Below are 55,191 nucleotides of genomic sequence, written 5' to 3' on the forward strand. Positions count from 1 at the left end.
CACTCAAGTGGGGCTGATTAAATGGGATAACTTGCAACCTGGCCACAGCAAGTGTTTCGGCAGAGAAAAGAACTTTCTGAATACTCTGTTTCACGCGGGTTTTTACCGGCTTTGACGTGAAAACCAGGATGTTCAGCGGGGTGTGAGGATACCGGAAGCTTGAGCAGGCGCTATCGGCACAGCCTAATCCCGAAAGACGGCAGGAAAGCAGTCATGGCGTTCATTAGGCAAGTTCAGCCCGCCTTTGCCTCGATAGGCCAGGCGGGCGGACGATTATGATGGCCGGACCGCAAACAACCGGTCTTCCCGCGGCAGCAATGTGCGCAAAGCTTTCAGGCAGCGGTAATGGTTGTTGCTGATCAGGGCATCGGTTGCTTCAGCAATTGATGACCGGCTGTCCGGGTCGGTGAAAACCTGACTCAGTTCCTCGATCCGGCGCAGCATCGGCAGGCGTTCCTCTTCGGGATCCGCATCACCGGACAAGATCAGTTGTGCTGCATAGCATACGCGGCGCACCGGAGTGTTGGCTTCTTCCGGATGAATTGCGTCGCGCAAACGCAAGATGTTGGCATCCGGTGTTACAATGGACAGGCGGCTGCGGCGGTCGCCGTTTTCAATTACCGCGCCATTCACAAGGACACGCTCCTTGGGGGCAAGTTTCAGGACAAGTCCGCTCATATTCAGGATGCTCCGCTGCGGAGGCCACGCATGATGGCCGTATTGATTTCCACCAGCGGCCGGACATCGGCCTTGCGCTGAAGCACTTTGGTGGTGTGTTGTCTTGTGAATTCTCCCAGCTCGAACAAATTCTGCTTGAGATCATCGGGCAGAGGATTGCCTTTCGAAGCGATGTCGACAGTGAAAATGGACCAAAGCTTCCGGTTGTCATTCAAGGCTGTTGCGAGTTCATTGAAGCCGCCACGGCCCTTTTGCGTCGCCGTGATCATCCTGCGGGTAATGCGGGCAATCACTTCATATTCGAAATTCTTTGCTGTCCGGGTCGGGGTCTTTGCCGCCGAATAGGCACTCTTCGCCTTCAGAAGGGCATTCACGTGTTTTCCTAACGTATTATTCTTCAGGTTCTCTGAGAGGGGAAGACCGGGGCGCCATCAGCGCCCCGGTAAGGGCTGTTAACGGAACAGCTGCTGCAGGGTCTGCGGCGCCTGGTTTGCGATCGAGAGCGATTGCACCGCCAGCTGCTGCTGGGTCTGCAAGGCCTTCAGCCGGGCCGACGCTTCTTCCATATTGGTGTCTGCCATGGTGCTGACACCGGATTTCAGCGAGTCGGTCAGTTTCGACACAAAGTCGTTCTGGTCAGACAGGCGGTTGCTGTCCGCACCCAGCTGGGCCGCAGAGTCGATTGCAAAGGTCAGCAGCGCTTCGATCTGGGTCAGAACGTCGTCGGCGTTGGCCGAAGTCAGCGCGTCAATGGTGCCGGTGCTCAGGGAAGCGCCGGTGTCGATCGCGGAAACGGTGATCACGTCGGCGGTTGCGCTGATGCCGCCCAGGACGTCGAGCTGCGAGGTTACTGCTGTATCCAGCAGGTTGGCGCCGTTGAAGCTGGCCGAGTCGATGATCGAATCGATCTGCTCTTTCTTCTTGGCCAGGTCAGCCTCGATCTTGGCGTGGTCGACGTTCTGCGAAACGCCGGCAACTGCCAGTTCACGCATTTCCTTCAGGGTTTCAACGATCTGCTCCATACCGGAGGAGGCGACAGCCACGGTTGCTTCGCCGAAGTTCAGGGCGTCGCCCACCGCTTCGTAAGCCTGGATGTCGGATTCCATGGTCTTGGAGATGGCCCAGACAGCGGAGTTGTCCTTCGCCATGCCGACCTCTTTACCGGTCGAGATCTGGTTCTGGGTTTCTTCCAGATTGTTGTTCACGGACTTCAGGGTCTGCAGTGCAACCATTGCGCCGTTGTTGGTCAGAATGCTGGTCATAGCTTTTTCCTTTAGCTGCGGGGCGCTTTGGCCCCTGAATTACTTGCCCCTCTGGGGCGCTGTGTGACGTCTTTCTGACTGTGCGTTCCACCGTCCGGTTTCCGCGCCACCCTTCATCAGGTGCAAGGCGACTTTGGCGCAGGAGTTGCTAAGGGAGTGCTAATGACCGGATTTGGTTTTTTAGAATTTTCCCCAAATTTATTTTACGCCCGTTTTTCCAGCTTGGCGCCGTTGCGGGTGCCGTAGCGGGTTCTGCGGCCGGATTGATCATATACGTCCAACCCTTTGCGGATACGGCGCAATTCCGCCATCCGGGCGGCAACGGTGCGGATCCCGTCCATTGCGCTGTCCAGAAGATTCTGATTACGGGACAATTTGGTCTGCACCTGTTCCAGCGCCTCGCGTTCCAGCTCAGAAACAGAATTCAGCTTGCCGATGATTTTCTCTTTCTTGGTAAGCAAACTTTCCAGCTTACCAAGGTCGCCGGCCATCAGGGCGGTGCGTTCTTTGTCCAGGATCTCATCCAGCTCATCAATGAGCTGCTGCGGTTCAGGTTTACTCACCTTGGGTCTCCTTCAGTGCATGATAAAGTGATTCGGCCAGACCGATGCCGCCCGCGCGGGCGATCTGGTTGGCTTGTTCGCGGATGAGAAAACTGGAGAATTGTTCTTCGCCGGCACCGCCGCCAAAGGCCTCGCTGGCGTCACCCAGGCCAGCTGATTTCAGCATTTCCGCAAGAAAAGAGGCTTCCAGTTCGATTGCAGCCTCCCGCAGCGGGTCGCTTTTTGCTGGCCGCACCGGGGTTGTTGCAGACGTGGTCTGAAGCGGGATCGGCAATAGATCTGACATGTCCGGTTCTCCGGTTTGCATTCGAATTCCATCGATTTTTCAGAGACTGCCCTGCAACCGGTTAAAATTGCCGTAACCGCTTTGGGGTAACTCTGACCGGGTCGAGATAGAATGTCTGGAACAGAACATGATGATGAATCCGATCCTTGGTATTGAGCCTACTGCTGGCGGAAAGGCACCGCCTGCGTCCGCAAGGCTTCAAAATAAAATGAATAATTCCAATGACTTTTCGGATTTCGTGGCTGCAGAGGCCGGACGCGAAACTGTGACCGGTGATCCTTCCTCAACAGATCGCGAATCTGCCGTGCCGAAAGCGGAGACGGAAGATTCGGTGAGCCTTTCCGTAGCTGCGGGAGAAAACGGAAACGCAGCCGGCGCGGACGCTATGACGGAAGAAACTGTGTTGCCGGAAAGTGCTGTTGAAGCAGAACCGGATGTTTCCCTACTGGGTCAGGAAGCGGTTGAAACAGCAGGAACGGATGAATCCGAACTAGACGGAACAACACAGGTGGAAACTGGTGGTCAAGGCACCGGTGGCAGCGCCAAGCAATCTATGGACGGTGCTGATGCAGACGAGGACGCAAGCGTCAAAGAGGCTGCAGATGTCACAGGGGCGCAGGAGATACCCAAGACAACGGCACTGCCTGCCAGCGAACCGGAGTCTGGAACGCAAGGTATGCCTTTGGACCGGAGCAAGACCCCAGCCGAAAGCGGCCTTCCCAAGAAAAGCATGTTTGGGGATACGTCCAAACTAGCCTCGCCTGCTGGAACGGTTGGGGGGCAGGGAAATGAACGGGTCGGCACGAACGAACAAGGTGCGCAACGGCAGCCTCTTCAGGCTACGCCAGAATCCGTGTCAGAAAGTGCGGTGGCGGCGCCGGAAGCTGAGGCCGGTAAAAGGTCTGCAACAGGCGCCGGCGCCAGCACCAAGCCGGAGTTTGCAGGACAAGCGGCTTTGGGTTCGAAGGGCAGCGTTTCGGCAGCAATGAGCACAAAAGCCCCTGGCGCAGGCACAACAGTTTCGGGTTTTCCAAATGAGAAAGCAGTCGAGCAGATTGTCTCACGGCAGCCGGAAGGCGTTACGCGCGCGATTGCAGCTGGTACGCAAGGCGCAGCGCAGGTGCTTGCAGCGGGTCAGCCGGCCTCTCGTGAAGGAGCTGGGAAAGCAGAGCTCGGTACGGTTAGCGTAACGGTCCCCGAAGAGGATTCGGCCAAAGATTTTGCCGCGGGAAAGTCTGGTTCAGGAGCGGTTCGGAATGGGGATTTTCAAGCCGCGCAAACTCCTCAGGCGGCCCAACAGGGTGCGGCGATGTTCCAGCCATTGCTGGCGGCGGGGCTCGCCGAAGCAGCAGGCGAGGCAAATCCGCTTTCTCAGGCTCTTGGCCTGACCGGCGAAGCGCCAGGGCTAAGCCAGCTTTTGACTGAAGCCTCCATCGGCACGCAGGCAGCACACCGTCCGGAAATGCCGCGAATGATTGCAGCCCAGATTGCAGAGGCATTTGCTGCCAAGGGCGAACAGAAGGTTGAGGTGAGCCTGAATCCGCAGGAGCTGGGGCATGTAAAAATGCGCGTCGTGACCAGCGAGACGGGTATAACGATGATTATCCAAACAGAACGCCCGGAAACGGGGGATCTGATGCGCCGCCATATCAATGAGCTGGCTGAGGAGTTCCGCCGAATGGGCTATGAGGACATCTCGTTCGAATTTAGCGGCGGTCAGACGGGCAGTGGCGGCACAGGAGACGGTGGCGAGGACGGAACCGGACAAGCAGGCAGTATGGCAAATTCGCAAACCGGAACTGAACCTGTCGCAGAACAAGCAACACAGAATCTCCGGCTCGGAACCGCCGGTGTGGACATGAGGGTCTGATCAAATGACAACAGCAGTTACCTCCGCGACCAGCCCGGCAGTACAATCCAATACAGCGCCGGCGGCCTCCCAGAAAACGTCCGGGCTGACGTCGGATTTCGAGACATTTGTAAAGATGCTGACAGCCCAGGCAACAAACCAGGATCCTCTGGAGCCAATGGATTCGACGGAATATGCAGCGCAGCTTGCGCAATTCTCGATGGTCGAACAGCAGACAAAGAGCAACACGCTGCTGGAGGGGCTGCAATCGCAGCTTGGGCTGGCGAACATGGCAGCACTATCAGGCTGGGTGGGGATGGAAGCCCGTGCTGTGGCTCCTGGTTACTTCGATGGCAGTAACACTGTCACTATTGCACCTAACCCGGCCGCCGCCGCAGATTCGGTGACATTGGTTGTGAAGAATGCAAGCGGTACTGAAGTTCAGCGCGTCACCCTGCCTGTCTCGGCTGAGCCTTATGAATGGAATGGGCTGGATGGTGATGGAAACCCAGTAGAGGCTGGTGAGTATTCCTTTGTTGTTGAAAGCCGGAAAGGCGATGAACTTCTGCTGGAAGAATATGCCGAAGTTTACTTCAAGGTGAACGAAACCAGGATGCAAGGCGGTGAAGTGGGGCTGATCACAAAAGGTGGTTCGGTCGTTTTGGCGTCGTCCGTCAGTGCGTTGCGTGACCCCGCGGGATAACCCGGCTGTATCAACAGGCAGAAAAACTGTCTAAGAACGGGGCGGCTTAACTCTGGAGACCGCTCTGCAACCGTTGCCTGATCACTTTGTAGCCCGTTTCTTTGCGAATTTATCCGCAAAAGGGCTGCATGTGCCCGCCCCCCGGCGTTTGACCGGCGGGCGGTCAAATCATGTCTGGCGGTCTGGGGGGCTGGTGATCAAGCTTTATGCCTCAGATGGGGCTAACCCGCTGTTTGCTAATGACCCGGCGAGGGAAGGAGTGATCCTTGCGGCATTGTCCGGCACGGGCATGGTGCCGCCGCTGGTGCAAACCGGAACCTTCGAGGGGCATAGCTGGCTGAGCTATGCTCATGTCAATGGCAGCCCCTGGCAGGAAGACACCAGCCATGTGGCGCGGCTTTTGGGGCGGCTGCATGATCTGGCAGCCCCGTCCGGATTGCCGGAAGGCGTGAACGGCAGCATAGCCTTGGAAGCGCAAACACAGGCAATTCTTCAAGAATGCAAAAATGGCGAGCAGCTGGCCGACTTGCGTCCTTTGGGCCGGGTTCCGCCGTCGTCGCAACTGCAGCTTATTCATGGTGACCCGGTGCCAGGCAACCTTCTGGCGCATGATGGCACATTGACACTGATCGACTGGCAATGCCCGCAGATCGGCGATCCGGCAGAAGACTTGTCGCTGTTTCTTTCGCCCGCGATGCAGCTGATGTACCGCGGTGCGCCGCTGACGCAGCCGGAGGAAGACAGCTTTTTGCAGGCCTATCCCGATCCGCGGATTGCGGGCAGAACTTTGGCCTTGAAACCGTGGTTCCACTGGCGAATGGCAGCGTATTGCCTGTGGCGGGCGGAACGCGGCGGGGAAAGGGACTGGCAGGCTTTTGAACTGGAGCGTGCAGCGCTTCAGTCCATCAGGCCCAGAACTGCATAAGCCGGCGGCATCAATACCCGCCGGGCGCGGCCAAATGGGAAGCGCGGCATTTTTTGCACTGCAGGCGAATAGGGCAATTCTGGCCTGCGCCCTTGCACCAGATCGCTGAGCAGGCGCCCGGCATAGCTGCCCATTGCAACGCCGTTGCCGTGATAGCAGAGACCTGCAAACAGGCCCGGATGATCGGGCACCGGCCCGATGAAAGGCACCAGGTTGCGCGACAGGCAGACCATGCCGGACCAGCAATGGGTGGTTTCCACATTCCGCCACTTCGGGAACATGGCCTCGAAGTCTTGCCGCAGCTTGGCCCGGATTCCGGCCTCGGCCCGGGGTGAGGCCAGCAGCCCGCCGCGCATGCCGAACAGGAAGCGCCTGTCCGGCATCAGCCGGAAGTAATGCAGCAGGTTGCGGGTATCATAGGCCATCTGATGCGAAAACCAGCCTTGTGCTTGCAGTTCCTGGTCCGTCAGGGGGCGGGTTACCATGACCGTGGATTGTGCCGGCATGTACCGCCCGGCCAGCCAATCTGGCAAATCCTCAGAGGAATAGCCGTTGGTGGCAATGATGACCTTGGATGCTTTCAGATGACCCTTATTAGTCTCTATTTCATGCCCGCCACCCACATGCCGAACAGAGAGGGCCGGGCTCCGCTGGTACAGTCTTGCTCCGGCATCTGCCGCGGCGGATGCCAAGCCGAACAGGTATTTGCGCGGGTTCAGCGCAAAGCCCGTCGGCGTTGTCAGCGCGGCCTGAAAACTGCCATTCAGCCCGTGATCCGCCAGCTGATGACGAGAGAGGAACTCCGGTTCTTCACCAGTTTTCCGCAACTCCACTGCGAGGGCTGACAGGCGGCGCGCGGCTTTCTCATTGTGGGCCAGTTGGGTTTCCCCGTGCGAATGGGTGTCTGCGTCAATGGCGTGAGCTTCCAGCAGCCCCTTCACAAGGTTCACAGCGGCCACTTCGCTGGCGTCATAGGTGTCAGCGGCGGGCTTGCCGAAAACCTTACGCATCGTGCCGCTGGACAGTTTCGAACCGCCGAGGCAGCAGAACCCGCCATTGCGACCGGAGGCGCCCCAGCCGGGAGTTTCAGCTTCCAGCAGGACTACTGAAGCACCGCTTTCAGCCAAATGCAGGGCCGCTGACATTCCAGTGAAGCCGCCGCCGATGATTGCTACATCGGCAGAAGCTTCCCCTTCAAAAACCGGCCAGTCCGGTGCTGAGGCGGTCTCGTCCCACCAGCAGTTGCTGCGCGGGCCGGGACCATAGGCGTAGCCGGAGAAGATCCGGCGCATCAGGCCCGCTCCGCGGCCTGTTCCTCGCGCTTCTGGCGGGCCACCTGGTGCTTGGTCACCAGCGAGGCGGTGATGACGCCCACGGTGACGATCGAGATCATGATCGTCGACAGAGCGTTGATCTCAGGGCTGACGCCCAGGCGCACGGCGGAGAAGATCTTGATCGGCAGGGTGGTGGCCGAAGGACCGGAAGTGAAGGAGGCAATCACCAGATCATCCAGCGACAGGGTGAAGGCCAGCAGCCAGCCGGAAATCACCGCGGGAGCAATGATCGGCAGGGTCACCAGCCGGAACGCTTCAGCGGGTGAACAGCCCAGGTCCAGTGCGGCTTCCTCCAGCGAGCGGTCGAATGTCACCAGACGAGAGGACACCACCACCGAGACATAGCACATCGCGAATGTGGTATGGGCCAGAACGATGGTGAATACACCGCGGTCCAGACCGATGCCGATGAATAGCAGGAGCAGTGACAGGCCGGTGATCACCTCGGGCATCACCAGCGGTGCATAGATCATGCCGGAGAACAGCGTCCGCCCCATGAACCGCCCGCCGCGCACCAGCACATAGGCCGCAATGGTGCCCAGAACGGTGGCCATGGTTGAGGAGAACACCGCCACCTTGATGGTCACCCAGGCGGCGTTCAGGAACGCCTCATTCTGGAGCAATTCGCCGTACCACTTGGTCGAGAACCCGGCCCAAACGGTGACCAGCTTGCTTTCGTTGAAGCTGAAGATCACTAGGATCACCATCGGGATGTATAGGAAGGCAAAGCCCAAGGTCAGCGATACGGCGTTAAACCAGCTCATGCGGTTCATTGCTCTGCCTCCTGCTGTTTTTGCTGGTTGCGTTGGAACAGCACGATCGGGATCACCAGGAGCAGCAGCAGAACCACTGCCACTGCGGATGCCACGGGCCAGTCGCGGTTGGAGAAGAACTCTTCCCACAGTACCTTGCCGATCATCAGCGTGTCAGAGCCGCCCAGCAGCGACGGTATCACGAATTCACCGAGCACCGGGATGAAAACCAGGAAGCTGCCTGCAATGATGCCGGTTCTAGACAGCGGAATGGTCACCAGCCAGAAGGCCGTGAGGCGCGAGCAGCCAAGATCCTCTGCCGCTTCAATCAACGAGCCGTCCAGCCGTTCCAGCGCCGAATAAACCGGCAGGATCATGAACGGCAGGTAGGTGTAGACGATGCCGACATAGACTGCGGAATTGGTGTTGAGGATGGTCAGCGGCTCGGAAATCACTCCGATCCACATCAGGAACTGGTTGAGAAAGCCCTCGTTCGACAGGATCCCCATCCACGCATAAACGCGGATCAGGAAAGAGGTCCAGAACGGCAGGATCACCAGCATCATCAAGGTCGGGCGCCATTCTTCCGGCGCGCGCGCCATGCCATAGGCAATCGGATAGCCGGCCAGAAGGGTGAAGAAGGTCGAGACCACCGCGATCTTCAGGGAACTGAGGTAGGCCTTCCAGTAAAGATCGTCTTCGGTCAGCCAGACGAAATTCTCAAAGTCTAGCTCTGCGATGAAGGCTGCGATGCCTTCGGCCCAGTCGAACTGCGGGAAATAGGGCGGCCGGGCCACCGCGGCATCCGACAGGGAGATTTTCAGAACGATGGCAAACGGCACCAGAAACAGTGCCAGAAGCCAGACATAGGGGATGGCAATCAGGACAAAGCGGCGCATCAGTCTGCCAGCAGAACGCCTGCCGTGGCGGTCCATGACAGCCAGACAGTGTCTTCCCAGGTGAAGGCGCGGCGGGCGATGCGGCGGGTGTTGGCGGTCTGCGCCTTGATCACCGCGCCGGTGGGCAGTTCCACATGGTAGGTGGAGATATTGCCAAGATAGGCGATATCCAGAATGCGGCCCTGTACGGCGTTATCCGCCTCGGCCGGCTTTTCGGCGCTGATCGCCACTTTTTCGGGCCGGATCGCCAGATGGCACTTCTGCCCGTCGGAAAACGCGGTCGGTGACTTGACGGTCAGCGGTTCGTGGCCCTCGTGCCAGGACATGGCGTAGGCTTCGCTGCCGTTGAGTTTGGCCGTGCCTTCGATGAGGTTCACGTCGCCAATGAAATCAGCCACATAGACAGAGTTCGGGCTTTCATAGATCCGGTCCGGCGTCGCCACTTGGATGATCTTGCCGTGATCCATCACCGCCACGCGGGAAGCGACGGTCATCGCCTCTTCCTGGTCGTGGGTCACGATCACAAAGGTGGTGCCGGTTTTCTCCTGAATGTCCATCAATTCGAACTGGGTGTCCTGGCGCAGTTTCTTGTCCAGCGCGCCCAGCGGTTCATCGAGCAGCAGCAGTTTCGGGTGTTTTGCAAGCGAACGGGCGAGGGCAACGCGCTGGCGCTGGCCGCCGGAAATCTGATGCGGCTTGCGGCGGGCGAATTTCTCCAGCCGGGTCAGCCGCAGCATCTCATCAACGCGGTCGCTGATGTCGTGCTTGGGCATCTTTTCGCGTTTCAGGCCAAAGGCGATGTTTTCCCAGATCGAAAGATGCGGGAACAGCGCATAGGACTGGAACATCATGTTCACGGCCCGCTTGTTCGGCGGCACCGGAGCAATATCCTGCCCGGCCAGGAAAATCTTGCCCTCAGTCGGGGTCTCGAACCCGGCCAGCATCCGCATCAGCGTTGTCTTGCCGCAGCCGGACGGGCCCAGCAGCGCGTAGAATTCCCGCTCGTAGATGTCGATGGTCAGATTGTCGATGGCGGTGAACTCACCATAGCGTTTGGTGACGTTCTGGAAGTGGATCAAGGGCTTAGCCTCAGGATCGTTCCAGGGTTCGAATACGGAAGCAGTCAAGCCGGGCCTCTTCTGCGAAATATCACGCGGATGTATGGGATGGGCGCGCTTGGAGGACCCAGGCGCGTTACGATAGGCGGGGCGGCTGGAGCGCGCCCCGCGGGTCAGGCAACGGCTGATCAGGTGCCGGACTTGACCTTGGTCCACATGCGGGTGGCCTTGCGCTGTACTTTCGGCGGGTAGCCTTCCTTGATGTACAGGTTCTGGACGGTTTCTTCGTTCGGATAGATAGCGGGATCGCCAATCACATCCTCTTCGAGGAATTCCTGGGAGGCCTTGTTGCCGTTGGCGTAATAGACGTAGTTGGACGCAGCCGCCATGTTCTGCGCGTCCATGATGAAGTTCAGGAACTTGTGGGCGCCTTCCGGGTTCGGAGCATCAACCGGAATGGTCATCTGGTCGAACCACATCAGCGCGCCTTCCTTGGGCGCGTTGTATTCGATCTCGACACCGTTCTCGGCTTCCGCCGCGCGGTCACGCGCCTGCAGAATGTCGCCGGACCAGCCGAAGGCCACGCAGATATCGCCGTTGGCCAGGGCGTTAATGTATTCGGAGCTGTGGAACTTGGTGATATAGGGGCGAACACCCAACAGAACCGGCTCAGCCTTGGCGACCACATCCGCGTCCATGCTGTTGGGATCTTCGCCGATGTACTTGAGCGCTGCCGGGATCATTTCATCCGGGGCATCGAGGAAATGCACACCGCAGCTTGAGAGCTTTTCCATGTTGGCTGGGTTGAACACTAGCTCCAGCGAGTCGATCGGGGCGTCATCACCCAGGACTTCCTTCACTTTGGCGACGTTCACGCCGATGCCGGTGGTGCCCCACATGTAGTTGATGGAGTATTCGTTGCCGGGGTCATATTTTCCGGTACGCTCCTCGATTGCGTCCCACATGTTTCCTTTGTTTGGCAGTTTCGACGGGTCCAGCTTCTGGAAGGCACCGGCCTGGATCTGGCGCGCCATGAATGAGCCGGTCGGCACCACCACATCATAGCCGGAACCGCCTGCTAGCATTTTGGTTTCCAAAACCTCGTTGCTGTCGAAGACGTCATAGATCAGGTCGATGCCGGTTTCTTTCTCGAATTTCTCCAGCAGGCCTTCGTCGATATAGTCCGACCAGTTATAGACGCGCACTTCTTCCGCGGTTGCGGCCGCAGCGGTACCAAGAGCGACGACAGCGGTCATGGTCATCGTTTTAAGTGTCATGAATTTCTCCCTGTGGGTGCCGGCTTCCAGGTCCGGCTGCAAATAGATTTGATCAAGTTTTGAGGCGTTCGGCAATACTCTTTATGTTTTCACTTGGCTCAGGATGGTGCAAGCTGGCCAAAATCGAGGAGGAAAACCCCAGGTGACAGAGACCACTTCGCCCCCCGCAGCGGCGCAGGAAAACCCCGCAAAATTGCCTGCGCATGAGATCGTTTACCAGAAGCTGAGAGCACAGGTTCTGTTCGGCGAGCTGGTGCCCGGGCAGGCGGTAACGATCCAAGGCTTGGTCGAGGCGCTGGAGGCCGGCATGACACCGGTACGAGAGGCGATCCGGCGGCTGATCTCGGACGGAGCTCTGATGTTCCAGGGCAACCGCCGTGTGTCGGTGCCTCTGCTTGGCCCGCAGGAACTTGAAGAGTTGATTTTCGCAAGAAAAACAATAGAATGCGAGCTTGCACGCCGGGCAACTTTGCAGATCTGTGCAACAGATATCGAGGAGCTTGTGGCTATCGATAACGCGCTGGACAAAGCGATCTCGACCGGCGATGTCGCAGGGTATCTGGTGCAGAACTACAGCTTTCACACAGCTCTGTACGCGCACGCAAACGCGCCGATTCTCAGCGACATTGCCGACCGTCTGTGGCTGCGTTTCGGACCTTCGCTGAGGGTGGTCAGCGGTCGTCTTGGCACTCAAAGCTTTCCGGACCGCCACAAGGACATCCTTGATGCGCTGCGGCGTCAGGACCCGGAAATGGCTGCTTTGGCAATGGAGCGCGATGTTTTTGAGGGCATGGAACATGTGGTTCAGGGATTGAAGGCCGCTAACTGATTCGATTGACACCTGAGAATTTGATCATATTCTGGTGCCAATCAGTCATTCTCAGGAGCGAGTCTCATGACCGTTATCACCAATCACATGCCGACGGCCGAGTTGCAGGCGCTGGATGCCGCCCACCACATGCATCCGTTCACCGCAAATGGTGAGTTGTCGCAAAAAGGCGCGCGCATCATCACCCGCGCAGATGGCGTGCACCTGACCGACAGCGAAGGTCACCAGATTCTCGACGCGATGGCGGGCCTCTGGTGCGTCAACATCGGTTACGGCCGCGAGGAGCTGGCGGAAGTTGCCGCCCGCCAGATGCGTGAGCTGCCCTATTACAACACCTTCTTCCAGACCACCCATGTGCCGGCCATCGCGCTGGCGGCCAAAATTGCAGAGCTGGCGCCGGGCGACCTGAACAATGTGTTCTTTGCCGGTTCCGGGTCTGAAGCAAATGACACCAACATCCGTATGGTGCGCCACTATTGGGCGCTGAAGGGCAAGTCGACCAAATCCGTCATCATCAGCCGAAAGAACGCGTATCACGGGTCTTCGGTCGGCAGCGGCTCGCTGGGCGGCATGAGCGGCATGCATGCCCAGGGCGGAATGCCGATCCCGGATATCCACCATATCAATCAGCCGAACTGGTGGGCGGAGGGCGGCGACATGCCGCCGGAAGAATTCGGACTGCAGCGCGCGCGTGAGCTGGAAGAGGCGATCCTGGAACTGGGCGAGGAGCGCGTTGCGGCTTTCATCGCTGAGCCGGTGCAGGGAGCAGGCGGGGTAATCGTGCCGCCGGACAGCTACTGGCCGGAAATCCAGCGCATCTGCGACAAGTATGAAATCCTGCTTATCGCGGACGAAGTCATTTGCGGTTTTGGGCGCACCGGCAATTGGTTTGGCAGCGAAACCCTGAACATCCGGCCTGACATCATGACAATCGCCAAGGGCCTCAGCTCCGGCTATGCACCGATCGGCGGGTCGATTGTGAGTGATGAGGTCGCTTCGGTTATCGCAAGTGATGAGTTCAACCACGGTTACACCTATTCCGGCCACCCGGTCGCAGCGGCGGTTGCCTTGGAAAACCTGCGCATTCTGGAAGAGGAAAACATCCTTGGCCATGTGCGCGACGTGGCGGCCCCCTATCTGAAACAGAAATGGGAAGCACTGACCGACCACCCGCTGGTCGGCGAAGCCAAGATCGTCGGCATGATGGGATCGATTGCGCTGACTCCCAACAAGGAAACTCGCGCTGCTTTTGCCTCCGATGCAGGCACCGTCGGCTACATCTGCCGCGAGCGGTGCTTTGCCAATAATCTGGTGATGCGCCATGTCGGCGACCGGATGATCATCTCACCGCCGCTGGTGATCACGCCGGAACAGATCGACGTGCTGATCGAGCGCGCCGTGAAGTCGCTGGATGAGTGCTACGCTGAACTGAAAGAAAAGGATCTGCTGCACAGCGCCTGATTCCATTTTCCCACCCCGGCATGGGGCGACTCACCAAGGTCCGGCAATAATATTGCCGGGCCTTTTCTTCGTTTCCGGAGGTGAAAGAGTCGGTTTTTGGCTGGGAATACAAACTCTGCGGCGCAAAATGTCATAGAGGCGTCGCAAAAAGTCCGATCAAAGGACGCGGAACATGACTAGGGTTCAATCAAGGTATTCTTTGTCCGCTTGAAGTGGTTCGAAGTATGAATTTCGTACGTTCACCGGTGAAAGAATATTTTTTTCATATCTAGCGCAGGATAGCGTTGGTGTGATTAACTTCAAACAAGTGCAGAGCAAATCTGCCGGAATGACAAAACTACGGGGAGCCTGCTTTGGCTGATGCGTCAAACGTTGATGCGTTCGTTGAATTCGAACGTGTCCAAAAGAGCTATGATGGCGAAAATCTCGTTGTCAAAGACCTCAACCTCACCATGCCCAAAGGTGAATTCCTGACAATGCTTGGCCCGTCCGGGTCCGGGAAGACAACCTGCCTGATGATGCTGGCTGGTTTCGAGACCGCGACCCATGGCGATATCCGTCTGGACGGGACGTCGATCAACAACATCCCGCCGCACAAGCGCGGCATCGGCATGGTGTTTCAGAACTACGCGCTGTTTCCGCATATGACGATTGCGGAAAACCTCTCTTTCCCGCTGGAAGTCCGCAAGATGGGCAAATCCGAGCGCGAGGAAAAAGTGAAACGGGCGCTGGACATGGTGGAAATGGGCGCCTTCGGCGGCCGCCGCCCGGCGCAGCTTTCGGGCGGTCAGCAGCAGCGGATCGCGCTGGCCCGCGCGCTGGTGTTCGAGCCCGAGCTGGTTCTGATGGACGAACCGCTGGGCGCGCTCGACAAGCAGCTGCGCGAGAAGATGCAGTTCGAGATCACCCATCTGGCACACCGTCTGGGGATCACCGTGGTTTATGTGACCCACGACCAGACCGAAGCGCTCACCATGTCCGACCGTGTTGCGGTCTTTGACGACGGCCGCATCCAGCAGATCGCGCCGCCGGACCAGCTGTATGAAAGCCCGGAAAACAGCTTCGTGGCCCAGTTCATCGGCGAAAACAACACGCTCGAAGGCACCGTCAAGGAAATCAACAACGGTATCGCGCTGGTGCAGTTGGACGATGGCGAGCTGATTGACTGCAAACCGGTCAATGTCTCGCAACCCGGCGAGCGCACCCGCGTTTCAATCCGCCCCGAACGGGTGGAATACAACAAGGACCGCCTGCAAGCAGGCGTCCATACGCTCAAGGCGGAAGTTCTGGAGTTCATCTACATGGGCGACATCTTCCGCACCCGTCTGCGGGTGGCCGGCAATGATGAATTCATCATCAAGACCCGGAATGCCCCGGACCAAGTCCGTCTTCAGCCCGGTCAGCAGATCGAAATCGGCTGGCTGCCGGAAGACTGCCGCGCGCTGGACGCCTGATCCGCGCGCGCCGAACCCCCGGCAGAAGAACGACCGGGGGGAATCTCACATCTGTGAATTTCAACAAGGAGAGACTCTCTATGAAACTCAGCAAACTGTCTGCACTGGCGATGACCACCGCCCTTTGCGCCCCTTCGGCCTTTGCCGAAGAAATGGCCAATGAGCTGACTCTGGTGTCCTGGGGCGGTGCCTATCAGACCAGCCAGCACAAGGCTTATGTTGAGCCCTATATTGCGGCCAACCCTGATGTGAAAGTGGTTTGGGATGAAAGCTCGGCAGAAGCCGTGGCTAAGATCCGCGCCATGAACGAAGCCGGCAATGTCACCTGGGACCTGGTTGACGTTGTGGCCTCCGACTCCATGCGTCTTTGCGACGAAGGTCTGGCGGAAGAAATCAACCATGACGAGGACCTGGCAGCGGCACCGGATGGCACTGCGGCCACCGAAGACTTCGGCGACCTGATCGTCAGCGACTGCTTCGTGCCGCAGATCGTTTACTCGACCACCTTCGGCTACCGCACCGACCTGATCGACCAGCCGGATTCGGTTTGCGCGATCTTCGACACCGAGAAGTACCCGGGCAAGCGCTCGCTGCAGAAACGTCCGATCGACAACATGGAGTGGGCCCTCTACTGCGACGGCGTGGCAAAGGATGAGATCTACGACGTTCTGGGCACCGACGAAGGTGTGGCGCAAGCTCTGGCCAAGCTCGACACCATCAAGGACCAGGTGGTCTGGTGGACTGCTGGCGCGGAAACTCCGCAGTTGCTGGCTGACGGCGAAGTGGTTATGGGCTCTACCTTCAACGGCCGCCTGTTCTCTGCAATTGCCGAACAGGGCCAGCCGATCGGCATGCTCTGGGACATGCAGTCCTTTGACCTCGACGGCTGGGTTGTTCCGGCAGGCCTGCCCGCGGACCGCAAGGCGCGCGTGATGGACTTCCTGAAGTTCGCCACCGACACCCAGCGTCTGGCTGACCAAGCTGCCTATATCTCCTATGGCCCTGCCCGTGCCTCCTCGGCACCGCTGGTTGGCAAGCACGCCGAACTGGGCATCGACATGGCCCCGCACATGCCGACCGATCCGGCCAACGCCGGCAACGTGCATGTCTATGACTACGAATGGTGGGCAGACAACCGCGATGATCTGGACGCCAAGTTCCAGGCATGGCTGGCAAACTAATCTGACCCTTCCAAGATTGCAGGGGGCCTGCTGCGTCCAGGCCCCCTGCCCAAAAATATAAAGACCCGACGGGGAACCCTATGACTGACATTAGCCAATCCGGCCCTGTGCTGGCCGCGGACGGCACACCGCTGAAGCGGAGCCTGTCGCGGGCATTGCGGATGCAGAAATTGCGCGCGCTGATGCTGATTGCGCCGCTTCTGCTGTTCATCCTTGTGACCTTCATCTTGCCGGTGGCGGACATGCTGTTCCGCTCGGTGGAGAACCGGATTGTCCAGGACACGCTGCCCCGAACGGTTGAAGCGCTGGCGGATTGGGATCCCGCTTCGGGGCAACTGCCCGAAGAGGCCGTGTTTGCCGCGATGGCCGCGGACCTCCAGATTGCCGCCAAAGAAAAGACACACACTAGAGTCGCCAAGCGCCTGAACTATGAAAACCCGGGCGTGTCCTCTGTGTTCCGTAAATCGGGCCGCAAAGTCGGCAAATGGGACCTCGCGACCGACGGTCCGTTCCGGGAAAAACTAATCGAAATTGACGATGGCTGGGGCGACGTTGAACTGTGGCGCACCATCAAGACTTACTCCGGGTCCTTCACGTCCGGTTACTTCCTGAACGCCGTTGACATGCAGCTGGGCGCGGAAGGCCCGGAGATCCGGCCCGAGAATGAGCGGATCTACAACACCATGCTTGTCCGCACGATGCGGATGTCCTTGATCATCACCTTCAGCTGCATTCTGCTGGGCTATCCGGTGGCGTGGATTCTGGCCAACCTGCCGGCACGCAAGGCGAACCTGCTGCTGATCCTGGTGCTGCTGCCCTTCTGGACCTCTCTGCTGGTGCGGACATCAGCCTGGAAAATCCTGCTGCAGCAGCAGGGCGTGATCAACGACACCCTTGTCTGGATCGGCCTTGTGGATGATGCCAACCGATTGGTTCTGATCAACAACGAGCTGGGCACCATCATCGCGATGACGCACATCCTGCTGCCGTTCATGATCCTGCCGATGTACTCGGTGATGCAGACCATCAACCCGTCCTATCTGCGCGCCGCCAAGTCACTGGGCGCCACCGACTGGACCGCCTTCTGGCGGGTCTACTTCCCGCAGACCGTGCCGGGCATCGGCGCTGGCTCGATCCTCGTCTTCATACTGGCCGTTGGTTACTACATCACTCCGGCCCTTGTCGGCGGCACCAAAGGCACCTTCATCTCCAACCTGATTGCCTACCACATCTCGACGTCGGGCAACTGGGGCCTGGGTGCGGCGCTGGGCGCAATCCTTCTGGCGGTCGTCCTGCTCCTCTACTGGGTCTACGACAAGGTCGTCGGCATCGACAACGTTAAGCTGGGATAACCGATATGAGCGCACTTCCTCCTTATGCGACCGTTGGCCAGCGCACCTGGCACTATACCTTCCGGGTGATCTGCGGTCTGGTCTTCTTCTTCCTGATCGCACCGATCGTGGTGATTATCCCGCTCAGCTTCAACGCGCAGGACTTCTTCACCTTTACGCCGGAAATGCTGCGGCTGGACCCGGAAGGCTACTCGCTGAAGCACTACCGCGATTTCTTCAACAATGACTCCTGGCAGTCTGCGATGTGGAACTCGCTCAAGATCGCGCCGATGGCCACCATCGTCTCGGTCACCTTCGGCACGCTGGCCGCCATCGGCCTCAGCCAGCCGCATGTGCCGTTCCGCCGTGCGATCATGGCGATCCTGATTTCGCCGATGATCGTGCCGCTCATCATCTCCGCGGCGGGCATGTACTTCTTTTACAGCCGCATCGGCCTGCAGGGGACCTACATTGGCGTGGTTCTGGCGCATGCCGCGCTGGGCATTCCCTTCGTGATCATCACGGTGACGGCGACGCTGGTGGGCTTTGACCGCTCGCTGACCCGCGCCGCGGCCAACATGGGGGCAGACCCGGTCACCACCTTCTTCCGGGTGCAGATGCCGCTGATCCTGCCGGGGGTGATCTCGGGCGGCCTGTTCGCCTTCATCACTTCCTTCGACGAAGTGGTTGTGGTGCTGTTCGTCGGCTCGGCCGGGCAAAAGACGCTGCCTTGGCAGATGTTCATCGGCCTGCGCGAGCAGATCTCGCCGACCATCCTGGCGGTGGCGACAATCCTGGTAGCGATCTCCATCATGCTGCTGGCGACGGTGGAAATGCTGCGCCGCCGCTCCGAGCGCCTGCGCGGGATGTCTCCTGGCTAAACAGTACCCGCTTTGCCAGACACAAAGAGGCCCCGCGTTGCGGGGCCTTTTGCTTGAAGCCGGGTCAAAAGGGAGACGGCTCGCTCCCTTGGTTCTACCGCAGCCGCTGCAACAGATGCAGCGAGGCATAGCCATCCGGCGTCAGCCCGTTTGCCACCTGATAGGCGCGCACTGCCCCGATGGTCTTGGGCCCGATCTTGCCGTCGATACCGTCTGTGTCGAAACCAGCGCTTGTCAGCCGCTCTTGCATTTCCTCCCGTTCGGACAGCGTCAGCGCCCGGTCACCGCGCGGCCAATTCGCCTTGATCGGCGAACCACCCTTGATCCGGTCCGCCAAATGCCCGACGCCGATCACATAGGCATCTGCCGTGTTATAGCGTTCCAGTACAGCGAAGTTTTGGAAGATCATAAACGCAGCACCCTCGCTGCCCGCAGGCAGCAGGATTGAGGCGGGCCCGTGATCCTTCACCGCACGCCCATCCAGCCCCTTGATGCCTAAAGCCGCCCAGTCGGCGGGCGATTTCTCAATGTCGCGATCAGCCAGGGTGTAATCAAACCCCTTGGGCAGGGTCACCTCCACCCCCCAAGGCTGCCCTTTCACCCAGCCAAACTGCTTCAGATACGCGGCGGTTGAGGCCAGCGCATCAGCCGGGTTGTCCGACCAGATGTCCCGCTTGCCGTCACCGGTGAAATCCACCGCATAGTCCAGATAGGACGTAGGGATGAATTGGGTATGTCCCATCGCCCCGGCCCAGCTGCCGGTCATCTTGCGGGCGGCAACATCGCCTGCCTGCAGGATCTTCAGCGCCGCAAACAGCTGACCCTCAAAGAACTCTCCGCGCCGCCCGTCAAAGGCGAGGGTCGCAAGCGAGCGGACCACATCCATCTTTCCGCGGAAGGTGCCATAGCTGCTTTCCAGCCCCCAGATCGCCACCACGATCTCTTTCTCGACGCCGTATTTGCCCTCGATCTGATCCAGCCGCGCCTGCTGGTCGCGCAGCGCTGCCTTGCCGTTCTTCACCCGCAGGTCCGACGCCGCGCTGTCCAGGTAGTCCCAGATCGTCTTGGTGAACTCCGACTGGTTGCGGTCGCGGCGGATCACTTCGGGGTCATAGCTCACACCGTCAAAGGCACTGTCCAGCACCGGCACGCTGATCCCTTGTGCCCCTGCGCGGTCTTTGAATTCCATGATCCAGTCTTTGAAACTGACTTCAGCTGCAGCCTGTTCCACCGCGGCCTGCTGGAGCGCGGCTGGCCTAGCGACCGGTTTCAAAGTTGTGGCAGACGCCAGCAAATAGCTTTCACCTTGCCCCTCCTGTTTCGCGGCCCCGGGCCGCTCGGCGGGCCTCAAGGAGTTGTCCGTCGCGGCCTCTGCCGCCATTGCGCTGCCTGCTACCAGCGATACAGCCATCCATTTGCGCATGATGCACCTCGTTATTCACTGCCCAGCTCCAGTTTAGCGGCAGCGCGAACCGGGTAAAGAGGTCAGTCCCGGCGTGTGCGGGGCGCCGCCTGCCATCGCTACTGCCGGTGCTCCTGGCGCAGCTGGTCCAGGGCGTCGCGCAGCATGGGCACCCGGTGCGGACGAAAGCTTTGATCCGTCACTTGCAGGCCGCGCATCCGGTCCAGCCGGAACACCCGCACCGCCTGACGCAGGCAGCACCAGGCGATCAGCACGGTCGAGCGGTCGAAGTACACCACGCTCAGCGGTTTCACCTGCCGCTCGGTCACCGCGCCATACCCGTCTGTATAGCCGAAACGCACCTCGACCTCGTCCCAGGCAGCCTGGCGCAGGTCCTGCGCCGAGATTGCTGGCGGGATCGGGCGCTCAAACCGGTAAGGTGCCAGCACCGCGTGGCGCAGCCGGTGTGCCTGCCTTGGAGGCAGTCGCGCCTGCAGCTTGCGTAATGCTTCAGAGGCTGCGGTGGCCAGCTCCGGGTCGCCGATCAGCTCAACCTCGCGCAGGCCAAGCACCAGTGCCTCCAGTTCCGTGTCCCGGAAACCCATCGGCGGCAGCGCATTGTCCTCAATCAGGGTAAAGCCGTACCCCGCCTCGCCATCAATCACCGCCCCCATCTCGCGCAGAGTCGCGATGTCGCGGTGGATGCTGCGGGCTGACACGCCCAGTTCCTCCCCCAGCCGCGCCGCGGTATGCGGGCCGGGCCCCAGGCGCAGGGCCTGCATCAGCTGAAAGAGGCGGTGAGTTCGGGACATGCCTGATCATCCTATGCCCTGATGACACTATCTGTCATCAGGCGGGTTTAGAGAAAGGCGAGTAAACGCAACGAACAGGATTTGACAAATGCTTTCCCTCCTCACCTTCCCTAAAGGCTTCGGCTTGTTCAGCATGAGCCCCTTCTGCATAAAATCTGCTCTGATGCTGGAGCTGTCCGGCCAGCCCTGGCAGCGCAGCGACATGCTGGACCCGACCGAAATGCCGCACCGGAAGCTGCCGGTTCTTGCGACGCCTGACGGGCAGATTGCTGACAGCGACGGCATCCGCGACTGGCTTGAGGGGCAGGGGGCCGACTTCGACGAAGGTCTGACCACTGCAGATCGCGCCCACACTCGTGCCTGGGTCCGGCTGGCGGAATACCACCTGGGCCTGCACCTGCTGCAAATGCGCTGGAATGACGATGCGGTCTGGCCTGAGGTGCGGGATCAGATCTTCCAGCCGGTTCCCGAACCCATGCGCGAAGAGATCAGCGCCCCGGTCAGGAAGGAAATCCAGAACGGGCTTCAGTGGCAGGGCCTCGCACGTTTCACCGATGCGGAGCGGATGCACCGGCTGGAACAGGATCTGAAACCCATAATAGCACTTACCAGTGAACGTCCGTACTTGATGGGGGACCGCATCACCTCGGCTGACTTGAGCGTGGCGCCGTTCCTGATCTCCATGCTGCAGACGTCTGAGGCGTCACAGATCAGCAAACGCTTGCGCGATGATGCGGTTCTGTGCGCCTATCTAAGCCGTGTAACCGAAACGGTGCCCTTGCCATGAAACCTGCCTTTGCCAACCCGGAGATCGAGGCCGCCTTTGCGGTCTCCGACCCGCTGGCGCGGGAGGGGTTGCTTAGGCTCCGGCAGCTGATCTTTGAAACCGCCGCCGAAACGCCGGAAGCGGGCCGGGTGGAGGAAGTGCTGCGCTGGGGCCAGCCTTCTTACGTCACGCCAGAAACCAGAACGGGGTCCACCATCCGGTTGGGGGTGCCGAAGGGTGCACGCTTTGCGCTCTTTGTGCATTGCCAAAGCCGCCTGATCTCGGAGTTCGCCTTGGCATTCCCTGCCTGGGACAGGTTTGAGGGGACCCGCGCCGTCCTGTTTGACGACCCGCAGAATGTGGAGCCGCTGCGTCACGGCTGGCTGATCAAGCGGGCGCTGACCTACAAGATCCGCGCGCCGCTGGATATTCCGGCATAGAGCCGATCAGGTCTGCCCTATCGGGGCAGACTTCATTTGCGCCGCTTGCGTTCCACTTTGCGTTTCACCTTGGCAGCCTTGTGTTTGGACTTGGCCGCCTTGCGCTTCACCGTGCGGCCTGCCGGGCTGCGGCGGCCGCGCTGGCCTCCGCCTGCGGGTATCGGGACCTCTTCCAGCGCCAGCAGTTCCAGCTCCAGCCCGCCAGTGACAGGTGCCGCCTGAGTCAGCCGCACCGTCACGCGCTGGCCGATAGTCAGGGTCATGCCGGTGTCCGCCCCTGTCAGCGTGCCGGACTGGGCGTCAAAGTGGAAGAACTCCCGTCCGATGGAGCGCACCGGCACCAGACCGTCAGCGCCGGTCTCGTCCAGCTTCACAAAGGCACCAAATCGGGCAATGCCGCTGATCCGGCCTTCGAACTCGTTGCCCACACGCTCGCTGAGGTAAGAGGCCAAATAACGGTCCGTGGTGTCCCGCTCCGCAATCATTGAGCGCCGCTCGGTATCCGAGATATGGGTTGCAGTATCTTCCAGCCGCTCGATCTGGGTCTCATCCAGCCCGTCGTCGCCCCAGCCGTGCGAGGAGACCAGCGAGCGGTGCACGATCAGGTCGGCATAACGGCGGATCGGCGAGGTGAAATGCGCGTAGTTCCTAAGCGCTAGGCCAAAGTGCCCGAAGTTCTCCGGGTTGTAATAGGCCTGCTGCATCGATCTCAGGGTGGAGATATTGATCAGTTCCGCATCGTCCGTTCCTGCCGCCTGGTTCAAAAGCGCATTCAAATGCCGGGTCTGCAGCACCTGCCCTTTGGCCAGGCTGAGGCCCGCCGCCTGCGCGGTCTCGCGCAAACTTTCCAGTTTCTCCTGTGCCGGCTCCTCGTGCACCCGGAACAGCAAGGGCGAGCGTTTCTTGATCAGCGTTTCAGCTGCGGCCACATTGGCGAGGATCATGAATTCCTCGATCAGCTTGTGCGCATCCAGCCGGTCGCGGAAGGCAACCGAGGTCACGTTGCCATCCTCATCCAGCACGATCTTGCGTTCCGGCAGGTCCAGATCCAGCGGCTCGCGCTCAGCCCGGGCCTTTGTTAGAGCCTTATATGCGGCAAACAGCGGCTGGATAACATCATCGAGCAGGGGTGCTGTCTTGTCGTTCGCATTGCCGTCCTGCGCCTCCTGCACTTCGGCGTAATTGAGTGAGGCTACAGACTGCATCAGCCCGCGCACGAATGTGTGGGCAATCTTGTTGCCCTCGGCGTCCACCTGCATCCGCACCGCGATACAGGCGCGCGGCACGCCTTCGTGCAAACTGCACAGGTCGCCCGACAACCGGTCCGGCAGCATCGGCACCACGCGGTCGGGGAAATAGCTGGAATTGCCGCGCTTCTTCGCCTCGCGGTCCAGCGCCGAGCCGGGGCGCACATAGGCGGCCACATCGGCAATCGCCACCCAGATCACATGGCCGCCCGGGTTTTTGGGATCGTCGTCGGCGTGGGCATAACACGCGTCGTCATGATCGCGCGCATCCGCCGGGTCGATGGTGACCAGCGGCAGTTCCCGCAGATCCTTGCGGCCCTTCAGGCCCGCGGGTTTTGCGGCATCAGCCTCTGCCATCACCGGATCGGGGAAATGGTCGGGAATGCCATGCTGGTGAATGGCGATGAGCGACACCGCCTTGGGGGCGGTCGGGTCGCCCAGCCGTTCCACGATACGCGCGCGCGGCAGGCCCATGCGGCCCTTGGGGCCTGCCTGCTCAGCCTCGACCAGTTCGCCGTCCTTGGCGCCATTGACCGCGTCCGGCGCCACCATCCACTCATTCGACGCGGCCTTGTCGATTGGAACAATCCGCCCGCCCTCGGAGCCTTTGCGGAAGATGCCCAGAACCCGCTTGGGGTTGGTGCCGATCCGGCGGATCAGCCGCGCCTCGTAATTGTGGTCCTGATCCGGGACCATCTGCAGCTTCACCAGGATCTTATCGCCCTCGCCCAGTGCCGGGTCCGAGGGTTTGGTCAGGATCAGGATGATCGGCTCTACACCTTCGCCATGCCATTCCAGCGGACGCCCGTACAGGTCGCCATCCTCGTTCGGTGCCTTCACTTGCAGCACCGTCACCGGCGGCAGCTGGTCCGGGTCGCGGTAGGTCTTCTTGCGCTTCTGCAAATGCCCTTCCGCCTCTAGCTCCTTCAGGATGCGCTTGAGGTCGATGCGATCGGCGCCCTTGATGCCAAAGGCCTTGGCAATGTCGCGCTTGGAGGTATGGGTCGGGTTGGCGGAGATCCAGTCGAGGATTTCGGCCTTGGAGGGAATACGGCTCATACTTCCCGCGTAGCATGGCGCGGGGGCGGCGTCATTGTGAAAAGCGAAACGTCAGCGCCGCGGCAGGTCCGCCACGGTGTCGACGTCCTGCAGGGTATCGGTCAGCGCAATGCGCCAGCCGGGCAGGGTGTTCAGCGTATCGGCCAGCGCATGTTCGCTGGACCAGCGGACATTTTCGAACATGCCATGCGGAAGGCGGGTGGGGTGCTTGGCGCCCACCAGCCAATAACCGCCGTCCGCTGCCGGACCAAAAACCGCGTCATGACCGCCAAGGGCTGCAAAGGCGCGGGCGATATGGGCGCGGGTGATGCCGGGGATGTCGGCACCGATCAGGCAGACAGGCCCAGGAACGGCCCGCAGCATCCGCTTCATGCGTGCGCCCAGATCGCCTGGCCCTTGCGGCCAACGCGGCAAATCAGCAGGCCAGACCTTGGAGCGCACCGCCAGGTCTGGCGCCACCGCCAATACGATCTGCCAGCGCGGATCCCGCAAGGACCGGATCAACCGTGCGGACTGATGGCGGAACCACCAGGTGGCCGGGATCACGCCGATATCCCGTCCCAGCCGGGTCTTGACTCGTCCGGGACGAGGTTCCTTGACCATGATGATCAGTGTGCGTTTCACGTGAAATCACGCACCATGTCCCGATGATCGATACCGGCATCGTCATAGACTGGGCCAAAGGCAGTGAAGCCAAGCTTCTCATAGAACCTGAGCGCATGGATCTGCGCACCAAGTTTGGCCTTGATTACCCTGGGACGCGCCCGGGCGGCATCCACTGCAGCCTCAATCAATTTGGCGCCAAGCCCGGTGCCGCGGGTCGAGGACAGCACGCAAACCCGGCCGATCTTGGCGGTGTTCCCATTGAACACAATCCGCGCCGTCCCAACCGGGACACCGTCCTGCAGCGCCAGAAGATGGGTGGCAGAGCCGTCCAGCGCGTCCTGCTCCTCCTCCACCGGCACCCCTTGCTCCTCCACGAACACTTGGTGGCGCAAGGCAAAGCATGTCTCTAGATCCTCGGTGACTGAAATGCTCAGACTCATGCGAAATAGTCCTGCAGGATGCGGGTATAGATGTCTTTCAGCTGGTGGATCTGTGCGACCTCCACGCGCTCATCCACCTGGTGCATGGTCTTGCCAACCAGCCCGAACTCCACCACCGGGCAGTGGCTCTTGACGAACCGCGCATCCGAGGTGCCGCCAGTGGTCGACAGTTCCGGCTTGCGGCCGGTCTCCGCCTCGACCGCTTTTGAAACCAGATCCGAGAGCGCGCCCGGCGGGGTTATGAAGCTCTCACCTGAGATCTTCACCTTCATCCCGATATCAACGCCGAACTCCGCTGCTGCCTTGTCCGCCTCGCTTTGGAGCCAGTCCGTTAGGCCGGCACCTGTGTGGGCGTCGTTGAAACGGATATTCACGGCTGAAGTGGCCTGAGCCGGGATCACGTTGGTCGCGGTATTTCCGGTGTCGATAGTGACAACAGCCAGGGTGGAGGCGTCAAAGTGTTCAGTGCCTTGATCAAGCTCATGGCTCGCCAGCCGGTCCATCAGCCGCGCCATTGCGTTCAGCGGATTGTTGGCCCGGTGTGGGTAGGCCGAATGGCCCTGCACACCGGTCACCGTGAACCAGGCCGTCATCGACCCGCGGCGGCCGATCTTGATCATCTCGCCCATCTCATTGGGGCAGGTCGGTTCGCCCACAAGGCAGACCGACATCTGTTCACCTTCGCGGTCCATGTAATCCAGCAGCGCAGTGGTGCCGTCCACGGCAGGGCCTTCCTCGTCGCCGGTGATGGTCAGGATGATGGACCCGTCTGGCGGTGTGTCCCGCACAAAGTCCACGGCCGCCGCCGCAAAGGCCGCAACCCCGGATTTCATGTCGGTCGCGCCGCGCCCGTACATGAACCCGTCCTTTTCCTCTGCCCCGAACGGCGGCATGGTCCAGGCGGCCTCGTCCCCCAGCGGCACCACATCGGTGTGGCCGTTGAAGCCAAAAGTCTTGGCGTGGCCCTTGGCGCCCCAGCGGGCAAACAGGTTGCTGACCTCGCCACGGTCGGTGCGGGTGCAGGTGAATCCGGCCTCGCTCAGCAGTTTTTCCAGCAGCACCAATGCGCCGCCTTCCTTAGGCGTGACCGACGGGCAGCGGATCAGGTCGGCAGTCAGGCGGGCGGGATCGGTTTGCGGCATTGGCGGGCTCCTCAGGTTCCGGTTGCCACAGGCCTAGCGCGGAACGGAGCGCTGTGCAATTCGCAGGGAGGCCCGTAAATGTGGCGCAAAAGCAGCGGTTTCACGGCCCTGCAAAGGAGAGCCTGCCCAGTATCCGGGAATCATGTTAATGATTTGTTAATCATAATTAACCCGAGGCAGGGTATCCCGAGAGCAGCACCACCGTAACAGCGGGGCGCGCAGAACTGACTGGCGGCGGGTCCGCTGGCGACGCGGCAGTGGCAGCTGTCTGCGCGGGACGCTTGTCCGGATGGCGGGAGCAGGCGGCGCAATGGTCAGGGCACGAGAGCTTAATTACGATACCAATGCATCCGCATTGGAGATGGCAGACACCATCTTTGGTGACGGGATTACCGTTCTAGATGCCAGCTATACCGGTGACAGCCGTTCTTCAGCGATTTATTCCAACGGCGATGCGCTGGCACCCGGTGCGACACCCAGTGACACAGGCGTAATACTGTCGACGGGGCGCGCCGATCAGTTCACCAATTCGCGCGGCCAAGCCAATCAGGACACCAACCAATCCACCAACACCTGGGGGCCAAGCAACCAAGCCGATTTCAATGAAATCGCCGGCACCAGAACCTATGACGCCTCCTATCTGGATGTGAGCTTTATTCCGGATTCGCAGGTGATGACGCTGCAGTTTGTATTCTCTTCTGAGGAGTTTCCCGAATTTCAGAACTCCGTTTACCAGGACATGGTTGCGGTTTGGGTGAATGGCGAACCGGCCCAATTGGAAATTGCAGGAGGTGCCGCGAACCCGGCAAATGTAAGTGCCTCAATTAATGAGAACCTATATCTCGACAACACCAGCGATGATTTCAACACGGAGATGGACGGCCTGACGGTCACCATGACCCTGACGATGCGGGTGAACCCGGATCAGGTGAACAACATCCGGATCGGCATAGCCGACGTTGGCGACAGCAGCTATGACAGCAATCTCCTGATTGCAGGCAAGTCGGGACAGACCAATCTGATTGCCATTACAGACAAAGTGTTTGTAACGCCGGATGGCAGCAAGACCATCGATATTCTGGAAAACGATATCAACATATGGGACGGCGGCACGGATGGAGCTGACGGCAGCACTCTGACCGTGACACACATCAACGGGGTTGCAGTCACCGCAGGGTCCGTAGTCACGCTGCCCTCAGGCCAGCAGGTGACGCTGAACGAAGATGGCACAATCACCCTGGCGGGTGACGGTGATACCGAGCATTTCAATTTCACTTATACAGTCAGCAACGGCACCATCAGCGACACCGGCTTTGTCAACGCAAGCTCAATCCCCTGTTTTGTGGCCGGAACTCTTATCCGCACTCCGCTCGGAGAAGTGCCGGTTGAGGATCTGATGCCAGGTGACCTGGTTGAAACCCGCGACGAGGGGGCCCAGCCGCTAAGCTGGACCGGTGGCCGCTCGGTTGCAGCTGAAGGGGATTTTGCGCCAATTCGTATTGCTGCGGATACCTTTGGGCGGCATGGCGCGCTGCTGGTCTCGCCGCAGCACCGGGTGCTTGTGCGCGGGGCCCATGCTGAGCTGTTCTTCGGTGAAGAAGAGGTTCTGGTAGCGGCCAAGGATCTGGTGAACGGCCGCAGCGTTACCTGCTGTCCGGGCGGTGAGGTCACCTATGTGCACCTTATGTTCGATAGCCACCAAGTGATCTACTCGGAAGGATTGGAGACGGAAAGTTTCCTGCCGGGACCGCAGATCGTTAATCTTTTCGAACAGGCGGTGGCTGAGGAGATTTGCGCGCTGTTTCCCGAATTGGACCCGGAAACCGGCGCGGGCTACAGCGCTGCTGCCCGGCCTGCGCTTAAGTCTTATGAGGGCCAGCTTCTGGCCGCAACGCAGGCGGCCTGAGGACGGTGTCCTGGTTTTCGGCCTCTGGCAGCGGGCTCGATTGGTGCAATACGCAGGCGCTGCGCTCTGGCGGGACAGCCGACGGAGACAGTTTGCTTGTGCGCGGCACAATCATGCTTGAATGCCACTTGCCGGAAATCACCCGTCCTGAGCCATTGCTCCTTTATTCCCAGGGCGGAGACTGGCCTCTGCGGCTGGCAATTCAGGCGGTTCCGGGCGGCGGTCTGAGTTTCGTTCTGGAGCAGTGCGGGGCCGTGCTGCATCAGACACTGAATCCGACCAGTTCTGGACGCGCCGGACGGTTGCGGCTGAGCTACGCCTGGGATGCCCCTGCAAGAACAGGGCAGCTGACATTGGAACAGCCGGATGGCGGGCAGATGCAGATTGCCGCGCTGGCGGATCCAAAACCTTGGCGGTTGCGTGATCTGCAGGCGCTGGCGGGGCCGCTGGGATACAGGGGGACTTCAGTGGAATACTTGGCCCTGTCCGCCAAGGTTGAGCCAGCTGGTCCAGCCCCCGGGCTGCTGCCAGCCACGCCAATTGCCGTACCGCAAGGCTACCGCGCACTGGGCTGCCTGAATCGGGGGGACTTGGTGCTGACCAGCGGCGGTGCGGCAGTACCCGTGCTGCAGGTGGTGGAGCGCCAGGTGCCTGCGCTGGGCACCTTCGCTCCAGTGCGTCTCAGAGCACCGTACTTTGGATTGCTGCAAGACATTCAGGTCGCGCCGTTTCAACGGCTGGTATTGACCGGCTCAGAGGTCGAATACCTGTTTGGCAAGCCCGCGGTTCTGGTGCCAGCCGGCAATCTGCTGGGCACCGGCACCGCGCAGCCGGGCCAGGCTGGCGCGCCTCTGATAACCTATTGCCAGGCGGTCCTGCCGGACCATGAACCGCTGATTGCCGCCGGGTCGATGACTGAAAGCCTGTACCTGGGCCGCTTGCGCCGCGACCCGCAGCGCCTGGCGGCCAGTCTTGTGGCGCCGCACGGTGCCGCTGCTCTTCCGGAACACCGGCAGCCGAAATTCCCGGTTCTGCGTGCCTTTGACGCTGCGGTTCTGGCTGACAGGCGGACGGCCTGACACAGTCTTTGACGCAATTTCTGCCTCTGCATCCTTGATGCTTGCGTGAAAACCGCGATCCGCCTAAGGACGTTGAAACCCTTTCAGAGGCCAATCCGAGCGTTTCCGTGCCGTATCTCCGCCTGATCCCAGCCGTCCTGTTCATGCTATGGGGGCAATTGCTTTCCGCGCAGGTGCTGACGGTCAATACCGTCACCCGGCCGCCCTTTTCAATGGTGGAAGAGGGGCGCGACACCGGCTTCTCACTGGAATTGTTCAAAATCTTGGCAGAGCGGCTGGATTTGGACTACCGCGTCAGCCGCGCTGACAGCTTTTCGGACATGCTGGAAGGCGTGCGGAGCGGAGAGGCCGATCTGGCAGCCGCCAATATCTCGATCACCGCCTCGCGGGAGATCGAAATGGATTTCAGCCACCCGATTTTTGAAAGCGGTTTGCAGATCATGGTGCAGGCTGATGACGTCCGCGAGCCATCGCTGCTGCGGGCGATCATGTCCTGGGACCTGGCAGCGGCGATCGGGATCGCCTTTCTGCTGCTGTTTGGCGGCGGCATGATGATGTGGACGTTCGAACGCCGCGCACAGCCCTATTTCGACCGCCCTCTGAAAGAGGCATGGTTCCCCTCTTTCTGGTGGGCGCTGAACCTTGTGGTGAATGGCGGCTTCGAGGAACGGGTGCCGCGCACACCCATTGGCCGGATGTTCGGCGTGGTGCTGGTGGTATCTTCGCTGTTCATCGTCTCAATCTTCGTCGCCAAGATCACAGCGGTTATGACAGTGGAGGCAATCACCGGCTCAGTGAACTCGGTGAATGACCTCTATGGCAGATCCGTCGGCACCATCGGCGGCTCCACAGCCGCCGGTTTCCTGGACCGGCGCGAGATCGATTATGCTGCCTTCTCCGGATTGGAGGAGATGCTGGCTGCCTTTGAAGCGGGGGAGATCAAGGCCATAGTCTTTGATGCGCCGGTACTGAATTTCTACGTGCAGCAAGGCGGCCATCAATACGGCCACACCATCGGCCAGCCGTTCCTGCGGGAAAACTACGGGCTAGTGTTCCCGGCCGGCTCGCCGCTGGTGGAAGAGGTCAACCAGGCGCTTTTGACGATGCAGGAGGACGGCAGCTATGACGCCCTCTACCGCAAATGGTTCGGCAGCCAGAACTGAAGTTAGTGAAAAACAGGCTCTTCGCCGTCAAAGAACGGGGTCATCTGAGCGACAATCACCGCGTTTTCCTCCAGGGCCCGCTGCATCAGATCGCGTTCCTCATCGCCGATTTCATGGCCTTCGGCCTCGCGCTCTTCCAGGGTGCCGTATCCGGTCACGTCCAGCGGTGCAGTATCGGCTTGCTTTAGGATCGCCACTGTTTCCCGCACCGCCTCGGCTTCATCAATACCGGATGCATAGATCATCAGCGCAGCGCCGGTGGCGCCGTCGGGCAGGCCGTCTCCCTCCTTGCGTCCGATCTGGACAAGCAGGGTATAGACTTGCTGGCGGGAGGGTTTCTTCTTTTCCATGCCGCCGCCATAGCGCCGGGGCAGGGGGATGGTCAATCCATTTGACAAACCTGTACCGGGGTGATGCGCAATCAACTGAAGGCTTGCGGCGGTTTGCAGCCGGGCTCTATGTCTAAGCTTATTAATAATGGCCCCCGAGGATACCCGATGCGTTTTTCCGCCCTGACTGCCCAGCCGGTGCCCTGGAAGAACGGCGGCGGCATAACCCGCGAACTGGCCGTGCACAAAGAAAACGGCCAAATTGTCTGGCGTCTCAGCCTGGCAGAAATTGAGCGAAGCGGCCCGTTTTCGGCCTTTCCCGGGCGCGCCCGCATTCATTGCATCGTCGAAGGCGCCGGCCACACCCTGGCGGATGGACACATCCGGCTGGAGGCCCGGCCGCTGACGCCGGTGTTCTTTGACGGCGGCCTGGCTTTGGATTGCCGGCTGCGTGATGGCGTCTGCAAGGCGTTCAATGTGATTTATGATCCGAACCGTGTCACGCCAAAGGCGGAAATTCTAAGTGGAGGTACGTTGCGTGACTGTGAGGGCATTCAAGCCTTCTTTGTGGTTTCCGGCAGTCTGGAGATGCACGGCAAGGGACGTTTTCTCCCAGGCGAGGGTGTTACAGCAAAAGGTGCCGCCACCGGAGAGGTTTCCGATGGCGGAGCGGTTATCCAAGTGCAGTTTTCGACGGTTTAGAGACTGCTCAGCAGCTCTTTGATGGCTGCCTGATACCCCGCAACCACTGAATCGCGGGCGATGTGGCGGCCCTGCTGCACCACATGGCGGCCTGCGCTCCAGACGTCCGTTACGGTGTCATCGCCCGCGGCAAAACACAGACCGTCCAGCAACTGCTCCGGCTTCAGCGCGCAGAGGGCGGGCACTGTGCTGTCTATCGCCACCAGATCTGCCAGCGCGCCTTCCTCGATCCGCCCGGCATCGCGTCCCAAAGCCTGCGCGCCGCCCTTGGCTGCACCCAAGTACAAAGTCTCGCCCACCGAGCCTTCGCCCGGCACCAGCACATTGCGCGCCAGGTCCCTCAGCCGCTGGGAATATTCCAGCGTTCGCAGTTCCTCTGGCAGCGATATCCGCACGTTAGAGTCTGAACCAACCCCAAATGTCCCGTTATGCGCCAGGTATTCCACCCCGTTGAACGGCCCGTCGCCCAGGTTCGCCTCTGTGATCGGACAGAGACCTGCAACGGCACCGGACCGCGCCATGGCGATAGTTTCGGTGCTGGTCATGTGGGTGGCGTGGATCAGGCACCATTTGCCATCCACGGGCGCGTTTTCCAGCAGCCATTCAACGGGACGCGCACCCAGCCAATCGCTGATATCCGCCACTTCCTTGGGCTGCTCTGCGATATGGATATGCACCGGCAGCCGGTCCTGGATCCGCAGCACCTCCGCCAGATCCTCGGGGCAGGTGGCACGCAGCGAATGCGGCGCAATGCCGACACAGGTATCCGCGGGCAGATCGCGCGCTGCAATCCCGCGGGCGCGGCTGACGAGATCAGAAAAGTCCGCCACGGAGTTGCCAAACCTCTGCTGACCGCCGCTCAGCTCCTGCTTGCCGGCACCGCCATAGGTGTAAAGCACCGGCAGGTGCGTCAGGCCGATGCCTGTCTGGCTGGCCGCCGCAAACACCCGCTCGCTCAGCTCTGTCATCGAGGCAAAATGCGCGCCGCCCGGCTGGTGGTGAACGTAATGGAACTCGCCGACAGATGCGTAGCCGGCCTCCAGCATTTCCATGAACACCAGCGCTGCAATAGCCTCGTACTGCTCAGGCGTGATGCAGTCCATGAAGCGGTACATCAGCTCGCGCCAAGTCCAGAAGCTGTCCTTGCCGGCCGCGCGGTACTCCGTCATGCCCGCCATCGCGCGCTGGAAGCTGTGCGAGTGCAGGTTGCCCAGAGATGGCAGCAGCACATCCGCCCGCGCGTCCCCGGGTTGCGGCCCGGCACCGGTTTCCACTGAGGCAATCCGGCCGTTATCAACTGTCAGCCGGAGGTTCTCAGCCCATCCCTGGGGCAGGCGGGCGCGCTGGGCGAAAATGGTCTGCATCTGACTCTCTTATGTGTAGATATAATACCATTAGCGCCACGTTTATTGCACTGCAAGAGTTTTGAGCAGAAGGGGCGCTGCCCCTCGGCCTGGCGGCCTCACCCCGGAGTATTTGGGACCAGAAAGAAGCAGGCGCTTCTGCATAAACGAAAAAAACGCGCCCGGCCGGGGCGCGTTTCTGGTCTTAGACTGCGCGGCGTGGATCAGTCGCGCAGCAGCTCGTTGATGCCGGTCTTGGAACGGGTCTTCTCATCCACGCGCTTCACGATCACCGCGCAATAAAGGCTGATGTTGTTCTTGGACGGCATCGAGCCTGCGACAACAACCGAGTAGGGCGGCACTTCGCCGTACATCACTTCGCCGGTTTCGCGGTCGACGATCTTGGTCGACTTGCCGATGAAAACACCCATGCCCAGGACAGAGCCTTCGCGCACGATGCAGCCTTCGACCACCTCGGAACGGGCGCCGATGAAGCAGTTGTCTTCAATGATAGTGGGGCCAGCCTGCATCGGCTCCAGCACACCGCCGATGCCGACGCCGCCCGACAGGTGCACGTTCTTGCCGATCTGGGCGCAGGAACCGACGGTGGCCCAGGTGTCGACCATGGTGCCTTCGTCGACATAGGCGCCAAGGTTCACGAAGGAGGGCATCAGCACCGCGCCCGGCGCGATATAGGCGGATTTGCGGACCACGCAGTTCGGCACCGCGCGGAAGCCTGCGGATTTCCAGTCGGCCTCGCCCCAGCCGTTGAACTTGCTGTCGACCTTGTCCCACCAGCCGCCGGCCTGCGGGCCGCCTTCGTGGATTTCCATGTCCTTGATGCGGAAGCCCAGCAGCACGGCCTTCTTGGCCCACTGGTTCACATGCCAGTCGCCGCTGTCCAGTTTCTCGGCCACCCGCAGCCTGCCTGAGTCAAGCGCGTTCAGGGTGTCTTCGATCGCTTCTCGCTGTTCGCCGGTGGTGGCGGGGGTGATGGTGTCGCGCGCCTCCCAGGCGGCTTCGATTGCTGCTTCCAGCTGGGCGTTGGACATGGATGTTCCTCCGGCATCGGTTAGATTCGGAGCTTCATACCGGCAAACTGCCCGCAGGTCATGTCCGGATTGCGTCCAAATTGCCGCCCCTGACGGCGTTTTGCCGGGTTCCAGCCGGTCAGCGCACCCGGCGCAAGTGGCGGCGCAGGATCTCACAGGCTCCTGCAGCATCGCGCCGGGTCATCGCCTGGACAATGGCGGCGTGATCGGCGTCCACCCGGCGGCTCCATTGATGCTGCCAATTGGCGAACAGATGCCGGGCAGCGGCAATATGCAGATCGTCGATCGAGGCCAGCAGCCGCGGCATTGCGCAGGGTGCCAGGATCACCCGGTGAAAGGCGCGGTTCAGCCGTTCCCAGCTGGCCATGTCCTCAGCTGCATCGCAGGCTAAACGGGCAGCGTTGGCGTCTTCGATGTCCTCGGCGGTTAGCCGGCCAAAGGCGTGCGTCAAAGCCAGCACTTCCAGCGCCACCCGCATTTCGATCACTTCGCGGATCTCAGCAGGGTTCAGGGCGCTGACCCGTGTGCCGCGCCGCGGTTCGGACACCGCCAGCCCGTGCGCCTCCAGCCGCAGCAGCGCCTCGCGCACCGGCACATGGCTGGCCGCAAACTCCCGCGCGATATGGTCCTGGCGCAACTTTTCGCCAGCCGGAAGCGCACCGGTAATGATGCGTTCGCTCAGGCTCAGATAGATTGTATCGGCGATGGTTGCGGACATGCTATTCCGATAGGGCTGCCTGGGGATTGCTGCAAGGGTTATCCCAGCGGATCCGGGGCAATGTTGCCGCCGCAGACCAGTACCGCCACGCGTTCGCCTGGCTCCGGCCGGTAGGCACCGCACATCAGCGACGCCAGCGCGGTAGCGCCCGCAGGCTCTACCAGGATCCGGCGTTCGCGCCAGAGCGCCGTCTGGGCCTGGGTGATCGCACTGTCCGGCACGGTGAGGGATGTGACACCCTGCGCAGCGGCCAGCTCAAAGCAGATATTGCCAATCTGCTTGGCACCCAGCGCGTTGGCGGCAACGCCTGAAACCTCTACATCTACCGGCTGCCCGGCTGCCAGCGCCGCGTTCAAAGCGCAGGAGGTTTCCGGCTCCACGGCGATGATCTTACGGGTGCCCTGAAACCAAGCCAGCGCGCCGGCAATCAGCCCGCCGCCGCCTACTGCAATCAGCAGGGTGTCGGCTTGCAGCCCCTGTGCCTGCCATTCGGCGAAGCAGGTGCCTTGCCCTGCGACGGTGGCAGGCGCGTCATAGGCATGGACCTGCATGGCGCCGGTTTCAGCCTCATAGGCCTGCGCTTGCTCCAACGCATTGGCATAGGCGCCGGGCACCACCTGCAGATCGGCACCGGTGCGTTCGATCAGCGAGATTTTGGCGGGGCCTGCCATTTCCGGAACGTAGATACGCGCCCTGTGGCCCAGTTGATGCGCAGCATGGGCAACCGCCGCCCCGTGATTGCCGCCAGAGGCCGCGACCAGGCCGCCGGCAGGCACTTCCTGGCTCAGCAGCGTGTTGAAGGCGCCGCGCGCCTTGAAACTGCCGGTGTGCTGCATGTGCTCCAGCTTCAGTTCCACCGGGTAGTCCAGGCCGAACCCGCGGGTCTGCATTACGGGCGTTTGCTGCACATGGGGGCGGATGCGTTCTGCCGCTGCCTTGACTTCATCCTGCCAGTTCATGCGCGGTCCTCCTTGCCTGCTTGGCCGGAACCTTATCCGCACCGGGCCGCCGTGCAAGCGGAACGGCGCGTTCTGATGCATTCTTGATTGGCGCTAACGGCCAAGGACGGTTACAAAGGAGATCCTGTTATTTTTATTTGGATTGCTTATGACCGAAGACCGCCACAGCCGTTTCCGCGACGCACACTCAGACCGGGACCGGGCCGAACATGTGCCCGCCACGCCGCAGACCCAGGCGCCGGCCTACCGGCTGGCCTTTGCCGATGAGGAATTCCTGTGCCGCGAGGAACTGCGCCCGGTGCGCTTGCAGCTGGAGCTGTTGAAGCCGGAGCTGATGCTGAACGAGCATGGCATAGAAAGCACCATCGTGATGTTCGGCGGCGCCCGCATTCCGGATCCCGCCCACAAGGACAAGGCGCGCACCCAGACGCTGGCCGATCTGTCGCATTTCTACGATGAAGCGCGTGAGTTTGCCCGGCTGATGACCGAAAAGTCCAAGGAGAGCGGCGGCCGCCATAACGTCGTGGTGACCGGTGGCGGTCCGGGTGTGATGGAGGCAGGCAACCGTGGCGCGCTGGATGCGGGCGGCCATTCCATCGGCCTGTCGATCGTGCTGCCGCATGAGCAGGCGCCCAACGGCTATGTGACGCCGGATCTCAGCTTCAACTTCCACTATTTCGCGATCCGCAAGATGCATTTCCTGATGCGGGCTAGGGCGATCACGGTGTTCCCGGGCGGCTTCGGCACCCTGGATGAGCTGTTTGAGAGCCTGACCCTGATCCAGACCGGGCGCATGGAACGGGTGCCGTTCCTGCTGTTCGGAAAGGAATTCTGGAATAAGATCGTCAACTGGGAGGCGCTGGCCGATGCCGGCACCATCTCCGATCAGGACCTGGACCTGTTCCGTGTGGTCGATACCGCGCAGGAAGCGGTTCAGATCATCGACAACTGGGAGCCCGCGCCGCCGCGCGACAGCCTGCCAGGCCGCGAGCGCTGAACGCCGCAAGAACCGCTGCTGCCGGGATCAGGCGAATTCCGGCGGCAGCTTGCCGACTTCATCGCCGGTCGTGAGCCGGGTGAGGATCTGGGCGCCTCCCACGGTTTTCACGGCATAACCGTATCCGCGCAGGCGGAATTGCCATTCCCGCGGGCTCAGCGCCTTTTGGCGTTCGCTGCGGATCAGGTCCAGAACACTGGGGTCAATCGGGGCGGTCTTTCGTTCCATCGGAGCCATCGGTGATTCCTTCTGAAAATTGGATTGTCCGTAATCTGGAAACTGTTTGCGCCAAGCGGCGGAATTGAAGCTGGATTGGGGAAAGAATGCGGCAGCACGTGCTGCGGTTGCCGCTGTGCCCGTCAGGCAACAGTCGGGCTTATAAGCGGTCTGAAGGCTGTCGCCCTGGAAATTAGGCGGGAAGCCGCGGTCCGCCAGAGCGTGAACACGCTGGTATTTGCCTTTTGCAGAAAACTCTTCGGTGTTTGCACCTTCTGCGCCAGGAAACCGGCCAAACTTGGCCACATTTGCAAACAAAAACTTATCGGCGGTGGAGCAGTGGAGATTTCCGATGTCCGAAGTAACAGACTACACGGCGCTTTTGGCCTATACCTCGAACAGCAACTACCGCTGGAACAGCCAGGTCAAGCTCGGCACCCAATCTGTTGTGACATACAGTTTTCTCGGCAGTGGTGAATTGGGAAACGCGTCCGATGACCCTTACGGCGCAACCAGCTACTGGTCATTCAACAGCACCCAGCGCAGCTACTTCAGGCAGGCACTGGAAGAGTTCGAGGAAGTCTCCGGGCTGCTCTTCGTCGAAACCGACGGTCCGGCGATGATTGATGTATTCGGCTACAACGGCGGCTCAGCGGCCGGCTGGGCAAATTACTCCTGGGCCAGCGCCACTTCTACCGGCAAGGGGGATCTGGCAATCCAGGGCAGCAGCATGGCGCCGGGCACCTATGGCTATGAAACGATCCTGCATGAGATCGGCCACGCAGTAGGTTTGGAACATCCGCATGATGGCGATCATACGCTGGCCGATCATCTGGACGATCAGGCGCACACCGTGATGACCTACAATTATGCCGGCTACAATGCCACGGAACTTGGCACTTTGGATGTTCAGGCGCTGCAGCATATCTATGGAAACTCGTCAAAGACCGAAGGCTGGAACGCGTACAAAAACTCTGACGATATCGTAGTGATCAAGACCAGCGGCCGGTCCGAAGTCATTCTGGCAACCGGAGAGGACACCAGGATTTTCGCGCATGGCGGCAATGACACGGTCAAAGGCCGCGAGGCTGATGACATGCTTGCCGGATGCAAAGGAGCAGACAAGCTTTTTGGCGGCTATGGCAATGATACGCTGAAGGGCGGCGGCGGTGCCGATATCCTGATTGGCGGGATCAACACGTCGAAATATTCAGGCGCCAGCGGTGAACACGATGACCTGCGCGGCAATTCCGGAAATGACAAGCTGTATGGCGGCCGCGGCAACGACACACTGCATGGCGGCAGCGGCCGGGACCGCCTCTCCGGCGGTGACGGCTCTGATGTTCTGACGGGCGGAACAGGCGACGATGTCTTTGTTTTTGTTTCCGCTGACTATTGGGATTCGAACACAATCACCGACTTCGGCAATGGCAATGACAGGATCCGGTTCTCCGGAACCAGCCCTGACAGTTTCAGTGACCTGACCATCACCCAGCAAGGCGGCGATACGCATATTAGCTACTACGGCAATCACAACGTCGAGCTCACCGGCTACACCGGCGGGCTGTCCGCAGACGATTTCCTTTTCAGTTAAGGCAGCCGGGGACCTGCCGCAGCGGGGCCGGAGCCGGGTCACTTCATCCCGGCTTCGGCCTCAATCTGTTTGCGGCTCTTGCGGGCGCGTTCGGTGGCTGATTTCAGCTGGCCGCAGGCCGCCATGATGTCCTCGCCGCGGGTCTTGCGGATCGGCGACGCATAGCCGGCCTGATAGATGATATTGGCAAACGCCCGGATCCGGTTGTTGGAGCTGCGCTTATAGGGTGCGCCCGGCCATTCGTTGAACGGGATCAGGTTGATCTTCGCCGGGATGTTGTAGCGCTTGATGTGGTCGATCAGCCGGTGCGCGTCCTCATCGCTGTCATTCACCCCGTCCAGCATCACATATTCAAAGGTGATCCGTTCCGAGTTCGACGCCTTGGGATAATCCGCCAGTGCCTGCAGCAGCTCGTCGATATTCCAGCGCTTGTTGATCGGCACCAGCACATCACGGGTTTCGTTGGTGGTGGCATGGAAGGAAATCGCCAGAAGGCAGCCGATTTCCTCGGCTGTCCGTGCAATCTCCGGCACCACGCCGGAGGTCGACAGGGTGATACGGCGGCGGGACAGTGAGATGCCTTCCGGGTCCATCGCAATCTTCATCGCGTCGCGCACGTTGTCGAAGTTATAAAGCGGCTCACCCATGCCCATCAGCACGATGTTAGAGAGCAGCCGGGTTTCTTCCTTTGGCGCGCCCGGCACCGGCCATTCCTCCAGGTCGTCGCGCGCCATCATCACCTGGCCGACGATTTCCGCCGGGGTCAGGTTGCGCACCAGCTTCTGGGTGCCGGTATGGCAGAAGGAGCAGGTCAGGGTGCAGCCCACCTGGCTGGAGATGCATAGGGTGCCGCGGTCATCCTCGGGGATATAGACCACCTCGACCTCGTGGCCGCCGTTGATCCGCACCAGATACTTGCGGGTGCCGTCGGTCGACACCTGCTTGCTCACCACCTCGGGGATGCGGATCTCAAAGGTCTCCGCCAGCTGCGCGCGGTAGGCCTTGGCCAGGTTGGTCATGTCACCAAAGTCACGCTTGCCCCATTGGTAGATCCACTGCCAGATCTGGCCGACCCGCATCTTGGCCTGCTTCTCCGGTGTGCCGTGCTCAATCAGCACTTCGCGCATGCGCTCGCGGGTCAGGCCCACAAGATTGATCTTGCCGCCCTCGGGCTCCTTGCGGGGCAGGGTCATTACATCCTGAGTGATCGGCGCGCTGGCGGTCATGGCAAAAGCCTCGGGTCATGGTGAGCGGATGCGGCTCTATATAGGATTTCGAACAGAGATCAAAAGGAATCCGCGGAAATCTGCTTTCACATCGGGTTTCAGGCGGTCACTGGCCCAGACGCACCAGCTCGTCAACTCGCGCCCGCCCCAAGGTTGTCCAGCAGGCCCGGGTGGCAATCCCGGCGTCTTCCGGCACCGGATGCGCCGTCCCGATAAAACTGCAATGCGCGGCGCGAAACGCTTCCCAGGCTGTTTGGCTCGCCATGAGCGCGGCCTCTGTGTTTGTCCCGCCAGTGTCGTTGTCCCGCTCCGCGGCGGCAATCATGGCCGCCTCCAGTGCGTTGAACAGGGCCGCTTCCACACCTTCCTCGTCATCAGCCACGCAAGAGCCAACCTCCTCCTGGCTGCCGGTGCCGCATTCCAGTGCCGGATTGGCATTGGCGGGCAGGGCTAACAGCGCAACCGCAAGGATAGGCACCGGAAGAAAGGCAGAGTTCAGCATGGCAGACACCTCCTGCCCCTATGCTACGCCCCCTGCGCCTTTCAAACAAGAAAACCCCGGCGCAGGCCGGGGTTTCGTGTGTTTCCGCACATGCAGAGGGTTACTTGCTGCAGCGCTTTTCCGCATCTTCAATCGCCGCGGTGAAGCCCAGCAGCGAGAAAGTATCCTTGGTCTGGGTGCCCCGCGCCGACCGCGCAGTCAGCACCGCACTGGCGCCGCGTTTCATGGCGGTGACGATCTTAGAATCGTCCGCTGGCGTTGCCGGCCAGGCCCATTCGCCTTCGGTGAACAGCTCAAACTCGGACTCGCCGATTGCCATGTTCACGGTGGACCCCGGCGCAAACGGATAGCCGCCGGTAAAGCTCACCTCGCCCTTGGGCGCATCGCTGCTGCGGAAGGTGACAAACAGCTGGATCTCGCTGCGGCGCACCGCCACGACACGGCCGTCGCGGGTGTTCACGGTCTCCTTCGGTGCGGAAACCCCCCAGCACTCGTTGGGGTCATTGCCCTCGAAAACGCTCCAATCGACCTTGGCCGCAACCCGGTTGTTCGACGTTTCCTGTGCAGTTGCTGCGGTTGCCAATGCTGCCAGACACAGGCCCGCAGCCACGCGGGCGAGTTTCAATGCCATTTGTCCCGACTCCAAGACTGTTCTTTCATACCTCAAAACCAAGCAAAGGGCCCGCAGCGTTCTTCCGCTGTCTGGTCCCGATCCCTTCGCTTGCGCTACACAAGCACACTAACGTAACTAGCACCACGGGCGAAAGTGCGTTTTGGCAGGAATTCGCCCAGAAAACATGAGGGGAGACATCATGCCGAATCCAGTGCCCATGGCCGAAGTCTGGCGCGGTCCGCTGCTGGAAAGCCTGCATCTGGGCCATGCCGTCATCTGTGACGACAGCGGTCAGGTGGTGCGCAGCTGGGGCGATCCGGACGCAGTGATCTATCCGCGCAGCTCTGCCAAGATGATCCAGGCGCTGCCGCTGATCACCTCCGGCGCCGCCGCGCGGTATGGTCTGAATTCGGAACAGCTGGCGCTGGCCTGCGCCTCCCACAATGGCGCCCATATCCATACCGACCGGGTTAACGCTTGGCTTGGTCAGCTGGGTATGACTGATGACGACTTCCGCTGCGGCCCGCAGCTGCCGGACGACATTCCCGCCCGAAATGAGCTGATCAAAACCGACAGCAGCCCCTGCCAGGTGCACAACAACTGCTCCGGCAAGCACGCGGGCTTCCTGACTCTGAACCAGTACCTGGGCGGCGGCACTGAATACATCGAGGTGGACCACCCGGTGCAGCAGGCCTGCCTTGCTGCGTTTGAGGAAACCACCGGCCAGGACAGCCCCGGCTATGGCATCGACGGCTGCTCAGCGCCGAACTTTGCAACCACCGTCACCGGGCTGGCGCGCTCAATGGCCTGGTTTGCCAGCGCCGCGGACCGCTCCGATCGCGCGTCTGAGGCGGCGCAGCAGCTGGTTGCTGCAATGACAGCGCATCCCGATCTGGTGGCCGGCGAAACCCGCTGCTGCACCAACCTGATGCGGGCAATGGGCGGCAAGGTGGCGATCAAAACCGGGGCTGAGGCGGTGTTCATCGCCATCCTGCCGGAACAAAAATTGGGCGTGGCGCTGAAGATCTCCGATGGCAGCACCCGCGCCAGCGAATGCGCGATTGCGGCGCTGATGGTCAGCCTCGGCGTGCTGGATGCAGATCACCCGGAGACCGCCAAGTACATGAACAAGATGCTCTACAGCCGCCGCGGGCTGGAATGCGGTTCCATCCGCCCCGCCGCCGAACTGCTGTTCTGAAAACAAATGCCCCGGTTCAGGACCGGGGCATTTTCTTACATTTCCATGTCGATGATTTCAGCGACTTCAACCGAGCCGCTGCCGTCTGCCACCATCGGGCAGCCCTTGGCCATCTCGCATGCCGCGTCCTGATCGGCGGCTTCCACCACGGAATAGCCTGACAGCGGATTGGCGCCGCCATTATCGACCACCCCGCCGGCGCTGACGGTCTTGGACATCCCAACCGGTGCACCTGGCACCTTCAGGGCATCGCCCATACCCCCCATCCAGTCCTTCCAGGCCTGCATGACCCTGGCGCCCTCTTCCTCACTCTCCGGGGTCTTGCCGCCGTGATAGGCAAAAACGAACTGTGGCATTGGTCTACTCCCTTGGTTTCGTTGATGGTTCAGTCTTCTGCGGACAGCAGCGCCTCCAGCTTTCGCAGGGTTGAGGTCCAGCCGTCTTCGTGGCGCGCGGCAAACTCGTCATCGCCCAGATCCCGGTGGTCGACCACCAGAATGGCGCCATCCCCGGTGGCCGCAATGGTCAGAGTCACATGGCTCTCATCGCCGCGGCTGCCGTCGTCGCCGTGCCAGGCCCAGGTGAAGCCAACCGATTTCGGCGCATCCACATGGGTCACTTGGCCAGAAACATGAAACCGCTGGCCGTCGCTGTTCTGCATGACCGAATACCAGGGGCCGGTGCGGCTCAGGTCCAGGTCATGCTCCGGAATGGTAACCCCTTCCGGCCCCCACCATTGAAGCAGCTTGTCCGGCGTTGTCACCCAGGCAAACAGTTTCTCCGGGCTGACCGGAAATGTCCGCTTCAGCTGCAGGTCGCTCATGCCTCGTCCTCCATCAGGGCCGCTTCCAGCCTGTCCAGGCTCCCTTCCCAGAAGGCGCGCCGCGATTGCGTCCATTCGGCGATCATCCGCAGCCCTTCAGGCCGGGCAGAATAGAGCCGCTTAGTGCCCTCGGCCCGTTGGGTTATCAGCCCGGCCTCGCGCAGGACTTTCAGATGGCGAGAGATCGCCGGAGCCGAAATGCCTGCACCGGGGGCCAGATCCCCGGCGGGCAGTTCGCCCTCAGTAATTAACTGATCCACGATCATCAGCCGGGTTTCGTCTGACAGCGCGGCAAAGGATTTCAGAATCGGTACCATGCTATTTATTAGCATGTTTGTTAATTAATGAAAATGTTAAATATGGGGCAAAGCCAGAGCCGACCTTACATCATATCCCACAGCAGCTTGGCCGCGAGCGAGACAGAGGTCACCACCAGCAGCGGCTTGATCACCTTTGCCCCCTGCTTCTTGGCCAGCCCCGCTCCCGCCCGCGCACCGGCAATCTGGGCGCAGCCCATCAGCAGGCCGGTGATCCACCACGGTGTCGCAAAGAAGGAAAACGCCAGCAGACCCCCTGCATTGGAGGCGAAATTCAGCAGTTTGGTGTGGGCGGTTGCGCGCAGGATTCCGTAGCCCGCCAGCGACACAAAGGCGAGCATGTAGAAGCTGCCCGCACCAGGTCCCAGCAACCCGTCATAAGCCCCGCACAGCGGCACGATGAGGACGGTGAACAGGGCAGGGGACAGGCGGCGGTGCCGGTCGAGATCATCCAGCCCCTTCTTCAGCGCAAAGAAAATGGCGATCCCGATCAGCAGCACCGGCAAGATTACCCGGATCCATTCGGTGGGCAGGTAAGCCACCAGAAACGCACCCGCAACTGCCGCTGCAAAGGCAATCAGCGCAGGCCCGACCTGGGCCTTCAGATCAACATGCCCCGCCCGCGCATAGGTGAAGGCGGCGGTCGCTGAGCCGAACAGCCCTTGGATCTTGTTGGTCGACAGCGCGGTGACCGGATTGGCCCCGGCCAGCAGCAGAACCGGAACCGTGATCAGCCCGCCGCCGCCTGCAATTGCGTCAATGAACCCGGCAGCAAACCCCGCCGCCAGCAACAGCAGCAGGGTCTCGAAACCCACTTCCAGCATCTAATTGATCAGCCTTTGAATTCGTCCTGGGCGTAGCCCTGGATGTACAAGAGCGCCGTCAGGTCGCCGTGATTGATGCGGATATCGCATTCCGCCGCGACCGAGGGCTTGGCATGCAGCGCCACACCTGCGCCTGCGCGCTTCAGCATGCCCAGGTCATTGGCGCCGTCACCAACTGCAATCACATCCGCCTCCGCGATACCAAGCCGGGTGGAGATCTGCTCCAGCGCCTCCACCTTGGCCTCCCGCCCCAGGATCGGCCGGCCCGCCTCGCCGGTCAGCTTGCCGTCCTCGGTCAGCAGCGTGTTTGCGCGGTTCTCGTCAAATCCCAGTACTTCTGCGACCCGCGCCGTGAACGCCGTGAAGCCGCCAGAAACAAGCGCCGCATAGGCGCCCTCCGCCTTCATCGTCGCCAGCAGCTGCTTGCCGCCGGGCATCAGGGTAATGCGCTCTTCCAGAACCTTGGCGATTACCGTCTCCGGCAGCCCCTTCAGCAGCCCGACCCGCTCTGTTAGCGCGCCTTCGAAATCCAGTTCGCCGTTCATCGCCCGCGCGGTGATGTCCTTCACCCGCGCGCCGACGCCTGCCTCCTCGGCCAGCTCATCAATGCATTCCTGCTGGATCATGGTCGAATCCATGTCGGCCAGCAGCATCTTTTTCCTGCGCCCGGCGCTGGGCTGAATGACCAGATCCACGCCCATGCCCTGCAGGTCCGCCCAGACGTCCCAGCGGTTATCCGGCATCTGCTTCAACGGAAACTCGGCCGCCACTCCCAGCGCCAGCCACACCGCCTCATCACCGCCCCAGGCATTGCGCAGCGATTCGATCAGCGCGGGCTCCAGCACCGGTCGGGCAGGGTTGCAAAGCAGGGTGGCGGTGTACATCGGCAGGCTCCGTTCCAGCGCTGTTTGCCCTGTCATAACGCCGTCCCGGCAGAACAGCCAGACGGCAAAAAACTGCGGAAATCAGGGTGCATCATAAGGAGCGGCCCTTTGCGCCATTTCAGCGCGGCTGTTTCCGATGGTGGAAATTCATGTCGCAAAAAACAGATGAACAGCCGCATTTTTCTGAAATTTCTGTTGCGTGCCGCGCTGCAGCACACTAGCTCTGATCACGGGACACCCCTCCCCAACGAGGGGCGCTTATCTGGAAGGGTAGCATTTATGGCTATTGAACAACCTGCCGCGCGGCCGGCCAATCCGCGTTTTTCGTCCGGCCCTTGCGCCAAACCCCCCGTCTTTGATCTGAGCAAACTTGCAGGCGCGCCTCTGGGCCGCTCACACCGCGCCGCGGTGGGTAAGGACAAGCTGAAAGCAGCGATCGAAGGCACCCGGGAAATCCTGAACATCCCCGCCGGTTACAAGATCGGCATCGTTCCCGCCTCCGACACCGGCGCGGTGGAAATGGCGATGTGGAACCTGCTCGGCGCCCGCGGCGTCGAGATGCTGGCCTGGGAAAGTTTCGGCTCCGGCTGGGTCACCGACGCGGTCAAACAGCTGAAGCTCGACGCCACCGTCAAAACCGCCGACTATGGCCAGATCGTGGACCTCGGCACCGTCGATTTCACCAACGACGTCGTCTTCACCTGGAACGGCACCACTTCCGGCGTGCGCGTCCCCAACGGCGACTGGATCCCGGCGGACCGCGAAGGCCTGACGATCTGCGACGCCACCTCCGCCGCCTTTGCGCAGTATCTGCCGTGGGACAAGCTGGATGTGACCACCTTCTCTTGGCAGAAGGTGCTGGGCGGCGAAGCTGCGCACGGCATGATCATCCTCAGCCCCCGCGCAGTGGAGCGTCTGGAGAGCTACACACCCGCATGGCCGCTGCCCAAGATCTTCCGCCTGACCAAGGGCGGCAAGCTGATCGACGGCATCTTCCAGGGCGCGACCATCAACACGCCTTCGATGCTGGCGGTGGAGGACTACCTGCTGGCGCTCGACTGGGCCCGCTCGGTGGGCGGTATGGAAGGCCTGCGCGAGCGCGCCTACGCGAACCTCGCCGCAGTGCAAAGCTTCGTGCAGGACAACCCCTGGATCGCCTTCCTAGCGGAACAGCCGGAATACCGTTCCAACACGTCTGTTTGCCTCAAGTTTACCGACGAGCGCATCCAGGACGGCGCTGCCTTTGCCAAGGCCGTCGCCAAACGGCTGGAAGCTGAAGGCGTCGCCTACGACATCGGCGCCTACCGCGACGCGCCTCCGGGCCTGCGCATCTGGTGCGGCGGCACGGTGGAAGCCTCTGACGTGGCAACCCTGATGCCCTGGATCAAATGGGCCTTCGAGGCCGAGATCGCCGCGCAGACCGAAGCGGCCTGAGCAACCTCAAAGGCGGGCGGCTACGCCCGCCGTCCCAGCACAGACATTCTAAGGACCACAGACATGGCTCCCAAAGTACTCATCTCCGACAAGCTGTCCGAGGCCGCCGTTCAGATCTTCCGCGACCGCGGCATTGACGTCGACTTCCTGCCCGACGTGGGCAAGGACAAAGATAAACTGGCGGAAATCATCGGCCAGTACGACGGCCTCGCGATCCGCTCCGCCACCAAGGTGACCGACAAGATCCTTGAGAACGCCGAGAACCTCAAGGTGATCGGCCGCGCCGGCATCGGCACCGACAACATCGACAAGGAGGCCGCCTCCAAGCGCGGCGTCATTGTGATGAACACTCCGTTCGGCAACATGATCACCACCGCCGAACACGCGATTGCAATGATGTTCGCAGTCGCCCGCCAGCTGCCGGAGGCCTCCGCCTCCACCCATGCCGGCAAATGGGAAAAGTCCAAGTTCATGGGCACCGAACTGACCGCCAAGACCCTGGGCGTTATCGGCGCCGGCAACATCGGTGGCATCGTCTGCGACCGCGCCCGCGGCCTCAAGATGAAGGTGGTGGCTTATGACCCCTATCTGAGCACCGAGAAGGCAGACAAGATGGGCGTCGAAAAGGTGGAGCTGGATGAGCTGCTGGCCCGTGCCGATTTCATCACCCTGCACGTGCCGCTGACCGACCAGACCCGCAACATCCTGTCTAAGGAGAACCTTGAGAAGACCAAGAAGGGCGTGCGCATTATCAACTGCGCCCGCGGCGGCCTGGTGGACGAGGGCGCGCTGGCGGAACTGCTGACCTCCGGCCATGTGGCCGGCGCCGCCTTCGACGTTTTCTCGGAGGAGCCGGCCAAGGAAAACGCCCTGTTCGGCCTGCCCAACGTGGTCTGCACCCCGCACCTGGGCGCCGCCACCACCGAGGCGCAGGAAAACGTCGCCCTGCAGGTGGCAGAGCAGATGTCCAACTACCTGCTGACCGGCGCGGTTGAAAACGCGCTCAACATGCCCAGCGTCACCGCTGAGGAAGCCAAGGTCATGGGCCCCTGGATCAAGCTGGCCGATCATCTGGGCAGCTTCGTCGGTCAGATGACAGATGAGCCGATCAAGGCGATCAACATCCTCTATGACGGTGTCGCCGCCGGCATGAACCTGGATGCGCTGAACTGCGCGGTGGTTGCAGGCATCATGAAACGCGCCAACCCGGAGGTGAACCTGGTCTCCGCGCCCGTTGTTGCCAAGGAGCGCGGTGTGCAAATCTCCACCACCAGCCAGGACAAATCCGGCTCCTTTGACGGCTATGTCAAGGTGACCGCGGTGACCTCCAAGCGCGAACGCTCGGTGGCCGGCACCGTGTTCTCCGACGGCAAGCCGCGGTTCATCCAGATCAAGGGCATCAATATCGACGCCGACGTCGGCGCGCATATGCTCTACACCACAAACGAGGACGTGCCCGGCATCATCGGCACCTTGGGCCACACCCTGGGCGACCACGGCGTCAACATCGCCAACTTCACCCTGGGCCGCTCCGAGGCCGGCGGCGAAGCCATTGCGCTTCTCTATGTGGATAATGAAGTCCCGGCAGAGGTGCGCGCCAAACTGGCGGAAACCGGTCTGTTCAACCAGATCAAGCCGCTGCAGTTCGACGTCGTCTGACCCGTCTGGCATAATCTTGCAAAAGCCCCCGCCATTGCTGCGGGGGCTTTTCCGTTGTCACCTCTGGTGCGCGATCGTTGCCTTCTCCGGCCGGCTGCGCAGAACAATAACGCCGAAAACCAGCATCGACACCAGCGCCGCCAGTGATCCGGCCTGGGCCAGCACCTCTGTGCGCTCCTGGATCGCCAGCGGGATACCCGGAACCAGCAGCCCCAGCGACAGCACTGTGGCAGTCAGATGCAGCCGCGGCAGCCTACCTTCACCGGCGCTTGGCACCAGATGATAATAAAACGCATAGATCGCGCAGCTGACCCAGCCCAGCAGGTTCAGATGCCCGTGCGCCGGCGACAGCAGGTGATCCTGGCTCGCCGACATCTGGATCCCCCAAACCATGCCGCCCAGGGCACACACCACTGCAATCAGCATGAACGGCCGTGCAATTCCATTCATCACTTGTCCCTCCCATGTCGCTGTTCCGTTTCTCCCATCATCGGAACGCCGCGGATTTCGAAACGCCAGCCTAGCATACTTCACTGATCTTTTGGGAAAACCGGCGGGGTGGGACATTTCTGCGGGGTTGAGGTGCAAGGCTTGATCCGGCATCAAAACATCAGCAGCAAAGGACATGTGATGACTTCCCCGATCTACGCCATTGGCGACATTCACGGCCAGCTTGAGATGCTGGAGCAGGCGCTGGCGCTGATTGGGGCCGACGGCGGCGCGGATGCCCGCATTGTGTTCCTCGGCGATTACACCGACCGCGGCCCGGACAGCTGCGGCGTAATCGAACGGCTGATGCAGGGGCAGGCCGCGGGCCGCGACTGGATCTGCCTCAAGGGCAACCACGACCGCATGTTCTCAATGTTTCTCGAGGATTACCCGCGCAACGACGCCCGGCTGCTGGTCGGCTATCATTGGCTGCACGAGCGCATTGGCGGCATTGAGACTCTGCAATCCTACGGCGTGGAGGTCGCAGACGGCGACCGCATCTACCAGACCCACGCCCGCGCCCGTACAGCGGTGCCGCGGGCGCATCTGGATTTCCTCGCAGGCCTGAAACCTTATCATCAGGAGGGCGAACTGCTGTTCGTCCACGCAGGCATCCGCCCCAGCCTTCCGCTGGAGAGCCAAAGCGAAGACGACCTGATCTGGATCCGGCAGGAGTTCCTGAACGACGAACGCGCCCACCCCTGGCTGGTGGTGCATGGGCACACTCCGGGGAAACGGGCGGAGCATCACGTGAACCGGGTCAACCTCGACAGCGGCGCCGGCTACGGCCGCCCGCTCACCGCTGCAGTGTTCGAAGGCCGCGATTGCTGGCTGCTGACAGACGCAGGCAGGGTGCTGCTGGAACCCTGATCCGCTTTTCATCTTTCCACAAGAACTCTGGGGGTGAGCGCCAAAGGCGCGAGGGGGCAAAGCCCCCTCAACCGGACATCACGTCCAGTCCAGCACCACCTTGCCGCTGGAGCCGGATTTCATCGCCGCAAAGCCTTCGGCGAAATCATCGACGCCGAACCGGTGGGTGATCACCCGGCTCACATCCAGCCCGTTCTGCAGCATCGCGATCATCTTGTACCAGGTCTCGAACATCTCGCGCCCGTAGACGCCCTTGATGGTGATCGCCTTGAAGACAATGCGCGACCAGTCGACCGGCGATTTGCCCGGCGGAATGCCCAACAGGGCAATCTTGCCGCCCATCACCAGTGCCTCCACCATCTGGTCGAGGGCCGCCTGCGACCCGGACATCTCCAGCCCGACGTCGAAGCCCTGTTTCAGACCCAAATCGCGCACCACATCCTGCAGGTCCTCCTGCGCCACATTCACCGCACGCACCGCCGGCACCACATGTTCTGCCAGTGTCAGCCGGTCCGGGTTGATGTCGGTGATCACCACATGCCGCGCGCCGGCATGTTTCGCCACCGCCGCCGCCATGATGCCGATGGGGCCCGCGCCGGTGATCAGCACGTCCTCGCCCAACAGGTCAAAGCTCAGCGCGGTATGCACCGCATTCCCGAGCGGATCGAGAATGGCGCCGATCTCATCCGGGATATCCTCCGGCAGCGGCACCACGTTGAAGGCCGGCAGCTTCAGATACTGGGCAAAGGCACCCTGCTCATTCACCCCGATGCCGCGGGTGCCCGGGTCCAGGTGGAACTTCCCGGCCCGGCTCTGGCGCGAGTCGGTCTTGATCAGATGCCCCTCGCCGGAACAGCGCTGCCCCACCGCCAGATCGGTGACATTGCGCCCGATCTCGACAATTTCGCCGGCAAACTCATGGCCGGTGATCATCGGCACCGGCACGGTGTGCGATGCCCATTCATCCCAGTTCCAGATATGGATGTCGGTGCCGCAGATGCCGGTCTTCTTCACCTTGATCAGCACCTCGTCGGGGCCGATCTCCGGCACCGGCGCCTGCACCATCCACAGACCCTCCTGCGGATGGCTCTTCTCCAGCGCCTTCATCGTGTTCGGACGGCTCATGATACAATTCCCAATTCCTTGCCCACCTTGCCAAAGGCGGCCAATGCCCGGTCCAGCTCTTCCTTGGTTAGAGCCGCATTCATCTGGGTGCGGATACGCGCCTGGCCGCGCGGCACCACCGGGAAGAAGAAGCCGGAGACATAAACGCCCTCATCAAACAGCTTGGCCGCCATGTCCTGCGCCAGCTGCGCCTCGCCCAGCATCACCGGGATGATCGGATGCTCACCCGGCAGCAGGTCAAAACCTAGCTTTTCCAGCCCCGCGCGCCAGTACTTGGCATTCTCGAACAGCTGCGCCCGCAGCCCGTCCCCTTCCTCCACCAGCCGGATCGCCTCCAGCCCGGCAGCAACAATCGATGGCGGCAGCGAATTGGAGAACAAATAGGGCCGCGCCCGCTGCCGCAGCAGGTCGATCACTGGCTGCGGCCCGGCGATATAACCGCCGATGGCCCCCCCCAGTGCTTTGCCCAAAGTTCCCGTCAGGATGTCCACGTCCACCCCGAAATGCTCCGGCGTGCCGGCGCCTGTCGCACCCATGAAACCGGTGGCGTGGCAGTCATCCACCATCACCACCGCGTCATATTTGTCGGCCAGCGCCCGGATCTCCGGCAGCTTGGCCAGATAGCCGTCCATCGAGAACACGCCGTCGGTTGCAATCATGATATGCCGTGCACCGTCCTCGCGGGCCTGCTTCAGCCAGGCCTCCAGGTCGTTCATGTCGCTATTCAGGTAGCGGTAGCGCTTGGCCTTGCACAGCCGGATCCCGTCGATGATCGACGCATGGTTCAGGCTGTCGGAGATGATCGCATCCTCCGGCCCCAACAGCGGCTCGAACAGCCCGCCATTAGCGTCGAAACAGGCGGCAAACAGGATCGCATCATCTTTGCCGAGGAACTTCGCCAGCCGCTGCTCCAGCTCCCGGTGAATGTCCTGGGTGCCGCAGATGAACCGCACCGACGCCATGCCGAACCCTTTCGGCTCCATCGCGTCCTTTGCAGCCTTGATCAGGGCGGGGTGGTCGGCCAGACCCAGATAGTTGTTGGCGCACAGGTTGATCACTTCTCGCCCGCCAACCGTGATCTCGCCCCCCTGCGGGGAGGTGATCATTCGCTCGCGCTTGTACAGCCCCTCGCCCTCGATCTGGGCCAGCGTGTTGGAGATGTCGGTCAGAAAAGCAGTGGACATGCGCAAACTCCCTTGGTGTCTCGAGTCGCGTGTCTATCATAGCGGATGCGTTTCCGGAATACAGGATTTCAGGATTGCGGAAAAAAATCCGTGAAACTGGAATGTGTGAGTGGAAATCCGCCAAACCGGACTATCTGCCACTGAAACAGGGAGGCGTGCGTCCATGGCAAAGGTCACAGGAATCGGCGGGGTATTCATCAAGGCACGCGGCGACGCCAGAGCACTGGCCAAGTGGTACAGCGACCATCTGGGACTGGACCTGCAGGAATTCGGCGGTGCGGTCCTGAACTGGCAGGACGACACCGCAGAGGATGGCGGTCTGACCGTCTGGGGCACCGCAGATGCGGACGGCACCTGGTTTGACCCCAGCACCGCCGGTTTCATGATCAACTACCGGATCGACGATATGGACGGGATGATCGCACAGCTCACGGACGCAGGCATCCCGGTGCTGAAAGGGCCGGATGCCCATGAAAACGGCCGCTTCGCCTGGATCATGGATCCTGAAGGCAACAAGGTTGAACTGTGGGAACCCTGGCTCTGGGGTGAAAACAACAAAGGCTGACACCCGCACAAAAGAAAACGCGGCCCCTTTTCAGGGACCGCGCTTCCGATCAGTACTGCTGCGAGGCTTATGCCAGCTGCAGGTTCACCGCCGACTCGCGGCCGTCACGGCCGGGCTCGATGTCGAAGGTAACTTTCTGGTTGTCCGCCAGGCCGGTCAGGCCGGAACGCTCAACAGCGGAAATGTGCACGAACACATCTTTGCTGCCGCCCTCGGGCGCGATGAAGCCGTAGCCTTTGGTGGTGTTGAACCATTTTACGGTGCCGGTGGCCATATCCGTAGTCTCCTTTTTGATGCTGCCCGCGGAAGTGCGGCAGCCTGGCGTAGTCGGTCTGGATCGAGAGACTGAAAGCGCCGGTAAACGGGAGACAGTGGATCGACAAGAATAACGTTAGCGGACCACATATGGGCCGGTCCCCCGAGTCGTTCAAGGGGAATGTGCATAAAAGGCACAAGGTGGGGATTTCCTGCCGAAAAGTGCAGGCAAAACTTACCAGTACGGCTGGAACGGGGTTGGACTACGCATTCTTCACAATCAGAAACACCCGCGCAGGCCCCTCGGGCGCGGTGATCGAATGGGCCACATCGGCGGCATAGCGCGCGGTGTCGCCGGCCTGCAGCTGGTCCCTGGCATTGCCGGAGCTGACTGCAATCTCGCCTTCCAGCACCGTCAGCTGCTCCACCGCGCCGCGGGTGTGCGGTTGGCTGACCAGCGCGCCGCCCTGATCGAACCGGATGTCATAGACCTCATGGCCCCCGGCCTCCTCTGGCGGTGATAGGATGCGGATACGGCAGCCCTGGCCCATGTTCTCGATCTTGGGCACATCCGACGCGCGCAGCACCTCGATCCGGTCCTGCATGTCGCCCGCTTCCAGAAGGCCCGCAAAATCCACCTGCAGCGCGCGCGTGAGGTTCCACAGCGTTGCAATAGTGGGGGAGCTTTCGCCGCGCTCGATCTGGCTCACCATCGAGCGGCTGACGCCCGACAGGTTCGCCACCGCCTCCAGGCTCAGCCCTTGGGCGCGGCGCGCCTCCTTCAGGCGGGCGGGCAGCAGGGTCAGGATATCGTCTGTGTTTTCCGTCATGACGGATTCTCTGCGCCGATGGGCTGCATTTGTCAATTGATCCGGCAAACTGCAGATGCTGCGCCGCGGCGGTGCACAGGGGGTGTACAGGGGGTGCACGGGGGGTGACGCCGCGTTTCCATGACGGCACGTCCCGGCAGACAGGTCGATGCTGCGGGCGCATACTGGCGCCAACGCAGGAGTTGAGGAGTAAGACCAATGACAGATATCGTGATCCTGGACGGCGCCCGCACCGCCATCGGCACCTTTGGCGGCGCGCTGGCAAATACCGCGCCGATCGACCTGGCCGCCACCGTGTCCAAGGCGGCGCTGGAACGCTCCGGGGTGGAGGGCGGCCAGATCGGCCATGTGGTGTTCGGCCACATCATCAACACCGAGCCCCGTGACATGTACCTGAGCCGGGTTGCGGCGATGCAGGCAGGCGTCCCGGACGTGGTGCCGGCGATGAACGTGAACCGCCTCTGCGGCTCCGGCGTGCAGGCAATTGTCTCTGCTTATCAATCGCTTGCCCTGGGCGATGCGGAATTTGCGCTGGCCGGCGGCGCCGAGAACATGTCGCGCAGCCCCTACATCCTCCAGCAGAGCCGCTGGGGCGCCAAGATGGGTGATGTGAAATCGCTCGACATGATGCTGGGCGCGCTGAACTGCCCCTTCGGTACCGGCCATATGGGGGTGACGGCTGAGAACGTCGCCGATGAGCACGGCATCACCCGCGCGCAGATGGACGAGTTTGCGCTCACCAGCCAGACCCGCGCCGCGGCGGCGATCGAGGCGGGCCATTTCAAGTCCCAGATCACGCCCGTGGAGGTCAAGGTGAAGCGCGACATGGTGCCGTTTGAAGTGGACGAGCACCCCAAGCCCACCACGCCAGAGGCGCTGGCGGGCCTGCGCGCTGTGTTCCAGAAGGACGGCCGGGTAACTGCCGGAAATGCCAGCGGAATCAACGACGGCGCCGCGGCCATGGTACTGGCCACTGCCACCGCTGCAGAGCGGGCCGGGCTGAAACCCAAGGCGCGGATTCTGGGCTATGCCCATGCCGGTGTGCGCCCCGAAGTGATGGGCATCGGCCCGGTGCCCGCGGTGCGCAACCTGCTGGCGAAGACCGGGCTGTCTGCCGGCGATTTCGACGTGATCGAGTCGAACGAGGCCTTTGCCTCGCAGGCGTTGGCGGTGAACAAGGAGCTGGGGCTGGATCCGGCCAAGGTGAACCCCAACGGCGGCGCCATTGCGCTGGGCCACCCGGTGGGGGCCACAGGTGCCATTATCACCTTGAAAACACTGTATGAACTGGAGCGAACCGGCGGTTCCAAAGGGCTGATCACCATGTGCATTGGCGGCGGTCAGGGTATCGCACTGGCGGTTGAGCGCATTTGATTGCAAACGGCATGGGATTGCGAATGACGGGGTCCCATGTCTGGCCTTTCGCCATTGGGAGCTCTTTGTTTAACGGGCATATTACGCTTCTTTCATATACAGGAGATGCAATTCAAAGTAGAAATAAAGAAACGGTAGGAATCAAAGAATATTAACAACTTCTTACCGAAGCTTCGCTGGAATAACTTCTACGGGATAGTTGACCAGCGATCCGGCACAAGGCTCGCGCGCTGCCAGGGCAGCCTGCTGGATGGTAAGGGGGTAAAATGACAGCCAAGGTCCTGCTTCTGGAAGACGACAAGGGTGTCCGGTTCACGTTCGAGA

At 61.2% G+C, this 55,191-nt stretch carries 58 protein-coding genes and 1 pseudogene (1 of these 59 only partly in view); 24 read left to right on the forward strand and 35 right to left on the reverse strand.

Annotated features, from left to right (window positions below):
- Positions 1–273 precede the first annotated feature (273 nt).
- The 5 genes from flbT to RA24_RS17335 all read right to left on the reverse strand — a co-directional run bounded on the left by flbT (position 274) and on the right by RA24_RS17335 (position 2,789).
- Positions 274–678 (reverse strand): flagellar biosynthesis repressor FlbT, encoded by a 405-nt coding sequence (gene flbT, locus RA24_RS17315; protein WP_019295212.1) that lies wholly within the window; start codon positions 676–678, stop codon positions 274–276.
- A gap of 2 nt (positions 679–680) precedes the next feature.
- Positions 681–1,052 (reverse strand): flagellar biosynthesis regulator FlaF, encoded by a 372-nt coding sequence (gene flaF / locus RA24_RS17320; protein WP_019295211.1) that lies wholly within the window; start codon positions 1,050–1,052, stop codon positions 681–683.
- Between the two features lie 78 nt (positions 1,053–1,130).
- Complete coding sequence (locus RA24_RS17325; protein WP_019295210.1) at positions 1,131–1,940, reverse strand: flagellin N-terminal helical domain-containing protein; 810 nt, start codon at positions 1,938–1,940, stop codon at positions 1,131–1,133.
- A gap of 203 nt (positions 1,941–2,143) precedes the next feature.
- Positions 2,144–2,503, reverse strand: a complete 360-nt coding sequence (locus RA24_RS17330; protein ID WP_039147648.1) for a flagellar export chaperone FlgN — start codon at positions 2,501–2,503, stop codon at positions 2,144–2,146.
- Positions 2,496–2,789 (reverse strand): rod-binding protein, encoded by a 294-nt coding sequence (locus RA24_RS17335; protein WP_241480967.1) that lies wholly within the window; start codon positions 2,787–2,789, stop codon positions 2,496–2,498. The genes RA24_RS17330 and RA24_RS17335 overlap by 8 nt, the downstream gene beginning before the upstream one ends.
- A gap of 127 nt (positions 2,790–2,916) precedes the next feature.
- Between RA24_RS17335 and RA24_RS22080 the strand changes: the two genes are divergently transcribed.
- The 3 genes from RA24_RS22080 to RA24_RS17350 all read left to right on the forward strand — a co-directional run bounded on the left by RA24_RS22080 (position 2,917) and on the right by RA24_RS17350 (position 6,266).
- Positions 2,917–4,659, forward strand: coding sequence for a flagellar hook-length control protein FliK (locus RA24_RS22080; RefSeq protein WP_082020387.1), 1,743 nt, complete (start codon positions 2,917–2,919; stop codon positions 4,657–4,659).
- Positions 4,660–4,663: 4 nt separating this feature from the next.
- On the forward strand, positions 4,664–5,341 hold the full coding sequence (locus RA24_RS17345) for a flagellar hook capping FlgD N-terminal domain-containing protein (RefSeq protein ID WP_019295206.1): 678 nt from the start codon (positions 4,664–4,666) through the stop codon (positions 5,339–5,341).
- 148 nt (positions 5,342–5,489) lie between these two features.
- On the forward strand, positions 5,490–6,266 hold the full coding sequence (locus RA24_RS17350; protein ID WP_082020388.1) for an aminoglycoside phosphotransferase family protein: 777 nt from the start codon (positions 5,490–5,492) through the stop codon (positions 6,264–6,266).
- On the opposite strand, the gene RA24_RS17355 is transcribed toward RA24_RS17350, so the two are convergent.
- From RA24_RS17355 to RA24_RS17375, 5 genes are all read right to left on the reverse strand, one after another.
- Positions 6,239–7,558, reverse strand: a complete 1,320-nt coding sequence (locus tag RA24_RS17355; RefSeq protein ID WP_193747143.1) for an NAD(P)/FAD-dependent oxidoreductase — start codon at positions 7,556–7,558, stop codon at positions 6,239–6,241. The two genes, RA24_RS17350 and RA24_RS17355, sit on opposite strands and share 28 nt — an antisense overlap.
- Positions 7,558–8,373: an ABC transporter permease gene (locus RA24_RS17360; protein WP_019295203.1), complete on the reverse strand. Its 816-nt coding sequence runs from the start codon at positions 8,371–8,373 to the stop codon at positions 7,558–7,560. The genes RA24_RS17355 and RA24_RS17360 overlap by 1 nt, the downstream gene beginning before the upstream one ends.
- Positions 8,370–9,251 (reverse strand): ABC transporter permease subunit, encoded by an 882-nt coding sequence (locus tag RA24_RS17365; protein ID WP_039193211.1) that lies wholly within the window; start codon positions 9,249–9,251, stop codon positions 8,370–8,372. Before RA24_RS17365 ends, RA24_RS17360 begins: the two co-directional genes overlap by 4 nt.
- Entirely contained in the window at positions 9,251–10,378 is a 1,128-nt protein-coding gene (locus tag RA24_RS17370; RefSeq protein WP_039193213.1) for an ABC transporter ATP-binding protein, read from the reverse strand. Before RA24_RS17370 ends, RA24_RS17365 begins: the two co-directional genes overlap by 1 nt.
- A gap of 119 nt (positions 10,379–10,497) precedes the next feature.
- Positions 10,498–11,586, reverse strand: coding sequence for a polyamine ABC transporter substrate-binding protein (locus RA24_RS17375; protein ID WP_039193308.1), 1,089 nt, complete (start codon positions 11,584–11,586; stop codon positions 10,498–10,500).
- A gap of 142 nt (positions 11,587–11,728) precedes the next feature.
- On the opposite strand from RA24_RS17375, the gene RA24_RS17380 reads away from it, so the two are divergent.
- The 6 genes and pseudogenes from RA24_RS17380 to RA24_RS17405 form a co-directional block, all read left to right on the forward strand.
- The gene (locus tag RA24_RS17380; RefSeq protein WP_193747144.1) at positions 11,729–12,415 is read left to right on the forward strand and encodes a GntR family transcriptional regulator; all 687 of its coding nucleotides are present in this window, start codon (positions 11,729–11,731) and stop codon (positions 12,413–12,415) included.
- Positions 12,416–12,481: 66 nt separating this feature from the next.
- A complete protein-coding gene (locus tag RA24_RS17385; protein ID WP_039172162.1) occupies positions 12,482–13,876 on the forward strand; it encodes an aspartate aminotransferase family protein in 1,395 nt (464 codons plus the stop codon).
- A gap of 353 nt (positions 13,877–14,229) precedes the next feature.
- Positions 14,230–15,330: an ABC transporter ATP-binding protein gene (locus RA24_RS17390; protein ID WP_019295197.1), complete on the forward strand. Its 1,101-nt coding sequence runs from the start codon at positions 14,230–14,232 to the stop codon at positions 15,328–15,330.
- A gap of 80 nt (positions 15,331–15,410) precedes the next feature.
- Entirely contained in the window at positions 15,411–16,511 is a 1,101-nt protein-coding gene (locus RA24_RS17395; protein ID WP_019295196.1) for an extracellular solute-binding protein, read from the forward strand.
- Positions 16,512–16,591: 80 nt separating this feature from the next.
- Positions 16,592–17,863 carry an ABC transporter permease gene (locus RA24_RS17400; protein ID WP_019295195.1) on the forward strand — a complete coding sequence of 424 codons (1,272 nt, stop codon included), beginning with the start codon at positions 16,592–16,594 and terminating at the stop codon, positions 17,861–17,863.
- Between the two features lie 14 nt (positions 17,864–17,877).
- Positions 17,878–18,723, forward strand: a pseudogene (locus tag RA24_RS17405) (ABC transporter permease); the annotation flags it as partial.
- A gap of 94 nt (positions 18,724–18,817) precedes the next feature.
- Here the strand turns inward: RA24_RS17405 and RA24_RS17410 are convergent.
- Entirely contained in the window at positions 18,818–20,146 is a 1,329-nt protein-coding gene (locus RA24_RS17410; protein WP_039193215.1) for a lytic murein transglycosylase, read from the reverse strand.
- A gap of 98 nt (positions 20,147–20,244) precedes the next feature.
- Positions 20,245–20,937, reverse strand: coding sequence for a helix-turn-helix transcriptional regulator (locus tag RA24_RS17415; protein ID WP_019295192.1), 693 nt, complete (start codon positions 20,935–20,937; stop codon positions 20,245–20,247).
- 133 nt (positions 20,938–21,070) lie between these two features.
- Between RA24_RS17415 and RA24_RS17420 the strand changes: the two genes are divergently transcribed.
- Both RA24_RS17420 and RA24_RS17425 read left to right on the forward strand, forming a co-directional pair.
- Positions 21,071–21,724 (forward strand): glutathione S-transferase family protein, encoded by a 654-nt coding sequence (locus tag RA24_RS17420; RefSeq protein ID WP_275041218.1) that lies wholly within the window; start codon positions 21,071–21,073, stop codon positions 21,722–21,724.
- Positions 21,721–22,143: a DUF1801 domain-containing protein gene (locus RA24_RS17425; protein WP_039193218.1), complete on the forward strand. Its 423-nt coding sequence runs from the start codon at positions 21,721–21,723 to the stop codon at positions 22,141–22,143. Before RA24_RS17420 ends, RA24_RS17425 begins: the two co-directional genes overlap by 4 nt.
- Before the next feature lie 32 nt (positions 22,144–22,175).
- Here RA24_RS17425 and rnr read toward each other — a convergent pair whose 3' ends face one another.
- From rnr to dapE, 4 genes are read right to left on the reverse strand one after another with little or no spacing between them, the layout of a single operon-like run.
- Positions 22,176–24,449 carry a ribonuclease R gene (gene rnr, locus RA24_RS17430; RefSeq protein WP_039193221.1) on the reverse strand — a complete coding sequence of 758 codons (2,274 nt, stop codon included), beginning with the start codon at positions 24,447–24,449 and terminating at the stop codon, positions 22,176–22,178.
- Positions 24,450–24,500: 51 nt separating this feature from the next.
- Entirely contained in the window at positions 24,501–25,073 is a 573-nt protein-coding gene (locus RA24_RS17435) for a TIGR04282 family arsenosugar biosynthesis glycosyltransferase (protein WP_039193223.1), read from the reverse strand.
- The gene (locus RA24_RS17440; RefSeq protein WP_039193225.1) at positions 25,070–25,495 is read right to left on the reverse strand and encodes a GNAT family N-acetyltransferase; all 426 of its coding nucleotides are present in this window, start codon (positions 25,493–25,495) and stop codon (positions 25,070–25,072) included. Before RA24_RS17440 ends, RA24_RS17435 begins: the two co-directional genes overlap by 4 nt.
- Positions 25,492–26,637: a succinyl-diaminopimelate desuccinylase gene (gene dapE, locus RA24_RS17445; RefSeq protein ID WP_039193227.1), complete on the reverse strand. Its 1,146-nt coding sequence runs from the start codon at positions 26,635–26,637 to the stop codon at positions 25,492–25,494. The genes RA24_RS17440 and dapE overlap by 4 nt, the downstream gene beginning before the upstream one ends.
- A gap of 310 nt (positions 26,638–26,947) precedes the next feature.
- Here dapE and RA24_RS17450 point away from each other — a divergent pair, with 310 nt between their 5' ends.
- The 3 genes from RA24_RS17450 to RA24_RS17460 all read left to right on the forward strand — a co-directional run bounded on the left by RA24_RS17450 (position 26,948) and on the right by RA24_RS17460 (position 30,785).
- The gene (locus RA24_RS17450) at positions 26,948–28,543 is read left to right on the forward strand and encodes a Hint domain-containing protein (RefSeq protein ID WP_019295185.1); all 1,596 of its coding nucleotides are present in this window, start codon (positions 26,948–26,950) and stop codon (positions 28,541–28,543) included.
- Between the two features lie 155 nt (positions 28,544–28,698).
- Positions 28,699–29,622: a Hint domain-containing protein gene (locus tag RA24_RS17455; RefSeq protein ID WP_193747145.1), complete on the forward strand. Its 924-nt coding sequence runs from the start codon at positions 28,699–28,701 to the stop codon at positions 29,620–29,622.
- 143 nt (positions 29,623–29,765) lie between these two features.
- Positions 29,766–30,785 carry a transporter substrate-binding domain-containing protein gene (locus RA24_RS17460; RefSeq protein WP_036761810.1) on the forward strand — a complete coding sequence of 340 codons (1,020 nt, stop codon included), beginning with the start codon at positions 29,766–29,768 and terminating at the stop codon, positions 30,783–30,785.
- 2 nt (positions 30,786–30,787) lie between these two features.
- Here RA24_RS17460 and RA24_RS17465 read toward each other — a convergent pair whose 3' ends face one another.
- The gene (locus RA24_RS17465; protein ID WP_029204715.1) at positions 30,788–31,135 is read right to left on the reverse strand and encodes a hypothetical protein; all 348 of its coding nucleotides are present in this window, start codon (positions 31,133–31,135) and stop codon (positions 30,788–30,790) included.
- Positions 31,136–31,198: 63 nt separating this feature from the next.
- Here RA24_RS17465 and RA24_RS17470 point away from each other — a divergent pair, with 63 nt between their 5' ends.
- Entirely contained in the window at positions 31,199–31,816 is a 618-nt protein-coding gene (locus RA24_RS17470; RefSeq protein WP_241480969.1) for a HutD/Ves family protein, read from the forward strand.
- Here RA24_RS17470 and RA24_RS17475 read toward each other — a convergent pair.
- From RA24_RS17475 to RA24_RS17490, 4 genes are all read right to left on the reverse strand, one after another.
- Complete coding sequence (locus RA24_RS17475) at positions 31,813–33,180, reverse strand: formimidoylglutamate deiminase (RefSeq protein ID WP_039193233.1); 1,368 nt, start codon at positions 33,178–33,180, stop codon at positions 31,813–31,815. The genes RA24_RS17470 and RA24_RS17475 overlap by 4 nt on opposite strands.
- Positions 33,181–33,383: 203 nt before the next feature.
- Complete coding sequence (gene dapD / locus RA24_RS17480; protein WP_019295179.1) at positions 33,384–34,211, reverse strand: 2,3,4,5-tetrahydropyridine-2,6-dicarboxylate N-succinyltransferase; 828 nt, start codon at positions 34,209–34,211, stop codon at positions 33,384–33,386.
- 118 nt (positions 34,212–34,329) lie between these two features.
- Entirely contained in the window at positions 34,330–34,929 is a 600-nt protein-coding gene (locus RA24_RS17485) for a GntR family transcriptional regulator (protein ID WP_029204714.1), read from the reverse strand.
- A gap of 38 nt (positions 34,930–34,967) precedes the next feature.
- Positions 34,968–35,888 (reverse strand): threonine/serine dehydratase, encoded by a 921-nt coding sequence (locus tag RA24_RS17490; RefSeq protein ID WP_039193234.1) that lies wholly within the window; start codon positions 35,886–35,888, stop codon positions 34,968–34,970.
- A gap of 148 nt (positions 35,889–36,036) precedes the next feature.
- Between RA24_RS17490 and RA24_RS17495 the strand changes: the two genes are divergently transcribed.
- A complete protein-coding gene (locus tag RA24_RS17495) occupies positions 36,037–36,885 on the forward strand; it encodes an LOG family protein (RefSeq protein WP_019295176.1) in 849 nt (282 codons plus the stop codon).
- A 27-nt stretch (positions 36,886–36,912) separates the two neighbouring features.
- On the opposite strand, the gene RA24_RS17500 is transcribed toward RA24_RS17495, so the two are convergent.
- Positions 36,913–37,122 carry a hypothetical protein gene (locus RA24_RS17500; RefSeq protein ID WP_029204713.1) on the reverse strand — a complete coding sequence of 70 codons (210 nt, stop codon included), beginning with the start codon at positions 37,120–37,122 and terminating at the stop codon, positions 36,913–36,915.
- A gap of 331 nt (positions 37,123–37,453) precedes the next feature.
- On the opposite strand from RA24_RS17500, the gene RA24_RS17505 reads away from it, so the two are divergent.
- A complete protein-coding gene (locus RA24_RS17505) occupies positions 37,454–38,695 on the forward strand; it encodes a reprolysin-like metallopeptidase (RefSeq protein ID WP_019295174.1) in 1,242 nt (413 codons plus the stop codon).
- Between the two features lie 38 nt (positions 38,696–38,733).
- Here the strand turns inward: RA24_RS17505 and rlmN are convergent, their stop codons facing one another.
- The 3 genes from rlmN to RA24_RS17520 form a co-directional block, all read right to left on the reverse strand.
- Positions 38,734–39,921 (reverse strand): 23S rRNA (adenine(2503)-C(2))-methyltransferase RlmN, encoded by a 1,188-nt coding sequence (gene rlmN / locus RA24_RS17510; RefSeq protein ID WP_039147679.1) that lies wholly within the window; start codon positions 39,919–39,921, stop codon positions 38,734–38,736.
- 106 nt (positions 39,922–40,027) lie between these two features.
- A complete protein-coding gene (locus RA24_RS17515) occupies positions 40,028–40,423 on the reverse strand; it encodes a lysozyme inhibitor LprI family protein (protein WP_019295172.1) in 396 nt (131 codons plus the stop codon).
- A gap of 100 nt (positions 40,424–40,523) precedes the next feature.
- Positions 40,524–41,054, reverse strand: a complete 531-nt coding sequence (locus RA24_RS17520) for an invasion associated locus B family protein (RefSeq protein ID WP_029204711.1) — start codon at positions 41,052–41,054, stop codon at positions 40,524–40,526.
- 181 nt (positions 41,055–41,235) lie between these two features.
- Between RA24_RS17520 and RA24_RS17525 the strand changes: the two genes are divergently transcribed.
- The gene (locus RA24_RS17525; RefSeq protein ID WP_039193236.1) at positions 41,236–42,234 is read left to right on the forward strand and encodes an asparaginase; all 999 of its coding nucleotides are present in this window, start codon (positions 41,236–41,238) and stop codon (positions 42,232–42,234) included.
- A gap of 35 nt (positions 42,235–42,269) precedes the next feature.
- Here RA24_RS17525 and RA24_RS17530 read toward each other — a convergent pair whose 3' ends face one another.
- The 5 genes from RA24_RS17530 to serB all read right to left on the reverse strand — a co-directional run bounded on the left by RA24_RS17530 (position 42,270) and on the right by serB (position 45,082).
- The gene (locus RA24_RS17530; RefSeq protein WP_039147683.1) at positions 42,270–42,590 is read right to left on the reverse strand and encodes a YciI family protein; all 321 of its coding nucleotides are present in this window, start codon (positions 42,588–42,590) and stop codon (positions 42,270–42,272) included.
- Between the two features lie 29 nt (positions 42,591–42,619).
- Entirely contained in the window at positions 42,620–43,057 is a 438-nt protein-coding gene (locus RA24_RS17535; protein ID WP_039193237.1) for an SRPBCC family protein, read from the reverse strand.
- Positions 43,054–43,374: an ArsR/SmtB family transcription factor gene (locus tag RA24_RS17540; protein ID WP_039147687.1), complete on the reverse strand. Its 321-nt coding sequence runs from the start codon at positions 43,372–43,374 to the stop codon at positions 43,054–43,056. The genes RA24_RS17535 and RA24_RS17540 overlap by 4 nt, the downstream gene beginning before the upstream one ends.
- Before the next feature lie 65 nt (positions 43,375–43,439).
- Complete coding sequence (locus RA24_RS17545) at positions 43,440–44,198, reverse strand: TSUP family transporter (RefSeq protein ID WP_039193239.1); 759 nt, start codon at positions 44,196–44,198, stop codon at positions 43,440–43,442.
- An 8-nt stretch (positions 44,199–44,206) separates the two neighbouring features.
- The gene (serB, locus tag RA24_RS17550) at positions 44,207–45,082 is read right to left on the reverse strand and encodes a phosphoserine phosphatase SerB (RefSeq protein ID WP_039172195.1); all 876 of its coding nucleotides are present in this window, start codon (positions 45,080–45,082) and stop codon (positions 44,207–44,209) included.
- 279 nt (positions 45,083–45,361) lie between these two features.
- Between serB and RA24_RS17555 the strand changes: the two genes are divergently transcribed.
- Both RA24_RS17555 and serA read left to right on the forward strand, forming a co-directional pair.
- Positions 45,362–46,516, forward strand: coding sequence for a phosphoserine transaminase (locus tag RA24_RS17555; protein ID WP_019295163.1), 1,155 nt, complete (start codon positions 45,362–45,364; stop codon positions 46,514–46,516).
- Between the two features lie 63 nt (positions 46,517–46,579).
- Positions 46,580–48,175 carry a phosphoglycerate dehydrogenase gene (gene serA, locus RA24_RS17560; protein WP_039193240.1) on the forward strand — a complete coding sequence of 532 codons (1,596 nt, stop codon included), beginning with the start codon at positions 46,580–46,582 and terminating at the stop codon, positions 48,173–48,175.
- Between the two features lie 57 nt (positions 48,176–48,232).
- Here the strand turns inward: serA and RA24_RS17565 are convergent, their stop codons facing one another.
- The gene (locus RA24_RS17565) at positions 48,233–48,625 is read right to left on the reverse strand and encodes a hypothetical protein (protein ID WP_019295161.1); all 393 of its coding nucleotides are present in this window, start codon (positions 48,623–48,625) and stop codon (positions 48,233–48,235) included.
- Between the two features lie 180 nt (positions 48,626–48,805).
- On the opposite strand from RA24_RS17565, the gene RA24_RS17570 reads away from it, so the two are divergent.
- On the forward strand, positions 48,806–49,534 hold the full coding sequence (locus tag RA24_RS17570) for a metallophosphoesterase family protein (RefSeq protein WP_039193310.1): 729 nt from the start codon (positions 48,806–48,808) through the stop codon (positions 49,532–49,534).
- Positions 49,535–49,612: 78 nt separating this feature from the next.
- Here RA24_RS17570 and tdh read toward each other — a convergent pair whose 3' ends face one another.
- Positions 49,613–50,641, reverse strand: a complete 1,029-nt coding sequence (tdh, locus tag RA24_RS17575; RefSeq protein ID WP_039193242.1) for an L-threonine 3-dehydrogenase — start codon at positions 50,639–50,641, stop codon at positions 49,613–49,615.
- 14 nt (positions 50,642–50,655) lie between these two features.
- Positions 50,656–51,843, reverse strand: a complete 1,188-nt coding sequence (locus RA24_RS17580; protein WP_039193244.1) for a glycine C-acetyltransferase — start codon at positions 51,841–51,843, stop codon at positions 50,656–50,658.
- A 163-nt stretch (positions 51,844–52,006) separates the two neighbouring features.
- Between RA24_RS17580 and RA24_RS17585 the strand changes: the two genes are divergently transcribed.
- On the forward strand, positions 52,007–52,408 hold the full coding sequence (locus tag RA24_RS17585) for a VOC family protein (protein WP_039193246.1): 402 nt from the start codon (positions 52,007–52,009) through the stop codon (positions 52,406–52,408).
- Positions 52,409–52,475: 67 nt separating this feature from the next.
- Here RA24_RS17585 and RA24_RS17590 read toward each other — a convergent pair whose 3' ends face one another.
- Together RA24_RS17590 and RA24_RS17595 are read right to left on the reverse strand one after the other, a co-directional pair.
- The gene (locus RA24_RS17590) at positions 52,476–52,682 is read right to left on the reverse strand and encodes a cold-shock protein (protein ID WP_019295156.1); all 207 of its coding nucleotides are present in this window, start codon (positions 52,680–52,682) and stop codon (positions 52,476–52,478) included.
- A 244-nt stretch (positions 52,683–52,926) separates the two neighbouring features.
- On the reverse strand, positions 52,927–53,493 hold the full coding sequence (locus RA24_RS17595; RefSeq protein ID WP_039147698.1) for a helix-turn-helix domain-containing protein: 567 nt from the start codon (positions 53,491–53,493) through the stop codon (positions 52,927–52,929).
- A 198-nt stretch (positions 53,494–53,691) separates the two neighbouring features.
- Here RA24_RS17595 and RA24_RS17600 point away from each other — a divergent pair, with 198 nt between their 5' ends.
- Positions 53,692–54,867: an acetyl-CoA C-acyltransferase family protein gene (locus RA24_RS17600; protein WP_039193248.1), complete on the forward strand. Its 1,176-nt coding sequence runs from the start codon at positions 53,692–53,694 to the stop codon at positions 54,865–54,867.
- Between the two features lie 266 nt (positions 54,868–55,133).
- Positions 55,134–55,191 carry the beginning of a response regulator gene (locus tag RA24_RS17605; protein ID WP_019295153.1) on the forward strand. 329 nt of this gene lie beyond the right edge of the window, so 58 of the gene's 387 nt are visible here — the first part of the coding sequence; it begins with the start codon at positions 55,134–55,136; the stop codon falls past the right edge of the window.

This window comes from Leisingera sp. ANG-M6, assembly GCF_000813905.1.
Lineage (GTDB): Bacteria > Pseudomonadota > Alphaproteobacteria > Rhodobacterales > Rhodobacteraceae > Leisingera.

Bases quoted from the DNA above. Each gene is read 5' to 3' on its own strand.
- flbT (WP_019295212.1), bottom strand. From the start codon at position 678: ATGAGCGGACTTGTCCTGAAACTTGCCCCCAAGGAGCGTGTCCTTGTG.
- RA24_RS17325 (WP_019295210.1), bottom strand. From the start codon at position 1,940: ATGACCAGCATTCTGACCAACAACGGCGCAATGGTTGCACTGCAGACC.
- RA24_RS17335 (WP_241480967.1), bottom strand. From the start codon at position 2,789: ATGTCAGATCTATTGCCGATCCCGCTTCAGACCACGTCTGCAACAACC.
- RA24_RS22080 (WP_082020387.1), top strand. From the start codon at position 2,917: ATGATGATGAATCCGATCCTTGGTATTGAGCCTACTGCTGGCGGAAAG.
- RA24_RS17345 (WP_019295206.1), top strand. From the start codon at position 4,664: ATGACAACAGCAGTTACCTCCGCGACCAGCCCGGCAGTACAATCCAAT.
- RA24_RS17355 (WP_193747143.1), bottom strand. From the start codon at position 7,558: ATGCGCCGGATCTTCTCCGGCTACGCCTATGGTCCCGGCCCGCGCAGC.
- RA24_RS17360 (WP_019295203.1), bottom strand. From the start codon at position 8,373: ATGAACCGCATGAGCTGGTTTAACGCCGTATCGCTGACCTTGGGCTTT.
- RA24_RS17365 (WP_039193211.1), bottom strand. From the start codon at position 9,251: ATGCGCCGCTTTGTCCTGATTGCCATCCCCTATGTCTGGCTTCTGGCA.
- RA24_RS17375 (WP_039193308.1), bottom strand. From the start codon at position 11,586: ATGACACTTAAAACGATGACCATGACCGCTGTCGTCGCTCTTGGTACC.
- RA24_RS17385 (WP_039172162.1), top strand. From the start codon at position 12,482: ATGACCGTTATCACCAATCACATGCCGACGGCCGAGTTGCAGGCGCTG.
- RA24_RS17395 (WP_019295196.1), top strand. From the start codon at position 15,411: ATGAAACTCAGCAAACTGTCTGCACTGGCGATGACCACCGCCCTTTGC.
- RA24_RS17400 (WP_019295195.1), top strand. From the start codon at position 16,592: ATGACTGACATTAGCCAATCCGGCCCTGTGCTGGCCGCGGACGGCACA.
- RA24_RS17410 (WP_039193215.1), bottom strand. From the start codon at position 20,146: ATGCGCAAATGGATGGCTGTATCGCTGGTAGCAGGCAGCGCAATGGCG.
- RA24_RS17415 (WP_019295192.1), bottom strand. From the start codon at position 20,937: ATGTCCCGAACTCACCGCCTCTTTCAGCTGATGCAGGCCCTGCGCCTG.
- RA24_RS17420 (WP_275041218.1), top strand. From the start codon at position 21,071: ATGAGCCCCTTCTGCATAAAATCTGCTCTGATGCTGGAGCTGTCCGGC.
- RA24_RS17425 (WP_039193218.1), top strand. From the start codon at position 21,721: ATGAAACCTGCCTTTGCCAACCCGGAGATCGAGGCCGCCTTTGCGGTC.
- rnr (WP_039193221.1), bottom strand. From the start codon at position 24,449: ATGAGCCGTATTCCCTCCAAGGCCGAAATCCTCGACTGGATCTCCGCC.
- RA24_RS17440 (WP_039193225.1), bottom strand. From the start codon at position 25,495: ATGAGTCTGAGCATTTCAGTCACCGAGGATCTAGAGACATGCTTTGCC.
- dapE (WP_039193227.1), bottom strand. From the start codon at position 26,637: ATGCCGCAAACCGATCCCGCCCGCCTGACTGCCGACCTGATCCGCTGC.
- RA24_RS17450 (WP_019295185.1), top strand. From the start codon at position 26,948: ATGGTCAGGGCACGAGAGCTTAATTACGATACCAATGCATCCGCATTG.
- RA24_RS17460 (WP_036761810.1), top strand. From the start codon at position 29,766: ATGCTATGGGGGCAATTGCTTTCCGCGCAGGTGCTGACGGTCAATACC.
- RA24_RS17465 (WP_029204715.1), bottom strand. From the start codon at position 31,135: ATGGAAAAGAAGAAACCCTCCCGCCAGCAAGTCTATACCCTGCTTGTC.
- RA24_RS17470 (WP_241480969.1), top strand. From the start codon at position 31,199: ATGCGCAATCAACTGAAGGCTTGCGGCGGTTTGCAGCCGGGCTCTATG.
- RA24_RS17475 (WP_039193233.1), bottom strand. From the start codon at position 33,180: ATGCAGACCATTTTCGCCCAGCGCGCCCGCCTGCCCCAGGGATGGGCT.
- dapD (WP_019295179.1), bottom strand. From the start codon at position 34,211: ATGTCCAACGCCCAGCTGGAAGCAGCAATCGAAGCCGCCTGGGAGGCG.
- RA24_RS17485 (WP_029204714.1), bottom strand. From the start codon at position 34,929: ATGTCCGCAACCATCGCCGATACAATCTATCTGAGCCTGAGCGAACGC.
- RA24_RS17490 (WP_039193234.1), bottom strand. From the start codon at position 35,888: ATGAACTGGCAGGATGAAGTCAAGGCAGCGGCAGAACGCATCCGCCCC.
- RA24_RS17495 (WP_019295176.1), top strand. From the start codon at position 36,037: ATGACCGAAGACCGCCACAGCCGTTTCCGCGACGCACACTCAGACCGG.
- RA24_RS17500 (WP_029204713.1), bottom strand. From the start codon at position 37,122: ATGGCTCCGATGGAACGAAAGACCGCCCCGATTGACCCCAGTGTTCTG.
- RA24_RS17505 (WP_019295174.1), top strand. From the start codon at position 37,454: ATGTCCGAAGTAACAGACTACACGGCGCTTTTGGCCTATACCTCGAAC.
- rlmN (WP_039147679.1), bottom strand. From the start codon at position 39,921: ATGACCGCCAGCGCGCCGATCACTCAGGATGTAATGACCCTGCCCCGC.
- RA24_RS17515 (WP_019295172.1), bottom strand. From the start codon at position 40,423: ATGCTGAACTCTGCCTTTCTTCCGGTGCCTATCCTTGCGGTTGCGCTG.
- RA24_RS17520 (WP_029204711.1), bottom strand. From the start codon at position 41,054: ATGGCATTGAAACTCGCCCGCGTGGCTGCGGGCCTGTGTCTGGCAGCA.
- RA24_RS17525 (WP_039193236.1), top strand. From the start codon at position 41,236: ATGCCGAATCCAGTGCCCATGGCCGAAGTCTGGCGCGGTCCGCTGCTG.
- RA24_RS17530 (WP_039147683.1), bottom strand. From the start codon at position 42,590: ATGCCACAGTTCGTTTTTGCCTATCACGGCGGCAAGACCCCGGAGAGT.
- RA24_RS17535 (WP_039193237.1), bottom strand. From the start codon at position 43,057: ATGAGCGACCTGCAGCTGAAGCGGACATTTCCGGTCAGCCCGGAGAAA.
- RA24_RS17540 (WP_039147687.1), bottom strand. From the start codon at position 43,374: ATGGTACCGATTCTGAAATCCTTTGCCGCGCTGTCAGACGAAACCCGG.
- RA24_RS17545 (WP_039193239.1), bottom strand. From the start codon at position 44,198: ATGCTGGAAGTGGGTTTCGAGACCCTGCTGCTGTTGCTGGCGGCGGGG.
- serB (WP_039172195.1), bottom strand. From the start codon at position 45,082: ATGTACACCGCCACCCTGCTTTGCAACCCTGCCCGACCGGTGCTGGAG.
- RA24_RS17555 (WP_019295163.1), top strand. From the start codon at position 45,362: ATGGCTATTGAACAACCTGCCGCGCGGCCGGCCAATCCGCGTTTTTCG.
- serA (WP_039193240.1), top strand. From the start codon at position 46,580: ATGGCTCCCAAAGTACTCATCTCCGACAAGCTGTCCGAGGCCGCCGTT.
- RA24_RS17565 (WP_019295161.1), bottom strand. From the start codon at position 48,625: ATGAATGGAATTGCACGGCCGTTCATGCTGATTGCAGTGGTGTGTGCC.
- RA24_RS17570 (WP_039193310.1), top strand. From the start codon at position 48,806: ATGACTTCCCCGATCTACGCCATTGGCGACATTCACGGCCAGCTTGAG.
- tdh (WP_039193242.1), bottom strand. From the start codon at position 50,641: ATGAAGGCGCTGGAGAAGAGCCATCCGCAGGAGGGTCTGTGGATGGTG.
- RA24_RS17580 (WP_039193244.1), bottom strand. From the start codon at position 51,843: ATGTCCACTGCTTTTCTGACCGACATCTCCAACACGCTGGCCCAGATC.
- RA24_RS17585 (WP_039193246.1), top strand. From the start codon at position 52,007: ATGGCAAAGGTCACAGGAATCGGCGGGGTATTCATCAAGGCACGCGGC.
- RA24_RS17590 (WP_019295156.1), bottom strand. From the start codon at position 52,682: ATGGCCACCGGCACCGTAAAATGGTTCAACACCACCAAAGGCTACGGC.
- RA24_RS17595 (WP_039147698.1), bottom strand. From the start codon at position 53,493: ATGACGGAAAACACAGACGATATCCTGACCCTGCTGCCCGCCCGCCTG.
- RA24_RS17600 (WP_039193248.1), top strand. From the start codon at position 53,692: ATGACAGATATCGTGATCCTGGACGGCGCCCGCACCGCCATCGGCACC.